General features: G+C 71.9%; 54 protein-coding genes and 1 riboswitch. Of the genes, 34 read left to right on the top strand and 20 right to left on the bottom strand.

Annotated features, from left to right (window positions below):
- The first annotated feature begins 126 nt into the window (after positions 1–126).
- The 4 genes from AB0N90_RS20030 to AB0N90_RS20015 all read left to right on the top strand — a co-directional run bounded on the left by AB0N90_RS20030 (position 127) and on the right by AB0N90_RS20015 (position 4,095).
- Positions 127–981 (top strand): bifunctional methylenetetrahydrofolate dehydrogenase/methenyltetrahydrofolate cyclohydrolase, encoded by an 855-nt coding sequence (locus AB0N90_RS20030; RefSeq protein WP_365198339.1) that lies wholly within the window; start codon positions 127–129, stop codon positions 979–981.
- Positions 971–1,441 carry a DUF3017 domain-containing protein gene (locus tag AB0N90_RS20025; protein WP_037655987.1) on the top strand — a complete coding sequence of 157 codons (471 nt, stop codon included), beginning with the start codon at positions 971–973 and terminating at the stop codon, positions 1,439–1,441. Before AB0N90_RS20030 ends, AB0N90_RS20025 begins: the two co-directional genes overlap by 11 nt.
- A gap of 175 nt (positions 1,442–1,616) precedes the next feature.
- The gene (locus AB0N90_RS20020) at positions 1,617–2,798 is read left to right on the top strand and encodes a DUF2690 domain-containing protein (protein WP_365198336.1); all 1,182 of its coding nucleotides are present in this window, start codon (positions 1,617–1,619) and stop codon (positions 2,796–2,798) included.
- A 307-nt stretch (positions 2,799–3,105) separates the two neighbouring features.
- Positions 3,106–4,095 (top strand): malate dehydrogenase, encoded by a 990-nt coding sequence (locus AB0N90_RS20015; protein WP_361676416.1) that lies wholly within the window; start codon positions 3,106–3,108, stop codon positions 4,093–4,095.
- 97 nt (positions 4,096–4,192) lie between these two features.
- On the opposite strand, the gene AB0N90_RS20010 is transcribed toward AB0N90_RS20015, so the two are convergent.
- Positions 4,193–5,575 carry an MFS transporter gene (locus AB0N90_RS20010; protein ID WP_365198333.1) on the bottom strand — a complete coding sequence of 461 codons (1,383 nt, stop codon included), beginning with the start codon at positions 5,573–5,575 and terminating at the stop codon, positions 4,193–4,195.
- Positions 5,576–5,669: 94 nt separating this feature from the next.
- Here AB0N90_RS20010 and AB0N90_RS20005 point away from each other — a divergent pair, with 94 nt between their 5' ends.
- From AB0N90_RS20005 to AB0N90_RS19980, 6 genes are all read left to right on the top strand, one after another.
- Entirely contained in the window at positions 5,670–6,638 is a 969-nt protein-coding gene (locus AB0N90_RS20005; RefSeq protein ID WP_365198330.1) for a LysR family transcriptional regulator, read from the top strand.
- A gap of 160 nt (positions 6,639–6,798) precedes the next feature.
- The gene (locus AB0N90_RS20000) at positions 6,799–8,319 is read left to right on the top strand and encodes an aldehyde dehydrogenase family protein (protein ID WP_365198327.1); all 1,521 of its coding nucleotides are present in this window, start codon (positions 6,799–6,801) and stop codon (positions 8,317–8,319) included.
- A 69-nt stretch (positions 8,320–8,388) separates the two neighbouring features.
- A complete protein-coding gene (locus AB0N90_RS19995) occupies positions 8,389–9,927 on the top strand; it encodes a GMC oxidoreductase (protein ID WP_365198324.1) in 1,539 nt (512 codons plus the stop codon).
- Positions 9,924–11,042: a glycine betaine/L-proline ABC transporter ATP-binding protein gene (locus tag AB0N90_RS19990; RefSeq protein WP_365198321.1), complete on the top strand. Its 1,119-nt coding sequence runs from the start codon at positions 9,924–9,926 to the stop codon at positions 11,040–11,042. The genes AB0N90_RS19995 and AB0N90_RS19990 overlap by 4 nt, the downstream gene beginning before the upstream one ends.
- Positions 11,042–12,970, top strand: coding sequence for an ABC transporter permease subunit (locus tag AB0N90_RS19985; RefSeq protein WP_361676397.1), 1,929 nt, complete (start codon positions 11,042–11,044; stop codon positions 12,968–12,970). The genes AB0N90_RS19990 and AB0N90_RS19985 overlap by 1 nt, the downstream gene beginning before the upstream one ends.
- Position 12,971: 1 nt before the next feature.
- Positions 12,972–13,931: an ABC transporter substrate-binding protein gene (locus AB0N90_RS19980; protein WP_365198318.1), complete on the top strand. Its 960-nt coding sequence runs from the start codon at positions 12,972–12,974 to the stop codon at positions 13,929–13,931.
- 4 nt (positions 13,932–13,935) lie between these two features.
- Here AB0N90_RS19980 and AB0N90_RS19975 read toward each other — a convergent pair whose 3' ends face one another.
- The gene (locus AB0N90_RS19975; protein ID WP_365198316.1) at positions 13,936–14,685 is read right to left on the bottom strand and encodes an isocitrate lyase/phosphoenolpyruvate mutase family protein; all 750 of its coding nucleotides are present in this window, start codon (positions 14,683–14,685) and stop codon (positions 13,936–13,938) included.
- A complete protein-coding gene (locus AB0N90_RS19970; protein ID WP_361676391.1) occupies positions 14,682–15,179 on the bottom strand; it encodes a carboxymuconolactone decarboxylase family protein in 498 nt (165 codons plus the stop codon). The genes AB0N90_RS19975 and AB0N90_RS19970 overlap by 4 nt, the downstream gene beginning before the upstream one ends.
- A 46-nt stretch (positions 15,180–15,225) precedes the next feature.
- On the opposite strand from AB0N90_RS19970, the gene AB0N90_RS19965 reads away from it, so the two are divergent.
- Positions 15,226–16,614, top strand: coding sequence for a PLP-dependent aminotransferase family protein (locus AB0N90_RS19965; RefSeq protein WP_365198313.1), 1,389 nt, complete (start codon positions 15,226–15,228; stop codon positions 16,612–16,614).
- Between the two features lie 17 nt (positions 16,615–16,631).
- Here the strand turns inward: AB0N90_RS19965 and AB0N90_RS19960 are convergent, their stop codons facing one another.
- Together AB0N90_RS19960 and AB0N90_RS19955 are read right to left on the bottom strand one after the other, a co-directional pair.
- Positions 16,632–17,489 carry a helix-turn-helix domain-containing protein gene (locus AB0N90_RS19960; protein ID WP_365198311.1) on the bottom strand — a complete coding sequence of 286 codons (858 nt, stop codon included), beginning with the start codon at positions 17,487–17,489 and terminating at the stop codon, positions 16,632–16,634.
- A 235-nt stretch (positions 17,490–17,724) separates the two neighbouring features.
- Positions 17,725–18,576 (bottom strand): DMT family transporter, encoded by an 852-nt coding sequence (locus AB0N90_RS19955; protein WP_365198596.1) that lies wholly within the window; start codon positions 18,574–18,576, stop codon positions 17,725–17,727.
- 128 nt (positions 18,577–18,704) lie between these two features.
- Here AB0N90_RS19955 and AB0N90_RS19950 point away from each other — a divergent pair, with 128 nt between their 5' ends.
- From AB0N90_RS19950 to AB0N90_RS19930, 5 genes are all read left to right on the top strand, one after another.
- Positions 18,705–19,085: a hypothetical protein gene (locus AB0N90_RS19950; RefSeq protein ID WP_136100057.1), complete on the top strand. Its 381-nt coding sequence runs from the start codon at positions 18,705–18,707 to the stop codon at positions 19,083–19,085.
- A 13-nt stretch (positions 19,086–19,098) separates the two neighbouring features.
- The gene (locus tag AB0N90_RS19945; protein WP_365198308.1) at positions 19,099–20,283 is read left to right on the top strand and encodes a glutathionylspermidine synthase family protein; all 1,185 of its coding nucleotides are present in this window, start codon (positions 19,099–19,101) and stop codon (positions 20,281–20,283) included.
- 72 nt (positions 20,284–20,355) lie between these two features.
- A riboswitch (ZMP/ZTP riboswitch) is annotated at positions 20,356–20,444 on the top strand.
- A 33-nt stretch (positions 20,445–20,477) separates the two neighbouring features.
- A complete protein-coding gene (locus AB0N90_RS19940; protein ID WP_365198305.1) occupies positions 20,478–21,926 on the top strand; it encodes a glycine hydroxymethyltransferase in 1,449 nt (482 codons plus the stop codon).
- Between the two features lie 106 nt (positions 21,927–22,032).
- Positions 22,033–23,058, top strand: a complete 1,026-nt coding sequence (gene trpS, locus AB0N90_RS19935; protein WP_365198302.1) for a tryptophan--tRNA ligase — start codon at positions 22,033–22,035, stop codon at positions 23,056–23,058.
- A gap of 250 nt (positions 23,059–23,308) precedes the next feature.
- A complete protein-coding gene (locus AB0N90_RS19930; RefSeq protein WP_365198300.1) occupies positions 23,309–23,893 on the top strand; it encodes a 2'-5' RNA ligase family protein in 585 nt (194 codons plus the stop codon).
- Between the two features lie 38 nt (positions 23,894–23,931).
- On the opposite strand, the gene AB0N90_RS19925 is transcribed toward AB0N90_RS19930, so the two are convergent.
- The gene (locus tag AB0N90_RS19925) at positions 23,932–24,687 is read right to left on the bottom strand and encodes a decaprenylphospho-beta-D-erythro-pentofuranosid-2-ulose 2-reductase (protein WP_365198593.1); all 756 of its coding nucleotides are present in this window, start codon (positions 24,685–24,687) and stop codon (positions 23,932–23,934) included.
- A gap of 161 nt (positions 24,688–24,848) precedes the next feature.
- Between AB0N90_RS19925 and AB0N90_RS19920 the strand changes: the two genes are divergently transcribed.
- Positions 24,849–25,760 carry a YihY/virulence factor BrkB family protein gene (locus AB0N90_RS19920; RefSeq protein ID WP_365198297.1) on the top strand — a complete coding sequence of 304 codons (912 nt, stop codon included), beginning with the start codon at positions 24,849–24,851 and terminating at the stop codon, positions 25,758–25,760.
- Here AB0N90_RS19920 and AB0N90_RS19915 read toward each other — a convergent pair.
- Complete coding sequence (locus tag AB0N90_RS19915; protein ID WP_365198294.1) at positions 25,708–26,931, bottom strand: D-alanyl-D-alanine carboxypeptidase; 1,224 nt, start codon at positions 26,929–26,931, stop codon at positions 25,708–25,710. The genes AB0N90_RS19920 and AB0N90_RS19915 overlap by 53 nt on opposite strands.
- Before the next feature lie 79 nt (positions 26,932–27,010).
- Here AB0N90_RS19915 and AB0N90_RS19910 point away from each other — a divergent pair, with 79 nt between their 5' ends.
- Both AB0N90_RS19910 and AB0N90_RS19905 read left to right on the top strand, forming a co-directional pair.
- Positions 27,011–27,259 carry a hypothetical protein gene (locus AB0N90_RS19910; RefSeq protein WP_361676360.1) on the top strand — a complete coding sequence of 83 codons (249 nt, stop codon included), beginning with the start codon at positions 27,011–27,013 and terminating at the stop codon, positions 27,257–27,259.
- A 227-nt stretch (positions 27,260–27,486) separates the two neighbouring features.
- Positions 27,487–29,031 (top strand): ABC transporter substrate-binding protein, encoded by a 1,545-nt coding sequence (locus AB0N90_RS19905; RefSeq protein ID WP_361676357.1) that lies wholly within the window; start codon positions 27,487–27,489, stop codon positions 29,029–29,031.
- Between the two features lie 49 nt (positions 29,032–29,080).
- Here the strand turns inward: AB0N90_RS19905 and AB0N90_RS19900 are convergent, their stop codons facing one another.
- The 8 genes from AB0N90_RS19900 to AB0N90_RS19865 form a co-directional block, all read right to left on the bottom strand.
- A complete protein-coding gene (locus tag AB0N90_RS19900; RefSeq protein WP_365198290.1) occupies positions 29,081–29,845 on the bottom strand; it encodes a TetR family transcriptional regulator in 765 nt (254 codons plus the stop codon).
- Between the two features lie 37 nt (positions 29,846–29,882).
- Positions 29,883–30,293, bottom strand: coding sequence for a VOC family protein (locus tag AB0N90_RS19895; protein ID WP_162134596.1), 411 nt, complete (start codon positions 30,291–30,293; stop codon positions 29,883–29,885).
- Between the two features lie 63 nt (positions 30,294–30,356).
- Complete coding sequence (locus tag AB0N90_RS19890; RefSeq protein ID WP_365198287.1) at positions 30,357–30,872, bottom strand: hypothetical protein; 516 nt, start codon at positions 30,870–30,872, stop codon at positions 30,357–30,359.
- 96 nt (positions 30,873–30,968) lie between these two features.
- On the bottom strand, positions 30,969–31,748 hold the full coding sequence (locus AB0N90_RS19885; protein ID WP_037656031.1) for a succinate dehydrogenase iron-sulfur subunit: 780 nt from the start codon (positions 31,746–31,748) through the stop codon (positions 30,969–30,971).
- Positions 31,748–33,502: a succinate dehydrogenase flavoprotein subunit gene (gene sdhA / locus AB0N90_RS19880; protein WP_361676347.1), complete on the bottom strand. Its 1,755-nt coding sequence runs from the start codon at positions 33,500–33,502 to the stop codon at positions 31,748–31,750. Before sdhA ends, AB0N90_RS19885 begins: the two co-directional genes overlap by 1 nt.
- 19 nt (positions 33,503–33,521) lie before the next feature.
- The gene (locus AB0N90_RS19875) at positions 33,522–34,004 is read right to left on the bottom strand and encodes a succinate dehydrogenase hydrophobic membrane anchor subunit (protein ID WP_086806628.1); all 483 of its coding nucleotides are present in this window, start codon (positions 34,002–34,004) and stop codon (positions 33,522–33,524) included.
- Positions 34,005–34,009: 5 nt separating this feature from the next.
- Positions 34,010–34,390, bottom strand: a complete 381-nt coding sequence (sdhC, locus tag AB0N90_RS19870; protein WP_078967379.1) for a succinate dehydrogenase, cytochrome b556 subunit — start codon at positions 34,388–34,390, stop codon at positions 34,010–34,012.
- A 192-nt stretch (positions 34,391–34,582) separates the two neighbouring features.
- Positions 34,583–35,131, bottom strand: a complete 549-nt coding sequence (locus AB0N90_RS19865; RefSeq protein WP_365198282.1) for a 2-oxo-4-hydroxy-4-carboxy-5-ureidoimidazoline decarboxylase — start codon at positions 35,129–35,131, stop codon at positions 34,583–34,585.
- 208 nt (positions 35,132–35,339) lie between these two features.
- On the opposite strand from AB0N90_RS19865, the gene AB0N90_RS19860 reads away from it, so the two are divergent.
- From AB0N90_RS19860 to AB0N90_RS19820, 9 genes are all read left to right on the top strand, one after another.
- Entirely contained in the window at positions 35,340–36,920 is a 1,581-nt protein-coding gene (locus AB0N90_RS19860) for a glycoside hydrolase family 20 protein (RefSeq protein WP_365198591.1), read from the top strand.
- Positions 36,921–37,078: 158 nt separating this feature from the next.
- Entirely contained in the window at positions 37,079–37,795 is a 717-nt protein-coding gene (locus tag AB0N90_RS19855) for a DUF4328 domain-containing protein (protein WP_365198280.1), read from the top strand.
- Positions 37,796–37,886: 91 nt separating this feature from the next.
- Complete coding sequence (locus AB0N90_RS19850; protein WP_365198277.1) at positions 37,887–38,459, top strand: hypothetical protein; 573 nt, start codon at positions 37,887–37,889, stop codon at positions 38,457–38,459.
- 118 nt (positions 38,460–38,577) lie between these two features.
- Positions 38,578–39,003: a hypothetical protein gene (locus tag AB0N90_RS19845; RefSeq protein ID WP_361676334.1), complete on the top strand. Its 426-nt coding sequence runs from the start codon at positions 38,578–38,580 to the stop codon at positions 39,001–39,003.
- 152 nt (positions 39,004–39,155) lie between these two features.
- Positions 39,156–39,776, top strand: coding sequence for an RNA polymerase sigma factor (locus AB0N90_RS19840; RefSeq protein ID WP_365198588.1), 621 nt, complete (start codon positions 39,156–39,158; stop codon positions 39,774–39,776).
- 30 nt (positions 39,777–39,806) lie between these two features.
- Complete coding sequence (locus tag AB0N90_RS19835) at positions 39,807–40,037, top strand: hypothetical protein (RefSeq protein ID WP_365198274.1); 231 nt, start codon at positions 39,807–39,809, stop codon at positions 40,035–40,037.
- Positions 40,038–40,221: 184 nt separating this feature from the next.
- Positions 40,222–40,350: a hypothetical protein gene (locus AB0N90_RS19830; RefSeq protein WP_365198272.1), complete on the top strand. Its 129-nt coding sequence runs from the start codon at positions 40,222–40,224 to the stop codon at positions 40,348–40,350.
- A 282-nt stretch (positions 40,351–40,632) separates the two neighbouring features.
- Complete coding sequence (locus tag AB0N90_RS19825; RefSeq protein ID WP_361676322.1) at positions 40,633–41,355, top strand: RNA polymerase sigma factor; 723 nt, start codon at positions 40,633–40,635, stop codon at positions 41,353–41,355.
- Positions 41,355–42,605: a hypothetical protein gene (locus AB0N90_RS19820; RefSeq protein WP_365198270.1), complete on the top strand. Its 1,251-nt coding sequence runs from the start codon at positions 41,355–41,357 to the stop codon at positions 42,603–42,605. Before AB0N90_RS19825 ends, AB0N90_RS19820 begins: the two co-directional genes overlap by 1 nt.
- A gap of 238 nt (positions 42,606–42,843) precedes the next feature.
- Here AB0N90_RS19820 and AB0N90_RS19815 read toward each other — a convergent pair whose 3' ends face one another.
- The gene (locus AB0N90_RS19815; protein WP_365198267.1) at positions 42,844–43,608 is read right to left on the bottom strand and encodes a L,D-transpeptidase family protein; all 765 of its coding nucleotides are present in this window, start codon (positions 43,606–43,608) and stop codon (positions 42,844–42,846) included.
- Between the two features lie 79 nt (positions 43,609–43,687).
- Between AB0N90_RS19815 and AB0N90_RS19810 the strand changes: the two genes are divergently transcribed.
- Together AB0N90_RS19810 and leuE are read left to right on the top strand one after the other, a co-directional pair.
- Positions 43,688–45,268, top strand: coding sequence for a methylmalonyl-CoA mutase family protein (locus tag AB0N90_RS19810; RefSeq protein WP_365198265.1), 1,581 nt, complete (start codon positions 43,688–43,690; stop codon positions 45,266–45,268).
- Between the two features lie 166 nt (positions 45,269–45,434).
- A complete protein-coding gene (gene leuE, locus AB0N90_RS19805) occupies positions 45,435–46,088 on the top strand; it encodes a leucine efflux protein LeuE (RefSeq protein ID WP_361676311.1) in 654 nt (217 codons plus the stop codon).
- A gap of 43 nt (positions 46,089–46,131) precedes the next feature.
- Here the strand turns inward: leuE and AB0N90_RS19800 are convergent, their stop codons facing one another.
- Entirely contained in the window at positions 46,132–47,517 is a 1,386-nt protein-coding gene (locus AB0N90_RS19800) for an FAD-dependent monooxygenase (RefSeq protein WP_365198263.1), read from the bottom strand.
- A gap of 73 nt (positions 47,518–47,590) precedes the next feature.
- Here AB0N90_RS19800 and AB0N90_RS19795 point away from each other — a divergent pair, with 73 nt between their 5' ends.
- Complete coding sequence (locus AB0N90_RS19795) at positions 47,591–48,244, top strand: TetR/AcrR family transcriptional regulator C-terminal domain-containing protein (RefSeq protein ID WP_365198260.1); 654 nt, start codon at positions 47,591–47,593, stop codon at positions 48,242–48,244.
- Here the strand turns inward: AB0N90_RS19795 and AB0N90_RS19790 are convergent.
- The 3 genes from AB0N90_RS19790 to AB0N90_RS19780 are packed head-to-tail and all read right to left on the bottom strand — an operon-like array spanning position 48,241 to position 51,700.
- On the bottom strand, positions 48,241–49,386 hold the full coding sequence (locus AB0N90_RS19790) for an acyltransferase (RefSeq protein ID WP_365198257.1): 1,146 nt from the start codon (positions 49,384–49,386) through the stop codon (positions 48,241–48,243). The two genes, AB0N90_RS19795 and AB0N90_RS19790, sit on opposite strands and share 4 nt — an antisense overlap.
- A gap of 5 nt (positions 49,387–49,391) precedes the next feature.
- The gene (locus AB0N90_RS19785; RefSeq protein ID WP_365198254.1) at positions 49,392–50,726 is read right to left on the bottom strand and encodes a polysialyltransferase family glycosyltransferase; all 1,335 of its coding nucleotides are present in this window, start codon (positions 50,724–50,726) and stop codon (positions 49,392–49,394) included.
- Positions 50,723–51,700, bottom strand: a complete 978-nt coding sequence (locus AB0N90_RS19780) for a glycosyltransferase family 2 protein (RefSeq protein ID WP_365198251.1) — start codon at positions 51,698–51,700, stop codon at positions 50,723–50,725. The genes AB0N90_RS19785 and AB0N90_RS19780 overlap by 4 nt, the downstream gene beginning before the upstream one ends.
- Positions 51,701–51,899: 199 nt before the next feature.
- Here AB0N90_RS19780 and AB0N90_RS19775 point away from each other — a divergent pair, with 199 nt between their 5' ends.
- The 3 genes from AB0N90_RS19775 to AB0N90_RS19765 are packed head-to-tail and all read left to right on the top strand — an operon-like array spanning position 51,900 to position 55,498.
- Positions 51,900–53,210, top strand: a complete 1,311-nt coding sequence (locus tag AB0N90_RS19775) for a DUF6716 putative glycosyltransferase (protein WP_365198249.1) — start codon at positions 51,900–51,902, stop codon at positions 53,208–53,210.
- Between the two features lie 17 nt (positions 53,211–53,227).
- Positions 53,228–54,547: an N-acylneuraminate cytidylyltransferase gene (locus tag AB0N90_RS19770; protein WP_365198246.1), complete on the top strand. Its 1,320-nt coding sequence runs from the start codon at positions 53,228–53,230 to the stop codon at positions 54,545–54,547.
- A gap of 12 nt (positions 54,548–54,559) precedes the next feature.
- Positions 54,560–55,498 carry an N-acetylneuraminate synthase family protein gene (locus AB0N90_RS19765; RefSeq protein WP_361676291.1) on the top strand — a complete coding sequence of 313 codons (939 nt, stop codon included), beginning with the start codon at positions 54,560–54,562 and terminating at the stop codon, positions 55,496–55,498.
- Positions 55,499–56,042: the final 544 nt, after the last annotated feature.

Here is a 56,042-nt window from a genome sequence, read left to right as displayed (position 1 = left end):
GTGTTGTGCAAGTGCAACATCAGTGATCACCCGGACATGTGCCCGGACGCTGGTCGGGACCCGGACTCGGACCCGGATCCGGCCCCGGATTGGAACCCTGGGGCGGTCATCCTGGAGGATGGGGGTATGACCGCCCAGATTCTCGATGGCAAGGCCACCGCAGCCGCGATCAAGTCCGATCTGACCGCCCGCGTGGCGGCGCTGAAGGAGAAGGGCATCACGCCCGGCCTCGGCACGATCCTGGTCGGGGACGACCCCGGCAGCCGCAAGTACGTCGCGGGCAAGCACCGCGACTGCGCCGAGGTGGGCCTCGCCTCGATCCAGCGGGAGCTGCCGGCCACGGCAGGCCAGGAGGAGATCGAGGCGGTCGTCCGCGAGCTGAACGAGGACCCGGCCTGCACCGGCTACATCGTCCAGCTGCCGCTGCCCAAGGGCATCGACGAGAACCGCATCCTGGAGCTGATGGACCCGGCCAAGGACGCGGACGGCCTGCACCCGATGAACCTCGGGCGCCTGGTCCTCAACGAGCCCGCGCCGCTGCCCTGCACCCCCAACGGCATCCTCACCCTGCTGCGCCGCTACGGCGTGGAGATCAAGGGCGCCGAGGTCGTGGTCGTCGGCCGGGGCGTCACCATCGGCCGCCCGATGCCGCTGCTGCTCACCCGCCGCAGCGAGAACGCCACCGTGACCCAGTGCCACACCGGCACCCGCGATCTGTCCGCCCACCTCAAGCGGGCCGACATCGTGATCGCGGCGGCCGGCTCCCCGCACCTGATCCGCGCCGAGGACATCAAGCCGGGCGCGGCCGTCCTGGACGTGGGCGTCTCCCGCAACGCCGAGGGCAAGATCGTCGGCGATGTCCACCCGGACGTGACCGGGGTGGCCGGCTTCATCTCCCCCAACCCCGGCGGTGTCGGCCCGATGACCCGGGCCCAGCTGCTGGTCAACGTGGTCGAGGCGGCGGAGCGCAGTGCCGGCTGAGGACACGCGGGACGGCGAGGAGACCGTCCGCGACGCGATCAGCGCCCCCGACGCCGAGGGGCGCCCGCGGCGGGTCACCCGCCGCTTCCCGTTGTTCACACGGGACACCGCACGGCCGGAGGGCGGTGGCCGGGCCGCGTCCGGCGGCGCGCCCGCGCCCGCCCGGCAGTGGCCCCTGCTGGTGGTGCTCGGCACGGTCGCGCTCGGCCTGCTGCTGACCGCGTTCGACGCGTTCCGGGTCGGCACCCTGCTGATCGGCGCCGCGCTGCTGGCCGGCGCGGTGCTGCGCTGGATGCTGCCCGGCGTCGGCATGCTCGCGGTCCGCTCCCGCTTCACCGACATCAGCACCTACGGCGTCCTCGGCCTGGCGATCGTTCTGCTGGCCCTGATGGCCCAGCCGCATCCCCTGCTGGAGATCCCGTTCCTGAGCAACACGCTGCATTTCACGATGACCAAATAGGGCCGGTGGTACGGCGGTTCGTCCCCACCCCCGATGAGGGACGAACCGCCGCCCGACACACCCTGGCGTCTGGCCGAGGGCCTGATCAACGGCTGTCTTCGCGCTGTGGCACGGAAGTGACCGTTCCGCTGAACGGTGACCGTCCGGTACGAAATTGGGGATGAGGGGGGAGACGATGTCTCGTTGGCAGACCCTGCCGAACGAACTCGACCCGGAGATCAAGGAGTTCGTCAGCCAGCTGCGGTGGCTCGTGGACCTCGGCGGGCTCGGCGGCGCGGCCCTGGCCGACCGCACGGGCTACGGCAGGGCGTCCTGGGAGAGCTACCTCGCGGGCCGGCTGCTCGCCCCCAAGGGCGCGGCCGTCGCACTGGCCGAGGCGGCGGGGACCAGTCCGGTGCCGATCGTCACGATGTGGGAGCTGGCCGAACGGGCCTGGAGCCGGGCGGAGTTGGGGCACGAGCACGCGGCGCCGGGGCGCCGTACCGGGAGCGGGACCGAGGGCGGGGCGCCCGGCGTTCCGAGGATCCCCGCGCAGCCGACGGCCGCGGCGGCGGAGCGGCGCGCGGACGAAGAGCGCCCGGGCACCGGGGGTACGGCGGCGGACTCCTCCGGCGGCAACTCCTGGGGGCTGGCCGGGTATCAGGGGCCCTCGCGGGCGAGCGGGCGGCCGGGGGCGTGGCCGGAGCCGGTGCGGATCCCCGATGAGCCGGAGCCGCAGAGCCCCGGGAGCCTTCAGGGGCCCGAGACCCTCAAGGGTCCTCAGGGTTCCGCTGCCGTACGGCCCCCCGCGCCCGCTACCGCCGCTACCGCAGCCATTGCCGCCCCCGCCTCCCCGCCCGCTCCCGACGCCCAGCCCGGGTACCGGCAGCCGGTGCTGATGTTCCTCGGCGGGTTCGTCACGGTGCTGCTGATCATCCTCGGCGTCTTCCACTTCACCGGGGGCCCCGGCGGCGGCAGGCACGAGGCCGCGGCCGGGAAGCCGACCCGGAGCGCGAGTCCGAGGGTGAGCCTGCCGCCCGGGGTGGAGTGCTTTGGCGCGGACTGCGTGGGCAAGGACGCCGAGTCGATGGGGTGCAGCGGCGACCAGGTGACCACCGCCCAGACCGTCACCCTCGGCTCCACCATCCTGGAGGTCCGCTACAGCGAGGTCTGCGGCACCGCGTGGGGCCGTATCACCGGTGCGGTGCCCGGCGACAAGGTCCAGGTCACCGGGGCGCGGGGCAAGGTCCGCGAGTCCGGGGAGGCGACCGAGGCGGGCGACACCATCGCCTACACCCCGATGATCGCCGTGCGGGATCCGGCCCAGGCGACGGCGTGCGCCACCCTCGCGTCGGGCCGTACGGGGTGCACGCGGTGACACCGAACGAATGAATTCGGGATCGGCAGGCATGCCCGCGCGGATCCTGGGCACGCGAACGGATACCCCCCACGGGAGACCGGTGCGCCGGTACCCCCACCGGCGGCCGTTTCCGTCCACCCTCTCCGGACGGACGGCCGCCGTTTTCATCCCCCCGCGATCTTCTGTGGGGTGGGCCACAGGGCCCCGCACGTCTCGCATGCCGGATGCGCGATAGCCTGACCGCTGGATCTCTCTTGATGCCAAGAGATCGATCATCCGCCCGGGGCAGGGACGCCCCACCGCCAGCTGTCATACGGAGAACGCCATGACCCGCACTCCCGTGAACGTCACCGTCACCGGCGCGGCCGGCCAGATCGGTTACGCCCTGCTCTTCCGCATCGCCTCCGGCCAGCTGCTCGGCGCGGACGTGCCGGTCCGCCTGCGCCTCCTGGAGATCACCCCGGCGCTCAAGGCCGCCGAGGGTACGGCCATGGAGCTGGACGACTGCGCCTTCCCGCTGCTCCAGGGCATCGACATCTCCGACGACCCGAACGTCGCCTTCGACGGTGCCAACGTGGCCCTGCTGGTCGGCGCCCGCCCGCGTACCAAGGGCATGGAGCGCGGTGACCTGCTGGAGGCCAACGGCGGCATCTTCAAGCCGCAGGGCAAGGCCATCAACGACCACGCCGCGGACGACATCAAGGTCCTGGTCGTCGGCAACCCGGCCAACACGAACGCGCTGATCGCGCAGGCGGCGGCGCCGGACGTACCGGCCGAGCGGTTCACCGCGATGACCCGTCTGGACCACAACCGGGCGCTGACGCAGCTGGCGAAGAAGACGGGCTCGACCGTCGCCGACATCAAGCGGCTGACGATCTGGGGCAACCACTCCGCCACGCAGTACCCGGACATCTTCCACGCGACGGTCGGCGGCAAGAACGCGGCGGAGGTCGTGGCCGACGAGAAGTGGCTGGCCGAGGACTTCATCCCGACCGTCGCCAAGCGCGGTGCGGCGATCATCGAGGCGCGTGGCGCGTCGTCGGCGGCGTCCGCCGCGAACGCCGCGATCGACCACGTGCACACCTGGGTCAACGGCACGGCCGAGGGCAACTGGACGTCCATGGGCATCCCGTCCGACGGTTCGTACGGTGTGCCGGAGGGCCTGATCTCCTCCTTCCCCGTCACCACCAAGGACGGCACGTACGAGATCGTGCAGGGCCTGGAGATCAACGAGTTCTCCCGCGCCCGTATCGACGCGTCCGTCCAGGAGCTCTCGGAGGAGCGCGAGGCGGTTCGCGCGCTCGGCCTGATCTGACGGTAGTTCTTGGCGACGGCCCCGCTCCGATTCCCTCGGAGCGGGGCCGTCGCATGTGCGGGTGCGTCGTGGCTCGTCGCGCAGTTTCCCCGCGCCCCTAGGGGGTTGCCGCCGGCGTCGGTCGCGCGGTCAGCGTCTCGCGCCTGCCGTACCCCCTCACCACCAACGCCGTGGCCACCAGCACCACCGCCCCCACCACCCGCAGCGCCGGACCCATTCCCTGGAGCAGGTCGGCGTGCCCCGAGAGCACCGTGCCGGTCACGGCGACGCCGAGGGCCGCGCCCGTCTCGCGGGCCGTGGTGCCGAGGCCCGAGCCAAGGCCCGCCTGGTGCGGAGGGAGGGAGGTGACGACGCCCATCGTCAGCGGCGGCATGGACAGGCCCGCGCCGGTGGAGATGACCAGGAGCCAGCAGACGAAGAGCCCGTACGGGGTGGACCCGGACGCCGTGGACGCGCCGAGCAGGCCGAGTCCGATGAGCGCGAGCCCGCCGCCGACGAGGATGCGGGGGTGGTCGGACCAGCGTTTGGCCAGGAGCTGCGCGCCGGACATCCCGATCACCAGCGGCATGATCGCCACCCCGGTGACGGCGGGACCGTACCCCTTGACCTCCTGGAGGTACTGCGAGTTGACGTAGAAGAGGGAGAAGAGGCCGAAGAAACTCGTGGCGGTGCCGAGGGACGCCGCCCGCAGCCGGGGCGAGGCGAAGACCCGCGGGTCGAACAGCGGGCCCCGGGCGCGCAGCGCGTGCACCGCGAACGCCGCCACCAGCACCGCCCCCGCCCCGAACGCACCGGCGATCCGCGCCGACAGCCAGCCGTACGACGGCCCCTCGATGATCCCGAACAGCACGGCCACCAGACCCGCGATCAGCAGCACCGCGCCGAGCGGATCGGTGTGGCCCCGGGCCGAGCGCTCCGTGCGCGGGACGACGCGTGCCACCACCGCGATCAGCAGCGCCGCGAGCGGCACCATGGCCCAGAACAGCGCACGCCAGCCGAGGTACTGACCCGCGAGCCCGCCGCCGAGATTGCCCGCGGCCCCGCCGAGGCCGATCGACAGCGTCCACGCGGCCATCGCGCCGAGCCGCCGCGCGGGCGCCGCCAGCTGCATCAGCAGGGACAGCGTGGCCGGGGTGATCAGCGCGGCGCCCGCGCCGGACAGCCCCCGGCCCACGATCAGCACGAGCGGCGCCCCCGCCAGCGCACTGGTCGCGGCGCCCGCCGCGAACAGCGTGAGCCCGGCGAGCAGCGCGCCCTTGCGGCCATGCCGGTCACCGAGCGCCCCGGCGGGGATCAGCAGTCCGGCGAAGACGATGACATAGGCGTCGACCGTCCACAGGATCTCGGCGTGCGAGGGCTGCAGTGCGGACGAACTCAGCTGCGGTATCAGCAGGTTGATCGCCGCCACCATGCTCTGCGCGACCAGGACACAGGCGCACAGGGCGAGCAGGGCGGGGCGTTTCAGGGCGTGCGGGGGCACGGCTCCTCCCGGGAGCTGGACGGTGAAAAGGGATGCGTGCTCACCGTAGGCTCGGCCTTGACCTGCACTCCAGTGCAACTTATGCAAGGAATGAATGCGCATGACGCAATCCACTGGCCTCGACCTGAATCTGCTGGTCGCGCTGGACGTGCTCCTGGAGGAGCAGAGCGTGCGGGGCGCCGCGAGACGGCTGCATCTGTCCGAGCCGGCCATGAGCCGCACCCTCGGCCGGATCCGCAAGGCGCTCGGCGATCCCGTTCTGGTGCGGGCCGGCCGGCAGCTGGTGCCGACCCCGCACGCCCTGGCCGTGCGCGCCGAGGTGAGCGCCGTGGTGGAGCGGGCCCGCGCCCTGTTCGCGCCCGGCCGGGACACCGACCTGCGCACGGTGAGCCGTACCTTCACGATCCTCGGCCACGACGCGATCGTCGCCACCCATGGCGCCGCCCTCCTCGCCCGCGCCGCCCGCGAGGCCCCCGGCATCCGGCTGCGCTTTTTGTCCGAGAGCCACATCGACGCCCCGTTCCTGCGCCAGGGCACCGCCGACCTGGAGATCGGGGTGATCGACACCACCGCCCCCGAGGTGCACCGGGAGACGGTCTACGAGGACCGCATGCTCGGCGTCGTACGCTGCGGACACCCCTTGCTGGAGGGCGAGTTGACCCCCGAGCGGTTCGCCTCGGCGGCCGGTCACCTCATCGTGTCCCGGCGCGGCCGGCTGCGCGGACCGGTCGACGAGGCGCTGGCCGAGCTGGGGCTGAGCCGACGGGTGGTGGCCAGCGTCGGCACGTACCCGGCGTCGCTGTTCGTGCTGCGCGAGACCGATCTCATCGGCCTGATCAGCCCCTGGGCCCGCCCGCTCGCCGAACCCCTCGGACTGACCGTCTTCGAGATCCCGCTGCGGCTCCCGGCCGCCCCGGTCGGCTTCGCCTGGCACCCCCGCCACGACGCCGACCCGGCCCACGCCTGGCTGCGCGCCCGGGTCCGCGAGCTGATGGAACAGGGCGCGGGCCCGGCCGCCACGGGCTGTACCGGTCCCATGGACCGAACGCAGCGCCCCGGATAACCGCTTCTGTCTGTTTTCCGCCGTCTTTTTAGTGACGCCGCGCACTTTCGGTGACTGATTCCGCATGCAAATCGAGGTCCGGGGCAGGGGGCCACGGTCCCTGAGCCGGCCCTTTGCGTGACACAGGGGCATCGAACAGTAACGGAAGGCAACACCGATCATGGCGGAAACCACGGCACGACAGACCCGGGCGACCATCCACGCGGGAGGCGAGTGGCTGACGGCGATCTCCGGCGCGACCCGGGAGATCCTCGACCCCGCGGACGCCCGGCCGTTCGCCGTGGTCGCGGAGGGTGACGAGAAGGACGCCGACCGCGCCGTGGCCGCGGCCCGGCAGGCGTTCGACCACGGCCCCTGGCCGGCCATCCCCGTCGCCGAGCGCGCCGCCCTGCTGCGCCGCGTCGCCGACCTCCTCGTACGCGATCGCGAAGCGCTCGGCCGTCTGGAGGCCCAGGACGCGGGCAAGACCGTGGAAGAGGGCCGGGTCGACATCGACTGTGTCGCCGACGCCTTCCGCTACTTCGCCGACCTGGTGGCCGCCGAGGCCCCCGGCCGGGTCGTGGACGCCGGCTCGCCCGACATCCACAGCGTCGTCGTGCATGAGCCGGTCGGCGTCTGCGCCCTGATCACCCCCTGGAACTACCCGCTGCTCCAGGCCAGTTGGAAGATCGCCCCGGCGCTCGCGGCCGGCAACACCTTCGTGATCAAGCCCAGCGAGATCACCCCGATGACCACCGTCGCGCTGATCGAGCTGCTGGCCGAGGCCGGACTGCCCGCGGGCGTCGCCAACATCGTCACCGGCCCCGGCCACACCGTCGGCGCCCGGTTCGCCGAGCACCCCGGCGTCGACCTGGTCTCCTTCACCGGCGGACTGGTCAGCGGCACCAAGGTCGCCCAGGCCGCCGCGCCGAGCGTGAAGAAGGTCGCCCTCGAACTCGGCGGCAAGAACCCCAACGTGGTCTTCGCCGACGCCTGCGCCACCGAGGAAGGCTTCGACACCGCCGTCGACCAGGCCCTGAACGCCGCCTTCATCCACAGCGGCCAGGTCTGCTCGGCCGGCGGCCGGCTCATCGTCGAGGAGCCGGTGCGCGACCGCTTCGTCGCCGAACTCGCCCGCCGCGCCCAGAAGATCAGGATCGGCCGGGGCACCGAGGACGGCGTCGAGGTCGGCCCGCTCGTCTCCGAGCAGCAGCGCGCCAAGACCGAGGCGTATGTCGCCTCCGCGCTCGCCGAGGGCGCGGTCCTGCGCTGCGGCGGCAAGCGGCCCGAACCCGCCCCCGAGCGGCCCGAGTCGGGCTACTACTACGAGCCGACCGTCCTCGACGGCTGCCACCGCGAGATGAAGGTCGTCCGCGAGGAGGTCTTCGGACCCGTCCTCACCGTGGAGACCTTCACCACCGAGGACGAGGCCGTCCGCCTCGCCAACGACACCGAGTACGGCCTCGCCGGCGCCGTATGGACCACCGACCCCGGCAGGGCCCGGCGGGTCGCGGCCCGGCTGCGCCACGGCACCGTCTGGATCAACGACTTCCACCCCTACCTGCCGCAGGCGGAGTGGGGCGGCTTCGGCAAGAGCGGCACCGGCCGCGAGCTGGGCCCCGCCGGACTCGCCGAGTACCGGGAGACCAAGCACGTCTACCAGAACCTCGCGCCGAAGCCGGTGCGCTGGTTCGCCGGCTGAGCCGACTCCGTTCAGGAAAGCCCCGGTTCGGGCCCCGAGACCTCTCGACACCCCCTGGAGCAGCACCCCATGTCCCACACCCCCCACGTCTACGACTACGTCGTCATCGGCGGCGGCACCGCGGGCTCGGTCATCGCCTCCCGCCTCACCGAGGACCCCGATGTCACCGTCGCCGTCATCGAGGGCGGCCCCAGCGACATCGACCGCGAGGACGTCCTCACCCTGCGCCGCTGGCTGGGCCTGCTCGGCGGCGATCTCGACTACGAGTACACCACCGTCGAGCAGCCGAACGGCAATTCCCACATCCTGCACAGCCGCGCCAAGGTCCTCGGCGGCTGCTCCTCGCACAACACCCTGATCTCCTTCAAGCCGCTGCCCTCCGACTGGGACGAGTGGGAGCGGGCCGGCGCCGAGGGCTGGGGCGCGGTGCCGATGGAGGCGTACTACGCCCGGCTGCGCAACAACATCGTGCGCGTCGCCGACAAGGACCAGAACGCCATCGCCAAGGACTGGATCGACGCGACGAAGACCGCGATCGGCGTCCCCGAGGTGATCGGCTTCAACGACAAGCCGTTCCACGAGGGCGTCGGCTTCCTCGACCTCGCCTACCACCCCGAGAACAACAAGCGCTCCTCCGCCTCCGTCGCCTACCTCCACCCGCATCTGGAGGCCGGCGACCGCCCCAACCTCACGCTGCTGCTGGAGACCTGGGCGTACCGGCTGGAGCTGGACGGCAAGCGCGCCACCGGCGTCCACGTGCGCACCAAGGACGGCACCGAGCAGCTGATCGGCGCCCGCCGGGAGGTCGTCGTCTGCGCCGGCGCCGTCGACTCCCCGCGCCTGCTGCTGCTCTCCGGCATCGGCCCGAAGCGTGACCTCGAAGAGCTGGGCATCCCGGTCGCGCACGACCTGCCGGGCGTCGGCGAGAACCTCCAGGACCACCCCGAGTCGGTGATCGTCTGGGAGACGAACCGGCCGCTGCCGGAGAACTCCGCGATGGACTCCGACGCCGCGCTGTTCGTACGCCGGGACGACTCGCTGGACGCCCCCGACCTGATGTTCCACTTCTACCAGATCCCCTTCACCGACAACCCCGAACGGCTCGGCTACGAACGCCCCGAGCACGGCGTGTCGATGACCCCCAACATCCCCAAGTCCCGCGCCCGCGGCCGCCTCTACCTCACCAGCGCCGACCCCGAGGCCAAACCCGCCCTCGACTTCCGGTACTTCACCGACGAGGACGGCTACGACGCGCAGACCCTCGTCGACGGCGTGAAGATAGCCCGCGAGATCGCCCGCACCGAGCCGTTCGCGGGCTGGCTGAAGCGCGAGGTCTTCCCCGGCCCCGAGGTCACCGACGACGAACAGCTCAGCGAGCTGCTGCGCAAGGCCCACCACACCGTCTACCACCCCGCCGGCACCTGCCGGATGGGCGCGGCCGACGACGAACTCGCCGTGGTCGACCCGGAGTTGAAGATCCGTGGACTCGACGGCATTCGCATCGCGGACGCGTCCGTCTTCCCGACCGTTCCCGCCGTCAACCCGATGATCGGGGTGCTGATGGTCGGGGAGAAGGCCGTCGATCTGATCGGAGGCGATCGCCGATGAGCACCACCACGCCCACCGTCCCCACCCGCAAGCCCCCCACCGCCCAGGACGACGCACCCGTCTTCTCGGTCTCCGGCCTGTGGAAGGTCTTCGGCCCCAAGCCCGAGCGCGTCCCCGCCGACCCCGAACTCGGCGCCCTCGACGCCGCCGAGCTGCGCACCCGCACCGGCTGCACCGCCGCCGTCCGCGATGTCACCTTCGACGTCCGCAAGGGCGAGGTCTTCGTGGTGATGGGCCTGTCCGGCTCCGGCAAGTCCACCCTCGTGCGCTGCCTGACCCGGCTGATCGAGCCGACCGCGGGCACCATCGCCATCGACGGCGAGGACGTCCGCGCCATGGACAGGTCCCGGCTGCGCGAACTGCGCCGGCACCGCGCCGCGATGGTCTTCCAGCACTTCGGCCTGCTCCCGCACCGCACCGTGCTCGACAACGTCGCCTACGGCCTGGAGATCCAGGGCGTCGGCAAGGCCGAGCGCCGTGAGCGCGCCGCCGAGATCGTCGCCAAGGTCGGCCTCGAAGGCATGGAGCACCGCCGCCCCGGCCAGCTCTCCGGCGGCCAGCGCCAGCGCGTCGGCCTCGCCCGCGCGCTCGCCGTCGACCCCGAAGTACTGCTCTTCGACGAGCCGTTCAGCGCCCTCGACCCCCTCATCCGCCGCGATATGCAGGACGAGGTCGCCCGCCTCCACGAGGAGGAGGGCCGCACGATGGTCTTCATCACCCACGACCTCAGCGAGGCCCTCAAGCTCGGCGACCGCATCGCCCTGATGCGCGACGGCCGGGTCGTCCAGCTCGGCACCCCCGAGGAGATCGTCGGCTCCCCGGCCGACGACTACGTCCGCGAGTTCGTCCGGGACGTACCGCGCGAGCAGGTGCTGACCGCCCGTACGGCCATGCGGCCCGCGTCCTTGGCGGAGAGCACCGAAGGCCCCGCGCTCACGCCGGACGCCACGGTCTCCGAGGCCATCGAGGCCGTCGCCCGCACCGGCGGCCCGGCCCGTGTCATGGACGACGGCAAGTGCCTGGGCGTGGTCGACCACGAGCGGCTGCTGGGCGTGGTGGCCGGCGTGCCCGTCGCCCCGGACGCGGGCCACCGCGCCACCCCGGAGGCCGTCTGATGGCCACCCTCACCGTCCCCGCCCTGCGCACCAGGACCCCCGCCGTCCTGCGCAACAGAGCCGTCGGCAAGCTCCTGCTGCTCGCCCTGATCACGGCCGTCCTGCTCCCGGTGCTGCACGGCCACGCCTGGCCCCACCGCCTCACGGTCAGCCTCACCGAGCCGCTGACCAGCGCCAGCAACTGGATCATCGACAACCGCGACACCCACCCCCTCTTCCTCTACTTCTTCGGCTACATCAGCAACGCCGTCGTCCTCGCCGTGCGCGCGGTCTACGTCGCCCTCCTCGCCCTCGGCTGGCCGGGCGTCACCGCGCTCGGCGCCCTCGTCGCCTGGCGGGTGGCGGGCCCCCGCCTGGCCGCCGGCACCGCCGTCGCGTTCCTCGCCTGCGGCGCGCTCGGCATGTGGGAACCGACGATGCAGACCCTCGCGCTGATGGTCGCCGCCGTCCTCGCCTCGGTGCTCGTCGGCGCCGCCCTCGGCCTCGCCGGCGGACTCTCCCCGCGCCTGGACCGCGCCCTGCGCCCGGTCCTGGACACGATGCAGGTCCTCCCGGCCTTCGCCTACCTCCTCCCCGTCGTCCTGGTCTTCGGCATCGGCGTCCCCGCGGCCGTCCTCGCCACCGTCGTCTACGCCGCCCCGCCCATGGCCCGCCTCACCGCCCTTGGCCTGCGCGGCGCCGACCCCGAGGTCCTGGAGGCCGTGGAGTCGCTCGGCGCCACCCGCCGCCAGCGGCTGCTGACCGCCCGTATCCCGCTGGCCCGCAAGGAACTGCTGCTGGGCCTCAACCAGACGATCATGATGGCCCTGTCCATGGCCGTCATCGCCTCCGTCATCGGCGCCGGTGGCCTCGGCGACCGCGTCTACCAGGCCCTGTCCACCGTCGACGTCGGCCAGGCCCTCGCCGCCGGCATCCCGATCGTGCTGCTCGCCGTGGTCCTGGACCGGGTGACCGGCGCGGCCGGCGCCGACGGCGCGAAGGGGCCCCGGACGATCGGCTGGCCGTACGCCCTCGCCGTCACCGCGGCCGCCGCCCTCGCCGCCCGCCTGCTCGGCGCCCTCGACTGGCCGAACGGCTGGAGCGTGCAGATCGCCGCCCCGGTCAACCGCGCCGTCGACTGGATGACCGGCCACCTCTACTCCGGCGTCCCGGTCATCGGCGGCACCGCCGACTGGGCGGCCCACTTCACCACCTGGGTCCTGGACCCGATCCGTGACGGACTCCAGTGGCTGCCCTGGTGGTCGCTGCTGCTGATCGTCGCCGCCCTCGCCTGGGTGATCGGCACCTGGCGCACCGCGCTGACCGCCGTCCTCGCCATGGCCGCGATCGGGGTGCTCGGCGTGTGGGAGCCCTCCCTGGACACCCTCTCCCAGGTGCTGGCCGCCGTCGCCGTCACCCTGGTGCTCGGCTTCGCCACCGGCATCGCCGCCGCCCGCAGCGACCGCGTCGAGCGCGCCCTGCGCCCGGTCCTGGACGTCTTCCAGACGATGCCGCAGTTCGTGTACCTGATCCCGGTCGTCGCCCTGTTCGGCGTCGGGCGCGCCCCCGCGGTCGCCGCGGCCGTCGTCTACGCGCTGCCCGCCGTCGTCCGCATCACCACCCAGGGCCTGCGCCAGGTGGACCCGGCGGCCCTGGAGTCGGCCCGCTCGCTCGGCGCGACCGGACGGCAGCAGCTGTGGCAGGTCCAACTTCCGCTCGCCCGCCGTGCGTTGCTGCTCGCCGTCAACCAGGGTGTGGTCCTGGTCCTCGCCGTCGTCATCATCGGCGGTCTGGTCGGCGGCGGCGCCCTCGGCTACAACGTCGCCTTCGGCCTCGCCCAGGGCGACCTGGCGACCGGTCTGGTGGCCGGTGCCGCCATCGTCTGCCTGGGCCTGATGCTGGACCGGGTGACCCAGCCGACCGAACGCCGCCCGGGGAAGGGAGCCTGACATGCGGATCCGACTGCGTACGGCGGTCCCCGTCGCGCTCGCCGTGCTGGGGCTGACCACCGGCTGCGGCGCCGCCGACATGACCAAGCAGGCCAGCCCGTTCGCGCACACCGGCGGCGGCAAGAGCGTCACGCTGTCCGTGCAGTCCTGGGTGGGTGCCGAGTCCAATGTGGCCGTCGCCCAGTACCTGCTGGAGCACAAGCTGGGCTACCGCGTCGACACCGTGCAGGTGGACGAGGTGCCCGCGTGGGACGCGCTGAGCCAGGGCCGGGTCGACGCCATCCTGGAGGACTGGGGCCACCCCGACCAGGAGAAGCGTTACGTCGACGACAAGAAGACGATCGCGCGCGCCGGCGATCTCGGGGTGACCGGTCACATCGGCTGGTTCGTACCGGCGTACCTCGTCAAGCAGCACCCCGACATCACCGACTGGCACAACCTGAACAAGTACGCCTCCCTCTTCCGTACGGCGGAGAGCGGCGGCAAGGGCCAGCTGATGGACGGCTCCCCGTCCTATGTCACCAACGACAAGGCCCTGGTGAAGAACCTGAAGCTGAACTACCAGGTGGTCTTCGCCGGTTCCGAGGCCGCGCAGATCACCCAGATGAAGCAGTTCGCCAAGGAGAAGAAGCCCTTCCTGACGTACTGGTACTCACCGCAGTGGCTGTTCAAGAAGGTCCCGATGACGGAGGTGAAGCTGCCGCCGTACAAGGACGGCTGCGACGCGGACGCGGCGAAGATCGCCTGCGCCTATCCGCGCACCCCGCTCCAGAAGTACCTCAACGCGGACTTCGCCAAGTCGGGCGGCAAGGCGGCGGAGTTCCTGAAGAAGTTCCGCTGGACCACCGACGACCAGAACGAGGTCTCCCTGCTGATCGCCCAGGACAAGCTGTCCCCGGACGCGGCGGCGAAGAAGTGGGTGGACAGCCACCCCTCCGTCTGGAAGCAGTGGCTGTCCTGAGCGGCTACCGACGCAGCCCGGCGGCGAGTTCGGCCGCCGCCGCGGTGGCCCTGCGCTGGAGCTGCGGACCGAAAGTGATCCGGGTGGCCCCGAGTCCGCCGAGCGCGGCGGGCGAGGGGCCGTCCGGGGTCAGCAGGGCCAGCGCGTTCAGCGGGCCCTCGATCCCGGACCGCAGCAGGGGCAGTACGGCCACCGGGGCGAGGATCGGATACACGCACTCGGCACCCGCCGCGACGTACGACGCGGCCCGCTCGACGGTCTGTTCGACTGCCTGCTCGACGGCCCGTCCGGGGTCGCCGTCGCCGTGCACGAAGGTGTCGACGCGGGCGTTGAGGAAGATCCGGCCCGCGGCCGCCGCGCAGAACTCCGCCAGGTAATCGGCGTGTTCCCTGGGGTCCTTCAGCGACCCCTCGCTGGAGTCCTCGATGTTGCAGCCGACGGCGCCCGCCGCCAGCAGCCGCTCCACCAGCTCCTCCGGCGCGAGCCCGTACCCGTCCTCGATGTCCGCCGTCACCGGCACGTCCACCGCGCGGGTGATCCGGGCGACCGCCGCGAACATCTCGTCCGCCGGGGTCTCGCCGTCCGCGTACCCGAGCGCGGCGGCGACCCCCGCGCTCGGCGTGGCCAGCGCCTCGAACCCCGCCTCCGCGAAGGCCCGCGCACTGGCCGCGTCCCAGGGACCGGGCAGGATCAGCGGTTCGCCGGGCGGGCGCCGTACGTGCAGCGCCCGCAGCACCTCCACGCCGTCGCTCACCGGTGCTGCCCCGGCTGGTAGTGGCCCGGGGTCATCCGGGCGGTGACGCCGAACCGGTTCCAGGCGTTGATCACCGTGATGGCGGCGATCAGCCGGGCCAGCTCGGGCTCCTCGAACTGCTTGGCGGCCCGCTCGTACACCTCGTCCGGCACGAAGCCGTCGGTGAGGACGGTGATCGCCTCGGTCAGCTCGATCGCCGCCAGCTCCTTCTCCGTGTAGAAGTGCCGCGACTCCTCCCACGCGGAGAGCTGGATGATCCGCTCCACGCTCTCCCCGGCCGCCAGCGCGTCCTTGGTGTGCATGTCCAGGCAGAACGCGCAGTGATTGAGCTGCGAGGCGCGGATCTTCACCAGCTCCAGCAGCTTCGGGTCCAGCCCCTGCCGGGCCGCGATGTCCAGCCGCACCATCGCCTTGTACACGTCCGGAGCGTGCTCGCTCCAGTGCAGACGGGGGGCGTGCTCGGCGGCGTACTCGGTGTTCTCGTCCGTGTTCATGCCTCCACCGTAGAAGCGAGGCAGCCCAGGAGTATGGTCCATTTCCATGGCGGAAACCTGGGCCACTTCGGGCGTCGACCTGCATCTGGAACCGGCGGGCTCGGGCGGGCTGCGCCGGGGGCTGACCGACGCCCTGCGCGACGCGGTCCGCACCGGCCGGCTCGCCCCCGGCACCCGGCTGCCCTCCTCCCGGGCCCTCGCCGCCGACCTCGGCATCGCCCGCAACACCGTCGGCGAGGCGTACGCCGACCTGGTCGCCGAGGGCTGGCTCACCGCCCGGCAGGGCTCCGGCACCCGGGTCGCCGAACGCACCGTGGTCCCGCCGAGCGACCCCGGCCGCCGGCCCCGCGTCCCGCCCCGGCCCACCCACAACCTCGTCCCCGGCACCCCCGACCTCGCCGCGTTCCCACGCGCCGAATGGGCCAGGGCCGCCCGCCGCGCGCTCACCGCCGCGCCGAACGACGCCCTGGGCTACGGCGATCCCCGCGGCCGCGTCGAACTGCGCACCGCGCTCGCCGGCTATCTCGCCCGGGTCCGGGGCGTCCGCTGCGACCCCGACCACCTGGTCATCACGGCCGGCTTCTCACACGCCCTGCGCATCCTCGGCCCGGTGCTGCGCGCCCGCGGGGCGGACTCGGTGGCCGTCGAGTCGTACGGCCTCGACGCCTACTGGGGCCTCCTCCAGGCCGCCGGACTCGCCACCCCCGCCCTGCCCTGGGACGAACTCGGCACCGACCCCGGCCCGTTGACCACCGAGGGCGCCGTACTCCTCACCCCCGCCCACCAGTTCCCCATGGGCATGCCCCTGCACCCCGACCGGCGCGCGGCCGTCGTCGACTGGGCGAGGCGCACCAATTCCCTCGTCCTGGAGGACGATTACGACGGCGAGTTCCGCTACGACCGCCAGCCCGTCGGCGCCCTTCAGGGCCTCGACCCCGACCGTGTCGTCTACCTCGGCACCGCCAGCAAGTCCCTCGCCCCCGGCATCCGGCTGGGCTGGATGGTGCTGCCGCCGGCCCTCGCCCGGGAGGTGACCGCGGCCAAGGGACACGTCGACACCGTGGGCGTGCTCGAACAGCTCACCCTCGCCGAGTTCCTCACCTCAGGGGCCTACGACCGCCAGGTCCGCGCCTCCCGGCTGCGCTACCGGCGCCGCCGCGACGCCCTCGCCGCGGCCGTCGCCGAACGCGCCCCCGCCGTCCGGGTCACCGGGGTCGCCGCCGGTCTGCACGCCCTGCTGCGACTGCCCCCGGGCACCGAGCCCTCCATCGTCCAGGCCGCCGCCTGGCAGGGCCTCGCCCTGCACGGCCTCTCCTTCCACCGCCATCCCGACTCCGTCGCCGAACCGGTCGACGCACTGGTGGTGGGCTACGGAACCCCACCGGACAGCGCATGGACAGGAGCCCTGGAGGCACTGTGCAGGGTGCTGCCCTAGGGGGTGCCCGCGCAGGGTCAGTCGGTGAGTGGGCGGAAGATCAGGAAGAAGAAGCGGGCGCCCGGTGAACCCAGTGGCTGCGCGGCGCACAGGGTCACCAGGCCGCGGGTCGAAGGGGTGTGCTTCTCGCAGCACCGTTCGGTTTCGTCGGCGGCGAGTCCCGAGTGCCGTACCGGCCGGGTGTCGCCGTCCTGCTGCACATAGGTGATGTCGTGCCGGCGGTAGATGGGCCCGACCACGGGGTCGTCGTTCACCTCCGCGTCCAGCTGCCGCAGATCGGGATTGTCGGGGTGGGCCGCGACGGCCGCCCGCAGCTGGGCCGCGACCGGTGCTGCCCAGCGCTCCGCCCAGTCCAGCAGATGGTGCTCGCGCGCCTCCTCGCGCAGCAGCATCCAGCGCATCACGTTCCGCTCGGGCAACTCGGGCTCCGCGCCCTCGGCCCGGGGGAACATGCGCAGGAAGTCGTCGTTCCAGGCGAGGAGGTTCCACGCCACGTCGTTGACGTAGCAGGGCACGCCGGACACGCCCTGGACGGCCGTGAACCAGGCCGGGTCGACCCGGGTGCCGGCCTCGGGGTTCATGGGGACCGGCGGCTCATGACCCAGCGCGTAGACGTACAGCGCGCCCCGCTCCGGCTCGGCCATCCGCAGCACGGTGGAGACCGCGTCCAGGAACTCGGGCGCGGGCGAGGGCATGTCGCCCCGCTCCAGCTGCGCGTACGTGCGCTCGGAGACGTACAGCGCGTGCGCCACCTGGGCCTGGGAGAGCCCGGCGGACCGGCGGCCGCGGCCGGTGCGGCGGGGCCAGCCCAGCTCGCTGGGGTCGATCAGCGAGCGCTTGTGCCGCAGCAGCGACCGCAGGGCTTCCCTGTCCATCCCCAACTCCCTCTCGGCGCGGACCGTCTCACCGGCCCGGCAAATAACGGAAGTCTACGTTCCTGAAATTCAGGTTCCGGAAAAAGCAGCTCCTGGTCACGGAGGTGTGATTGTCGCAGGATGGTCCCCGGACCGGTTGCGCTGCGGGGGGCGCAGCCGGTCCATCACTTTTCGGGGGCCCGCTCACCGGCCGCTGTCACCGGTCTCTGTCTCCGGCCTCTGCCACCGGTCTCGGTCACCGGTCCGTCGGCTGTTCCGTCCCCTCCGTCGGCTCCGCCTCCGGGGCCTCGCCGAAGCGGGCCAGGGCCAGGGCGCCGGCCACGGCCACCGCGAAGCCCAGGATCGCCAGCCAGGCCATGCCCTCGCGGGTGCGGTCGCCGAGCCAGACGACGCCGATCGCGGCGGGGCCGAGCGTCTCGCCGAGCACCATCCCGGCCGTCGCCGTCGTGACCGAGCCGCGCTGGAGGGCCGAGGTCAGCAGGATGAACGCGGCGCCACCGCCGATCAGCAGGGCGTACGCCGCGGGGTTGGTGAGCAGGTCGGCGGGCGCGAGGCTGTCGATCAGCCGGACCGTCACCTCGACCACCCCGAAACCGCACCCGGCACCGAGCCCCAGCACCAGCCCCCGCGCCGGACCGGACAGCCGGCCGCCCGCGAGCCCGAGCAGCAGCAGCCCGACCGCCACCGCGAGCATCACCCACCGCAGCGTGTCCGAGCCGCTCTCGCCCCCCTCCGGCCCGGAGGCGAGGCCCAGCATCGCGAGCCCGGCGCACACCACACCCACCGCGCCCCACTCCACACCGCGCAGCCGCACGTCCAGCAGCCGCGCCGCGACCACCGCCGTCACCGCGAGGCTGGCCGCGAGGGCCGCGCCGACCGCGTAGATCGGCAGCGAGCGCAGCGCCACGATCTGGAACAGGAACCCCAGCCCGTCCAGCCCGAGCCCGGCGATGTACCGCCACTGCCGCAACGCCCGCAGCAGCAGTGCCGCCTCACCGCCACCACCGGGGCCGGCCTGCCGCGCCGCCACCGCCTGCAACACCGTCGCGGTACCGAAACAGACCGCCGCGCCAAGGGCGCACACCATTCCAAAGAGCACAAAGGGACTCTAAGCGAGCCCCGCCACCGCCCTGTCATGCTCACCCCCCTTGGCCGGTTCTCATACCGGTCTCTAGGCTTGCCGCACCGCACATCGCACACGGGGGAGACACGAACATGGCCGAAACAAGGCGACGACTGCGCTCCGGCACGGTGGTCCTCGGCGGCGTCGGACTGCTGGCCGCCGCGCTCACCGCCTGCTCCTCCCAGCCCGACAAGCGCTGCGTGGACCAGAGCAGCTACACCTACGCCAAGGGCTACAAGGTCGTCTCCGACAAGAACTGCAAGACGGTCAAGTCGGCGGTCAACGGCTCCTGGTACTACGGCGGCAAGAAGAAGGGCTCCTGGGTGAGCGGCGGTTCCTTCACCAAGCCCCGCACCGGCTCCGGGCACTCCACGAGCCACTCCACGAACCACTCCTCGACGCACTACGGCTCCGGCTCCGGCGGGGTGCACCGCGGCGGCTTCGGCGGCGGTTCGCACAGCTCCGGCGGCTGACCGGGATCGCCGTATGGAACGCCGTACCCTCACCCCCCGCCCCGACTGGCAGCGCACCGTCGAGGACCAGGGCCTGATCTACCCGCTCACCCGCCACCCCGACGGGAGCCTGCGCCCCTACTGGGACGAGAGCGCGTACTACGTCTTCTCGCTGCCCGAGGTCGAGGCGCTGGAGGAGACGGTCGCCGAACTGCACGCCATGTGCCTGGCGGCGGCCGGCCACATAGTGGATCAGGGCCGCCTCGCCGACCTCGGCATCACCGACCCCGCCGTCGCCGCCGCGGTCACCGAGTCCTGGCGGCGCCGGGCCGAACTCCCCTCCTTCTACGGCCGGTTCGACCTGCGCTACGACGGCACGGGCCCCGCCAAGCTGCTGGAGTACAACGCCGACACCCCCACCTCCCTGGTGGAGGCCGCCTCCCCGCAGTGGTTCTGGATGGAGGACCGCTTCCCCGGCGCCGACCAGTGGAACTCGCTGCACGAACGCCTGGTGGAGTCCTGGCGCAGACAGTCCGCGCTGCTCCCGCCCGGGAGCCTGCTGCACTTCGCGCACTCCGCCGCCGACGAGCTGGGCGAGGACCTGATGACGGTCGCCTATCTGAAGGAGACCGCGGAGCAGGCGGGCCTTGCGACCGACTGGCTCGCCATGGAGGAGATCGGCTGGGACACCCTCTCCGGCCGGTTCGTGGACAACCGGCTCCGGTTCATCCGCGCCCTCTTCAAGCTCTACCCCTGGGAATGGCTCACCACCGACGCCTTCGGCGGCCATGTCCTGGACACCCTGGACAACGGCGGCGGCACCGGCAGCACCCTGTGGATCGAGCCGGCCTGGAAGATGCTCCTGAGCAACAAGGCCCTGCTGGCCGTCCTGTGGGAGCTGTACCCCGGCCACCCCAACCTCCTGCCCTCCTATCTCGACGGCCCCCGCGAGCTCGCCGCCACCACCGGCTACGCCGCCAAGCCCCTCCTGGGCCGCGAGGGCGAGGGCATCACCCTGCACCCGCCGGGCCACCCGCCCGCCGTCCACCCCGAGCCCTGCTGCTACCAGCAGCTCGCGCCCCTGCCCGCCTTCGACGGCAACCACGTCGTCCTCGGCACCTGGGTCATCGACGGCGAGCCCGCGGGCCTCGGCATCCGCGAGTCGGCGGGCCCCGTCACCGACGGATACGCGCGCTTCCTGCCGCACGTCATCCTCTGAGCCGGGCGGTCCGTGTTCTCGCCCGCATGGTGGACGCCCGATCTCCGCCCTCCGGCCCGGCCGGTACGCTGAGCCACGGGCCGTGACTGGCGCGCTGGGATGGGACGGACCATCGGGGAGCGGCCTTGCTGGAAACAGTGCCGTGCGCCTGGGCCGAACGTGAACGCCGAAACGCACCCCGTCCGGAGGTCCCCATGCCAGAGCAGCACCTGTCCACCGAGTCCACCGCCTTCCGCGCCGCCCTCGACGTGATCCGCGCCGTGGAGCCGCGGGTCGCCGACGCCATCGGCCAGGAGGTCACCGACCAGCGCGCGATGCTCAAGCTGATCGCCTCCGAGAACTACGCCTCCCCGGCGACCCTCCTCGCGATGGGCAACTGGTTCAGCGACAAGTACGCCGAGGGCACCGTCGGCCGCCGCTTCTACGCGGGCTGCCGCAATGTCGACACCGTGGAGTCCCTGGCCGCCGAGCACGCCCGCGAACTCTTCGGCGCCCGGCACGCCTACGTCCAGCCGCACTCCGGCATCGACGCCAACCTCGTCGCCTTCTGGGCCGTACTCGCCGACCGCGTCGAGGTCCCCTTCCTGGAGAAGACCGGCGCCCGCCAGGTCAACGACCTCTCCGAGGCGGACTGGGCCGAGCTGCGCCAGGCCTTCGGCAACCAGCGGATGCTCGGCATGTCCCTGGACGCGGGCGGCCACCTCACCCACGGCTTCCGCCCGAACATCTCCGGCAAGATGTTCGACCAGCGCTCCTACGGCACCGACCCCGCGACCGGCCTGATCGACTACGACGCGCTGCGCGCCCAGGCCCGCGAGTTCAAGCCGCTGATCATCGTGGCGGGCTACTCGGCGTACCCCCGTCTGGTGAACTTCCGGATCATGCGCGAGATCGCGGACGAGGTCGGCGCGACCCTCATGGTCGACATGGCCCACTTCGCCGGTCTCGTCGCGGGCAAGGTCCTCACCGGCGACTTCGACCCGGTGCCGCACGCCCAGATCGTCACCACCACCACCCACAAGTCGCTGCGCGGCCCGCGCGGCGGCATGGTGCTGTGCGACGACTCCCTCAAGGACCAGGTGGACCGGGGCTGCCCGATGGTCCTGGGCGGTCCGCTGCCGCACGTCATGGCCGCCAAGGCGGTCGCCCTGGCCGAGGCCCGGCAGCCCGCGTTCCAGGACTACGCGCAGCGCATCGTGGACAACTCCCGGGCGCTGGCCGAGGGCCTGATGCGCCGGGGCGCGACCCTCGTCACCGGCGGCACCGACAACCACCTCAACCTGATCGACGTCGCCGGCTCCTACGGCCTCACCGGCCGCCAGGCCGAGGCCGCCCTGCTCGACTCCGGCATCGTCACCAACCGCAACGCCATCCCGGCCGACCCCAACGGCGCCTGGTACACCTCCGGCATCCGCATCGGCACCCCCGCCCTGACCACCCGGGGCCTCGGTACGGCGGAGATGGACGAGGTGGCGGGCCTGATCGACCGCGTCCTGACCGCCACCGAACCGGGCACCACCAAGTCCGGCGCCCCCAGCAAGGCCTCCCACGTCCTGGACGAGAAGGTCTCCGAGGAGATCGCCAAGCGCGCCACCGACCTGGTGGCGGGCTTCCCGCTCTACCCGGAAGTCGACCTGGGCTGATCAACGCCGTCAGGGGCGATGCCCCAGGGGCGCGGGGCCGCGTCCGGTACGCGGCTCCGCACCACCCCCGCCTCCCGGGCCGATCCCACCCCCGGCCGATGAGAGAATGGGCGACATGGCCCCCGCTGAAAAGCCCCGCGTGCTCTCCGGTATCCAGCCCACCGCCGGCTCGTTCCACCTCGGCAACTACCTCGGCGCCGTACGCCAGTGGGTGTCCCTCCAGGAGACCCACGACGCCTTCTACATGGTCGTCGACCTGCACGCGATCACCGTGCCCCAGGACCCCAAGGACCTGCGGGCCAACACCCGCCTCGCCGCCGCCCAGCTCCTCGCCGCCGGCCTGGACCCCGAGCGCTGCACCCTGTTCGTGCAGAGCCATGTGCCCGAGCACGCCGAGCTGGCCTGGGTGATGAACTGCCTCACCGGCTTCGGCGAGGCCAGCCGGATGACCCAGTTCAAGGACAAGTCCGCCAAGCAGGGCGCCGAGCGTGCCTCGGTCGGCCTGTTCACGTACCCGATCCTCCAGGTCGCGGACATCCTGCTGTACCAGGCCAACCAGGTACCGGTCGGCGAGGACCAGCGCCAGCACATCGAGCTGACCCGGGACCTGGCCGAGCGCTTCAACGGCCGCTTCGGGCAGACGTTCACGATCCCGGCGCCGTACATCCTCAAGGAGACGGCCAAGATCTACGACCTCCAGGACCCGTCGATCAAGATGAGCAAGTCGGCGTCCACGCCGAAGGGCCTGATCAACCTCCTGGACGACCCGAAGACCACCGCCAAGAAGGTCAAGAGCGCGGTCACCGACACCGACACCGTCATCCGCTACGACGCGGAGGCCAAGCCGGGCGTCTCCAACCTGCTCACCATCTACTCCGTCCTCACCGGCACGTCGATCGCCCAGCTGGAGCAGGAGTACGAGGGCAAGATGTACGGCGCGCTCAAGACCGACCTCGCCGAGGTCATGGTCGAGTTCGTGACGCCGTTCCGGGAACGCACCCAGCAGTACCTGGACGACGCCGAGACCCTCGACTCGATCCTCGCCAAGGGCGCCGAGAAGGCCCGCGCCGTCGCCGCCGAGACCCTCGCGCAGGCGTACGACCGCGTCGGCTTCCTGCCGGCGAAGCACTGACCCAAGCACTGATCCCGGCACTGGCCGAAGCACCGGCCGGTCCACTGACCGGAGCACCGGACGGCACGGCCCGCGCCGGGAGGCACGGAACCGGCGCGAAGGCGCACGACCGTTCGCACGTCCCTGTGGGCAGAGCGCTGCACATCACTTCCGTTGCGCCTGCCCCCAGGACACCCATGGCCGTACAGTCGAAGCCGAAGGCCCGTACGAGTCGGCCCAGTAGACGACGGACGCGACGACAGGAGACGACGTGGGGACCGTAACGATCGGCGTGTCGATCGCGGTTCCGGAGCCTCACGGCAGCCTGCTCCAGGAGCGGCGTGCGGGCTTCGGCGACGCCGCGGCCTACGGCATCCCCACCCATGTCACGCTGCTGCCGCCGACCGAGGTGGACCGCGCCGCGCTGCCCGCCGTACAGGCCCATCTGGTGAAGGTGGCTGCCACCGGCCGCCCCTTCCCGATGCGGCTGCACGGCACCGGCACCTTCCGGCCCGTCTCCCCGGTGGTCTACGTCCGGGTGGTGCGCGGCGCCGAGGAATGCGGCCGGCTCCAGCAGCGGGTCCGGGAGAGCGCCGGGCCCTGCACGCGCGAGCTCCAGTTCCCGTACCACCCGCATGTCACCGTGGCGCACGGCATCGAGGACGCGGCGATGGACCGCGCCTTCGCCGAGCTGGCCGACTTCGAGGCCGAGTGGCCGTGCAACGGGTTCGCGCTGTACGAACAGGGCGCGGACGGGGTGTGGCGCAAGCTGCGCGAGTACACCTTCGGCGGCTCCGTCGTACCGCCCCAGGCGAGCCCCGCCGACATCGGCCACGGGACCATCGCCAGCCGTTAGGCGCGCCCTGGAACGCGCTCACGACGCGCCCGGAACGCCTAGAGCGGCAGTCTGCGGAACAGCGCCCGCGGCGCGTGCCGCAGCGCGGCCGTCACCAGCCGCAGCACCCCCGGCACCCACACCGTCTCCGCGCCCCGGCGCAGGCCCAGTTCGATCGCGGTGGCGACCGCCGCCGGGGTGGTGGCGAACGGCTCGCGGGGCCGGTCCGCCGTCGCCCGCGTCCGCACGAACCCGGGGCGTACGACCATCACCCGCACCCCCGTGCCGTACAGCGCGTCGCCGAGGCCCTGGGCGAAGGTGTCCAGGCCCGCCTTGCTGGAGCCGTAGATGAAGTCGACCCGGCGGGCGCGTTCGGCGGCGGTGGCGGACAGCACGACCAACGCGCCGTGGCCCTGGGCCTGGAGGGCGCTCGCGGCGACAAGACCGGCGGAGACCGCCCCGGTGTAGTTGGTCTGGGCGACGTGCACGGCGCGCAGCGGCGCCCGCTCGTCATGGGCCTGGTCGCCGAGGACGCCGAAGGCGAGCAGCACCAGGTCGACGGCGTCCTCGGCGAAGACCTTGCCGAGCGCGCTCTCGTGGGAGGCGGGGTCCAGGGCGTCGAAGTCGACCGTACGGGTGTCCGCGCCGAGCGCGCGCAGACTCTCGGCGGCCTGTTCCAGGGCGGGGGAGGGGCGGCCGGCCAGCCATACGGTGCGGGCGCCGCGGGTGATCAGCCGGCGGGCGGTGGCGAGCCCGATCTCGGAGGTGCCGCCGAGGACGAGCAGGGACTGGGGCAGGGCGAGAGCGTCCTTCACAGGCATGCCCGTGACCGTATCGTCCGGAAGTGCGCTCTTCGTCCATGAACGTCACCTTGTAGGGCTGAAGATCACTCGAAAGTGGGAGGGTCGGGCGTCGGCTCCGCAAACCCCCGCGAGTACCCGGACATGGGACGTCGCACACCGGGCAGAGACGGATCATGGACTGGCTCAAGAGACTGCCCGTCATCGGGCCGCTGGTGATCTGGCTGACGGCCACCCACGCCTGGCGGGCGTACGAGCGGCTCGACCGGGTGAAGTGGTCCCGGCTGGCGGCGGCGATGACGTTCGTCAGTTTCGTGGCGCTGTTCCCGCTGCTCACCGTGGCCGCGGCGATCACCGCCGCCACGCTCAGCCCGGCCCGGCAGCAGACCGTCGAGCACAAGGTCGCCGAGCAGTTCCCTGGGGTCGTCTCCCAGCAGCTGGACATCACCACGCTGGTCCACAACGCGGGCACCGTCGGTGTCATCGCGGGTGCCGTGCTGCTGCTCACCGGCGTCAACTGGGTCGGCCAGGTGCGGGACTGTCTGCGCGTGGTCTGGGAGCTGCCGGACCAGGAGCAGAACCCGCTGGTCGCCAAGGCCAAGGACGCCGGGATCCTGATCGGCTTCGGCGGCGCCCTGCTGGTCACCCTCGCCGCGTCCACGCTCGCCTCGGCCGCCGTCGGCCTGATCTCCGACCAGCTGGGTCTCGCCCAGCACGGCTGGGGCACCGCGCTGCTGCGGGCCGCCGCCTTCACCGTCGCCGTGCTCGCCGACTTCCTCGTGCTGCTCTACGTGCTGACCCTGCTGCCCGGGGTGGAGCCGCCGCGCCGCCGCCTGGTGGTCGCGGCGCTGCTCGGCGCGGTCGGCTTCGAACTGCTGAAGCTGCTGCTCAGCGGCTATATCCAGGGGGTCGCGGCGAAGAGCATGTACGGCGCGTTCGGGGTCCCCGTGGCGCTGCTGCTGTGGATCAACTTCACCGCGAAACTGGTCCTGTACTGCGCCGCCTGGACGGCTACGCCGGGCGGGACGGCGAAGGTCACTGCCGTGGCCGACGGCGCATCAGGTCCGGCAGCGGCCACCGGCGGTTGACCAGGAACACCCCGCCCGCCAGCAGCACCAGCAGCCCGCCCGCGACCGCGAGCGCGGTGCCGATCCCGCGCGAGCCGGTCGCCGCGGCCGCCACCGGCTTCGAACCCGCCTGACCCGCAGGTGCGGAGGCCTGCGGCGAGCCGCTCGGTGCCGTACCCGCCTGCGCGGCGCCGCGCGGCGGCACCAGCTCGCCCACCGGCTTGACCTTGCCCGCCGCCTGGAAGCCCCAGTCGAACAGCTTCGCCGTCTCCTTGTAGACCTCGTTGTGCTCCTGCTTCTGCGGGTTCATCACGGTGACGAGCAGCACCTGCTTGCCGCGCTGGGCGACCCCGGTGAAGGTGGCACCCGCGTGCGTGGTGTTGCCGTTCTTCACGCCCGCGATGCCCTGGTAGACCGGCACATCGGTGTCACCGCTGAGCAGCCGGTTGGTGTTGCGGATCTCCTGGCCCCCGAAGTCGGCGCTCACCGTGGAGCAGTAGTCCCGGAAGTCCTTCTTCTGGAGCCCGGAGCGGGCGACCAGGGTGAGGTCGTACGCCGAGGACACCTGGTGCGGCTCGTCGTAGCCGTCGGGGGAGAGCACATGGGTGTCCAGGGCCTGGAGTTCGTCCGCGTGGTGCTGCATGTCCTGGACGGTCTGCGCGACGCCACCGTTCATCGCGGACAGCACATGCACCGCGTCGTTGCCCGAGCGCAGGAACACCCCGAGCCACAGATCGTGCACGCTGTAGGTCTTGCCCGGCTTTATGCCGACCACGCTGGAGCCCTCGCCCATCCCGGCGAGGTCCTTCGCGGCGACCTTGTGCTCCGTCGTCCGCGGGAAGCGGGGCAGCAGGGTGTCCGCGAACAGCATCTTCATCGTGGACGCCGGGGGCAGTGCCCAGTGTGCGTTGTGCGAGGCCAGCACCTCGCCGCTCTGCGCGTCGGAGACGATCCAGGAACGCGCCGTCAGATCCTTGGGCAGCACCGGGACGCCGGGCGCGAGGTTCACCTGGGTGCCGGGCAGGCCGAGCCGGGCGCCGCCGAGCGTCGACATATGGGCCGGAGGCGTGGCGGCCGGGGTCTTGTCGGCGGCCGGGGCGGCGAGGGCGGCAGGCGCGGTGACGGCGAGGGACAGCAGGGTCGCGGCGCTGATCAGCAGGGATCGCCGGGCGGTGTTCATGGGTGCGGGCACGATCGAGAACGTACCCGTGGCCGACCGGGAAGACCCGCCCCAGCCCCTGTCGCGAAAGCGCACCCCGGATACTGGAGGTATGAAACTCAGCCGCCCGGTCTCCTGGTTCCTGCTCGCCTTCGGGGTGTGGAGCTGGTTCATCTGGGTCACTTTCGTAAAGAACCTGGTCAAGGACGGCAGCGGTCTCGCCTTCCATGACGGCCGGCCGACCGCCTATTTCTGGGTGCACCTGGTGCTGGCGATCGTCTCCTTCGTATTGGGGACGGTCATCGGGGGCATCGGGTTGCGCGGTCTGCGGGCCCTGCGCCGGGAGACCTCGCCCATGTGACCGGAATCTCCCCAGCCACCTGTGGAGACGCTGTGAAGACGCGGCGAACGCCCGGCGGAGACAACGTCTTGGGCAAGTTCTTCCACAACTGGTCAGAAAGCCCTTCACACACCGAAACACGTGTGATTGGGTGAGCCGCGTCACTCAGGGGAGTGGCGGGATTTGTGCTGACCAGGGGTAGGACCTCACAAGGGTCTGGGGAGGGCACCACCGTGCGATCTGTTCGCATGCGGATTGTTGTGACATTGCTCGTGCTGGCGATCGTGGGCATCGGCGGCTGGAAACTGCTGCCGTCACAGGAGAACAAGAACAAGACCATCACGGTCGGAACCACGGACGCGGTCACCTCGCTCGACCCGGCCGGCGCGTACGACGCGGGGTCCTGGGCCCTGTTCAGCAACGTGTTCCAGACACTGATGACCTTCGAGCCGGACGGCGTGCAGCCGGTGCCGGACGCGGCCAAGAGCTGCGCCTTCGTCGGCAGCGCCACGAAGACCTACCGGTGCACCCTGCGCACGGGGATCACCTTCCCCAGCGGGCGGGCGATGACGGCCGAGGACGTGAAGTTCTCCTTCGACCGGGTCAAGCGGATCAACTCCGACGTCGGCCCCTCCTCGCTGCTCGCCGACCTCTCCTCGGTGACCGCCGACAACGCGCACACCGTCACCTTCCACCTCTCGGAGCCGGACGCCACCTTCCCGCTGAAGGTCGCCACCGGCGCGGGCGCGATCGTGGACCGGGACACCTACCCGGCGAACGCGCTGCGCAAGGACTCCTCGGTCGACGGCACCGGTCCCTACCGGCTCACCTCCTACACCAAGGACCAGCAGGCCCGGCTCGCGCCGAACCCGACGTACAAGGGCTATCTGGGCTCCACCGGCCGCCCGATCGAGCTGCGCTACTACACCGACTCCGCGAAGCTGAACGCCGCGTGGAAGGCGAAGGACATCGACGTGGCGTCGCGGACGCTGCCGCCGGACGTGCTCGCCGGGCTGAACCCGAGCGATCCCAAGGAGCGGGTGACCGAGTCCGACTCGTCCGAGACCCGCAACCTGTACCTCAACACCCGGGCGAGCTCCCCGCTGCACGACGTACGGGTGCGGCAGGCGGTCGCCTGGCTCGTCGACCAGGAGCAGCTGGCGGCCACGGTCTACCAGGGCACGGTCGACCCGCTGTACTCCCTGATCCCGACCGGCATCACCGGCCACACCACGTCCTTCTTCGACGCCTACCCGACGCAGAGCACCAAGAAGGCGCGCGAGCTGCTCACCCAGGCCGGGGTGAGCCTGCCGGTCCGCTTCACCTTCGCCTACGGCAAGGGCCAGGGCCCCGGTGAGCTGGAGGCCGCGGCGCTGAAGAAGCAGCTGGAGGCGGGCGGCCTGTTCAAGGTCGACGTCAAGGGCTACGAGTGGACGGACTTCCAGGAGCGGATGGCCGCGGGCAAGCTCGACGCCTGGGCCGTCGGCTGGGTCGCGGACTACCCCGACGCCGACACCTTCGGCCAGCCGCTGGTCGGCACCGGCTCCACCATGGCCACCGGCTACAGCAACAAGACGGTCGACCAACTCATCCGCAACAGCCAGCAGTTCGCCGACCGGAGCCGGGCCGCCTCCGACTTCCAGCAGATCCAGTCCACCATCGCCCAGGACGTCCCCCTGGTCCCCCTGTGGCAGCGCAAGGAGTACACGGTCACCACGGAGGACGTGGGCGGCGGCCAGTACCTGATGGACGGCACGGGCGTGTACCGCCTGTGGCGGCTGGACTGGATCTGACCCAGGACGCAGCGCGGGCCGTCCCCGGAAGGGGGCGGCCCCGCGTCGTTCAGTCCCGGGGCTCCGCGCCCGGAGCCGGGCTCGTGGCCGGGCTCGGTGTCGGCAGCAGTCTCGTCATGCCCGGCAGGAAGTCCGTGAACAGTTCGTGGACCTCCAGGACCAGGGGGCGCAGGACGCGGAAGCGGGAGAGGGTGACGCCGCGGGCGGTGAGGCGGGCGCCGCGGCGGGCCAGGCGGTAGCTGCGTTCGCGGTTCTCGGTGCGGTCGAAGATCCAGTACATGACGAGGCCCATCTGGGCCAGCCACATCAACTCCGGCAGTACGTCACGGAGTTCCGCCGGGACCTTGGCCTTGGAGCCGGCCAGCACCTCCCGGTGCACCTGGATCGCCTGCTCGCGCGCGTGCTCGCTCTCCTGCGAGAAGGGGCTCAGCGGGCTGTCCGGATCGGCGGCGTTCTTGAAGAACTGCACCGCGAACTCGTGATACGGCCGCGCGAGGTCCAGCCAGGTGGTGAGGACGCCCGCGAGCCGCGTCTCCAGGTCCGTCTCCCGCTCCAGGATCCCCCGCACCGCCAGCCGGTGTTCGGCCGCGATCCGGTCGTAGAAGCCCTGGATCAGGTGTTCCTTGCCCTCGAAGTAGTAGTACGCGTTGCCGACGGAGACGCCCGCCTCCTGGGCGATCGCCCGCATGGTGGTCTTGTCGTACCCCCGCTCCCGGAACAGCCGCAGGGCCGTCTCCAGGATCAGCGCACGGGTCTGCTCGGACTTGCTGCTGGGGGTACCGGCCGCCTCGGGACCGTCGTTGTTCACGGGCACGCCACGAAGCCTAACGAGTGCCGTCCGCGCGCTCGGCTCAGCCTCTGCGCCCCAGCTCCGGACGCCGGGTGTAGTCCGTCAGGCCGAGCACATTGCCCCAGGGGTCCGCGATCTCCACCGTCCAGCCGGTCGCCGTCTGGAAGACCTCGTCCACCGGCTCGATGCCCACCGCGGACAGCCGCCGCGCCGCCGCCCGCGCGTCCGGCACCTCCAGCCACAGGCGCGGCGAGGGCCACGGCGGACTGCGATGGCCCAGCGCCTCCTCCACCCGCAGCAGGATCCCCGGTGTCTCCTTGCCCGCCGTGAGCAGCGCGATCCCGGCCTCGTCGAACCGGAACCCCACCCCGAACCCGGCCCGCTCGTAGAACCCGACGGCCTCCGCGAGGTCCCCGACGGGGAGCAGCACGTTGTCGAACCCGAGCAGTTCGTACGACTCTTCGTCTGACATGTCGTCAGATTAGAGCGCGGGCCGCCGGGATCCCGTGATTGCCGGGCCGTCGGCTCGCGTGCGTCACATGCTGCTCAGCGAGCGGGCGTAGTTGACCTGCCCCATGATCGCCGGGAACGTCTCCGGACCGAACGCCGGCACCATCGTCTGGTGGTGCCGTCCCCCGCTGGTCACGGTGACCTGGATGTAGCCCGTGGTCCGCTTCTCCTTCATCAGCAGGAAGAGCAGCCCGAGCAGGCAGAGCAGGGCGAACACGACCGCGAGGACGATCGCGTGCGTCGGTATCTTCTCCTCGGTGCGCGACATGTCCGTCACGTTCCAGACCGCACCGCGCAGCGGCAGCTGACCGGCCGGCGTGATGATCTGATCGCCCATCACCGTGATGTCACCGATGGAGAGCAGGGGCGCGCCGCCCATCGGCAGCGCGCCCGCGGTCGGCGGCTGCGGAAAGCCGTACCCCTGCGCGGGCGCACCCGCGGCGGGGTACCCGTACCCCGGCGGCGGTGTGTCCGACGGACCGGGCGGATGACCGGGGCCCCAGTCGCCGGCGCCGCTCTGGTACGGGTTCTGCTCGGTCACGCTGGTGCCCCCGGTAGGTCGTGAAAGGCGTGGACAAGATACGAGGGCCGTTCCCCCGAACGGGGGAACGGCCCTCGTATTGTGCCAGTCGTCGCGTCAGTAGCGGCGGGTGATCAGCGCCCGCTTGACTTCCTGGATCGCCTTGGTGACCTCGATGCCACGCGGGCACGCGTCGGTGCAGTTGAAGGTCGTACGGCAGCGCCACACGCCGTCACGGTCGTTCAGCACCTCCAGACGCTGCTCCCCGGCCTCGTCACGCGAGTCGAAGATGAAGCGGTGGGCGTTGACGATCGCGGCCGGGCCGAAGTACTGGCCGTCGTTCCAGAACACCGGGCAGGAGGACGTGCACGCGGCGCACAGGATGCACTTGGTGGTGTCGTCGAAGCGCGCCCGGTCCTCGGCGGACTGCAGACGCTCGCGCGTCGGCTCGTTCGTCTCCTTGGTGATCAGGAACGGCATGACGTCCCGGTACGCCTGGAAGAACGGCTCCATGTCCACGACCAGGTCCTTGAGGACCGTCAGGCCCTTGATGGGCTCGACCGTGATCGGCTTCTCGGGGTTGATGTCCTTGATCAGCGTCTTGCAGGCAAGACGGTTCTTGCCGTTGATCCGCATGGCGTCCGAACCGCAGATGCCGTGCGCGCAGGAGCGGCGGAACGTGAGGGTGCCGTCGATGTCCCACTTGATCTTGTGGAGACCGTCGAGGACACGCTCCTTCGGGTCGATCTCCAGCTGGAAGTCTTCCCAGACGGCCTCCGCCGAGACCTCCGGGTTGAACCGGCGGATCCGGAAGGTGACCGTGATGTAGGGGGAGTCGGCGAAGCCGGGCTCGGGCTGGCCGGCCGCGTCCGCCTTGTCCAGAACAGGGGTAGCCATCAGTACTTACGCTCCATCGGCTGGTAGCGGGTCTGGACGACCGGCTTGTAGTCGAGACGGATGGACTCGGTGCCGTCGTCGCCCACCTCGCGGTACGCCATGGTGTGGCGCATGAAGTTGACGTCGTCGCGGTTCGGGTAGTCCTCGCGGTAGTGACCGCCGCGGGACTCCTTGCGGGCCAGGGCCGACGTGGCCATGACCTCGGCCAGGTCGAGCAGGTTGCCCAGCTCGATGGCCTCCAGGAGGTCCGTGTTGAACCGCTTGCCCTTGTCCTGGATGGACACGTTCTTGTAGCGCTCGCGCAGCTCGGCGATCTTCTCGACCGCAGTCTTGATCGTCTGCTCGGTACGGAACACCATGACGTTGGCGTCCATGGTCTCCTGCAGCTCGCGGCGCAGCGTGGCCACCCGCTCGTTGCCGGTGGAGTTGCGCAGTCGCTCGATCTGCTCGATGACCAGGCTCTCCGGGTTCTCCGGCAGCTCGATGAACTCGGCCGTGTGGGAGTACTCGGCGGCGGCGATGCCCGCGCGGCGCCCGAAGACGTTGATGTCGAGCAGCGAGTTGGTGCCCAGGCGGTTGGCGCCGTGCACCGACACGCAGGCGACCTCGCCGGCCGCGTACAGACCCGGCACGACGGTGGTGTTGTCCGCCAGGACCTCACCCTCGACGTTGGTCGGGATGCCACCCATCGCGTAGTGCGCGGTCGGCTGGATCGGGATCGGGTCCGTGTACGGCTCGATACCGAGGTAGGTGCGCGCGAACTCGGTGATGTCCGGGAGCTTGGCGTCCAGCTGCTCCGGCGGCAGGTGGGTGAGGTCCAGGTACACGTGGTCGCCCTCGGGACCGCAGCCGCGGCCCTCGCGGATCTCCGTGTAGATGGAGCGGGACACGACGTCACGGGACGCCAGGTCCTTCATGACGGGAGCGTACTTCTCCATGAAGCGCTCGCCGTCCTTGTTGCGCAGGATGCCGCCCTCACCGCGGGCACCCTCGGTGAGCAGGATGCCCATGCGCCAGATGCCGGTCGGGTGGAACTGGAAGAACTCCATGTCCTCCAGCGGCAGACCCCGGCGGTAGCAGGCGGCCTGGCCGTCACCGGTCAGGGTGTGCGCGTTGGAGGTCACCCGGAAGAACTTGCCGGTGCCGCCGGACGCGTAGATGACCGACTTCGCCTGGAAGACGTGGATCTCGCCGGTCGCCAGCTCGTAGGCCACGACACCGGCGGACTTCTTGACCCCGTCGACCTCGACGATCAGCTGGTCCAGGACGTAGAACTCGTTGAAGAACTCCACGCCCTCCTTGACGCAGTTCTGGTACAGCGTCTGGAGGATCATGTGGCCGGTGCGGTCGGCCGCGTAGCAGGCACGGCGGACCGGGGCCTCGCCGTGGTTGCGGGAGTGACCGCCGAAGCGGCGCTGGTCGATCTCACCCTTGGGCGTCCGGTTGAACGGCAGGCCCATCTTCTCCAGGTCGAGGACCGCGTCGATGGCCTCCTTCGCCAGGATCTCGGCGGCGTCCTGGTCGACCAGGTAGTCGCCGCCCTTGATCGTGTCGAAGGTGTGCCACTCCCAGTTGTCCTCCTCCACGTTGGCGAGCGCGGCGGCCATACCGCCCTGCGCGGCGCCCGTGTGGGAGCGGGTGGGGTAGAGCTTGGTCAGGACCGCGGTGCGGCTGCGCTTCGTCGCCTCGATGGCGGCACGCATGCCCGCGCCACCGGCGCCGACGATGACGGTGTCGTACTTGTGGATCTTCATGATTCTCGCAGCCCCGTGCCTAGCGGATGTTCGGGTCGAAGGTGAAGATCACCAGCGTGCCCAGCAGGATGGTCCACACCGTGGCGGTGTACAGCAGGGCCTTCAGCCACATGCGGGACGCGGCCCGCTCGGCGTAGTCGTTGATGACCGTGCGCAGGCCGTTGGCGCCGTGCAGCATCGCGAGCCACAGCATGGCCAGGTCCCAGATCTGCCACCAGGGGGAGGCCCAGCGGCCGGCGACGAAGGCGAAGCCGACCTTGGAGACGCCGCCGTCCAGGACCAGCTGGATGACCAGGTGGCCGATGACGAGGACGACCAGCACGATGCCGGACAGGCGCATGAACAGCCACGCCGCCAGCTCGAAGTTGCCGCGGGTGGACTTCGGGGTCTTCTTGGTCCGCCTGCGCGGCGCCTCGATCAGCGGGGCCGGGTTGTCCACGTTGTAGACGGCGGCACCCTCGACGGGGCCGACCCCGGAGGCGGTGGTCTCAGTGGTAGACATCGGCGTCAGCTCCCGAACAGAACACGAGCGGCGTGGCCGAGCACGGGGTAGATCGCGCCGAGCATGAGCACGACCCAGACACCCATCACGGTCCAGAACATCTGCTTCTGGTAGCGCGGGCCCTTCGACCAGAAGTCGACGGCGATGACGCGCAGACCGTTGAGCGCGTGGAAGAGGATTGCGGCGACGAGGCCGTACTCCAGCAGCGCGACGATCGGCGTCTTGTACGTGGCCACGACCTTGTCGTAGGCCTCGGGGGAGACACGCACGAGAGCGGTGTCCAGCACGTGTACGAACAGGAAGAAGAAGATGAGGACGCCGGTGACTCGGTGAGCCACCCAGGACCACATTCCTTCCCGGCCGCGGTACAGCGTTCCAGCCGGCACGGAAGAACCCTCCGGGAGCGGGGATTAGGGCCGCGCCGGCTTCACTGTCGGTCGGGCCCGGCCGGGTACGGTCCACCGGCCCCCAGCATGGTATCCGTGTGGCGGGGCGAGGCTTACGGGGGGCCTACCTGTGTGATCAAACTGGCACGCGGTTGGGCTAGCGGCGGGCGGACAAGAGGGTGGTATGTCCCGTTATCGCCCGGGTGTGGGCGCGTTCGGGCTGGTCGCACAGCTCCCCGCACCCCTCAGATATGTGCCCAGTCGGCCCCTTGCGAGGCGGCGGAGCTCGTCCGCGGCTATCGCGCGTTCCTCGTCGGGATCGTTCGCCGATCGTGACCGGATGGCTTCCAGGACGCGGTCGGCGGTCTCGCCCGGCACCGTGTCCCCCAGATAGATGACGAACACATGTCCGAACCGCGCCTCGTATGCCGCATGTGCCGCGTCCAGGGCCATGTGCGCGGCCGAGTATGTGTCCTCCGGCAGCCGCGGCAGCGACTCGTGGGAGAGGGCCTCGGAGATGTCGGCGGGAGAGAGGTCGTACGCCGCCTCGTCCGCCGCGGCCAGGAGGGCGTCCAGATCGGGGTAGGGGCGGTGGGCCGCGACGCGGTGGGACCAGCGCGGGCTGTGCAGGCAGCGCAGGAGGAGGGCCCGGGCCTCGGTGGCGCACACCGCGTTGAAGGCGTCGAGGGGCCGGGGCAGCTGTGGGGGGTGGTAAACGGGCAGCGTGGGTCCTCGCGTCACAGGTCGTGTGTGGCAGGGGAGTGCTGTGAAAGATGTGTCGTCAGGTTATCGAGAGTGGTAACTCTGTGTCCGCCTGCTGCCTGAAATTCACCCGGACGGGAGAGTTTGCGCACGCTCGGGTGACCGTTCGAGTGGCGAGGGGCCTTACGTTGGGCGAGTGACCCAGCACAGGCGCCGGGCGTCGGCGCAACAGGTGAAGCGGAAACGGATGGCGGTGGCCGCCGCGGTGGCCGGGACCGTCGCCCTCGGGACGGGCATCGGGGTGTGGGCCTCGTCGGGCGGTGGCGGTGACCAGGGCTCCGCCGGGCAGGCGACCGTCGCCGAGACGAATCCCTCGCCCACCCGGTCGTACCCGATGTCCAAGGCGCCGCAGACGATCCCGGCGGTCCGCTCGCACACCCCGGCGCGCGGGCCCGGCTGGCGGCCGCGGCCCGGCGACCGCGTGGTGATCGCCGACGCGGGCCTCGCCGACGAGGGCAGGCTGATAGCCGGCGAGCTGGGGATGAGCTACGCGGGGCAGAAGGACGACACCAGGGCGGGTGATCTGCGGCTGTCGCTGGGCGGCGGGGGCGGCGGGGGCGGCGACGACCAGGAGTCGTACACCATGACCGTCCGGGGCGGCCGGGTCGACATCAGCGGGCCGGGCCAGGCCGGGGTCTTCTACGGCACCCGGACCCTGAAGCAGGAGGTCCACGGGGGCGGTACGGCACCGGAGGGCGTCGTGCGCGACGAGCCGGCCAAGCCGGTGCGCGGCTTCATGCTGGACATCGCGCGCAAACCGTACTCCGAGTCCTGGATAGAGGACCGGATACGGGAGCTGGGGGACCTGAAGTACAACGAGCTGGGGCTGCACTTCTCCGACGACCAGGCCTTCCGGATCGAGTCCAGCACCCACCCGGAGATCGTCTCCCCGGACCATCTCACCAAGGCGCAGGTCAAGCGCATCGTGGCGCTGGCGAACAGCCGGCACATCACCGTCGTGCCGGAACTCGACTCGCCCGGACACCTGGGCGCGGTCCTCGCCGCCCACCCGGACCTCAAGCTGCGCAACGGCAACGGCGTGGTGACCAAGGGCGCGATCGACATCTCCAAGCCCGGCTCGGCCGAGCTGATCGACGACCTTTTGAACGAGTACGCGGGGCTGTTCACCGGCGATCAGTGGAACCTCGGCGGCGACGAGTACCAGGCGCTGATGGCGAGCAACCCCCAGACCGCCTATCCGCAGCTGGCCGCGGCCGCCCGGCAGAAGTTCGGCGCGAACGGCAATGTCGCCGACCTCACCACCCAGTGGCTCAACGACCGCGCCGCCACCGTCCGCGCCCACGGCAGGACCATGCGCGCCTGGAACGACGGCTTCTACCGCAGCGCCACCGCCGTGCGGCCCGCGGACGATCTCCAGGTCGCCTACTGGACCGGCAAGGAGATCGGCGCCCGGCCGCCGCAGGACTATCTGAGCGCCGGCCGCAAACTCATCAACTACAACGACGAGTTCCTCTACTACGTCCTCGGCCAGCCGCAGACCTTCGTCTACCCGACCGGGCAGCGGATCTACGAGCAGTGGAACCCGCGGGTGGTGCGCGGCACCACCGCCGTCCCGGCGCGGTACGACGATCAGATCCTCGGCGGCATCTTCGCGGTGTGGGGCGACCTCCCCGATGCGCAGACGCCGGACCAGGTCGCGGCCGGCATCCGGATGCCGCTGCGGGCCACCGTCCAGAAGCTGTGGGACCCGGGCACGCCCGCCCTGTCCTGGACGGACTTCAAGTCCCTGGCGGACCGGCTGGGCTGAGCCCCGGCTGGGCTGATCTCCGGCGGAGCTGTGTCATTTCTGTGGACGTGAGGTGATCATCGGACGTATCTTCCGATGTTCACCTTTCCGGCGGGCCGCGTGCATGTCGTACGCGGGCCGTCGGTCGCCGTTTCTCACCTCGGGGGAATCTCCGCACCATGGCCACGCCCATGCCCGTCCCGCCCCAGCCCGCACCGCCCCTGGCGCCGCCGCCCGGCGCCCCGCCGCGCTCGCCCGCCGGGCTCGGCCTGGCCGCGGCCGTCCTGCTGGGGCTGGTCGTCGCCGCCGACCTGTTCGCCTGCTTCGCGGACCAGACGCAGGCGAGCGTCGCCCAGGACCTGCTCGGCGGCGTCGACGAGGGCCTGGTCCGCCGGGCCCACCACGCCGACACCCTCTACAACGCGGCGAGCATCACCCAGGGGGTCGTCCTGGTGGCCACGATCGCCGTCTATCTGTGCTGGCTGTGGCGGGTGCGGACGAACGCCGAGGTGTTCGAACCGCACGGGCACCGCATGAAGCGCGGCTGGGCCATCGGGGGCTGGTTCGTGCCGATCGGCAACCTGTGGCTGCCGCGCCGGGTCGTCGTGGACGTCTGGACGGCCAGTGCCCTGCCGGGCGCCCGGGTGCGGACCACTCCGGTCAACGCCTGGTGGACGCTGTGGATCATCAGCCTCCTCGTGGGCCGGGCCGCCTCCCGGCAGTACGACGACGCCCACGGCCCCGATCAACTCGCCGACGCCGCACGGCTGATGCTGTTCTCCGACGCGCTGGACGCCGCGGCCGCGATCCTCGCCGCCGTGGTCGTCGTCCATCTGACCCGGATGCAGCGGGCCAGGATTCTCGCGGGCCCCGCCGTGCTGCCCGCCTTTGGCTGAAACTCGACCGCTGTGACACTTCCGCTCGGTTGCACGCAGTAAGGGGAAGTGCGGGCTCCGTACCGGTCGGCGCCCAGACCAGGGAGGCTTCATGAGCCTTGAGGAACGGATCGCGCGGGCCGACGAACGGGGGCTCGCCGCCGGCGGATTGGCCTGTTTGGATCGGTGCCTGCCGCTGCTCGACGGCGACGAGGAACTGCTGCGCCCGCTGTGGGGGAGCCTCGCCGACGGATCGGACTGGAGCGCTCCCCTGGAGAAGGCGCGGGGCGCGCTCCTCGGCCTCGGCGGGGAAGAGGCGGCGGGGGAGGGCGGGGACGAGCACGCGGAGGCGGTGCGGCTCGTCGCGCACATGCTGGACACGGCCCCGGCCGAGCGCACCGCCGAGGCGGTACGGCCCTGGGCCGAGTCCTGTTCCGCGGTCTCGCTGCGCGTCCACCGGCTGCTCGACCCCGCGGCCGAGGGCGCCCCGGACCCGGCCGGGACCGAGGACCCGCCGCCGCTCGTCGCCGCCGAGCTGCGCCGCCAGATCACCGTGCTCGAACTCCTCGAAGGCCACGGCAAGCAGGGCCTGCGCCGCGCCCTCGATGTGTCGGGCGAGGGCCGCCGGGTGCTGCGCGCGGTGGTCTCGCGGCGGGCGCGCGGGAGTGCGGAGAGCGGGGTGTGACGGTCGTGCGGCGGCGGTGGGGTGGTCCTGCGACGGTTGGCGAAACGGTTCCTCGGAGGGTGACGAAAGCTCCGCCCCGCTCGCTCTTCCTTATGTGAACGCCCATGTGACGGCCCATGTGACGGCCGATACGACCGCTGCCGCGACCGCCCCGGACGGGACGGCCGCGCAGGAGACCAGGCCCCACGCCGCCGCGAAGCCCGTGCGCTGGGCGGCGGACGCGGTCGCGACCATGCGCGAGGGCGCCCGGGTGCGGCTCGACTACTCGGCGCAGAGCCTGTGGCGCGTGGACCGCATGATCGAGGAGATACGACGCGAGGGGGCGCCCATCGAGGCGGTCGCCGGCGTGCTGCGGGGCTTCGGCGCGTACGCCGGTGAGGTGGTCGTCCGCCGCACCGGCGCCGAGTGGTGGGCGACCGGCGGCGAACACTGGGTGCGCACCCCCGACGGCCGGCTCTGGGACCCCGTCGAGGAGGCCCGGCGCGCCTTCCTTGGCCATGGTTCGCTGCGGTTGCTGTGCAGGGACGCGACGGCGGACGCCTGAGCGCGCGGCGGCCGGTGTCTGACGGGCCGTTCGCTGTGACACTTCTGTCAGGGCGGACGCTGATGACCGTGGAGGGCGAAGGACACGGCCGGAGCGTGTCGCACCGTGCGGGACGCGCCGGTGGCCATGAACTCGGCACGACGAGGACGGTCTTGGGCCAGGGAGGGCAGCCCCGCAGCCGGCGGCCGCGGGATACGGAGCTGGGCGCGGCCGTCGCGCGGGCCCAGGACGGCGACGAGAGCGCCTTCGCGGTGGCCTACCGGATCGTGCAGCCCGGCCTGATCGGCTATCTGCGCGGGCTGGTCGGCGAGGACGCGGAGGACGTGGCCGCCGACGCCTGGCTGGAGATAGCGCGGGATCTCGGCCGGTTCACCGGTGACGGCGCGGGCTTCCGCGGCTGGACCGCGACCATCGCCCGCCATCGCGCCCTGGACCATCTGCGCCGCCGCCGCACCCGGCCCCGTACCACCGCGCTCGACCAGGACGCGCTGGACCGGGCGGCCCCGCACAGCACGCATGAGCAGGCCCTGGAGTCGCTGTCCACCGCGCGCGCCCTCGCACTGGTGCGCTCCCTGCCCCGGGACCAGGCGGAGGCCGTGCTGCTCCGGGTGGTCGTCGGCCTCGACGGCCCCGCCGCCGCACGCGTCCTCGGCAAGCGCCCCGGCGCGGTCCGTACCGCCGCGCACCGCGGCCTCAGACGCCTCGCCCGCACCCTGGCACCCGACCCGGGCATGCCGGATGAGGGCCCCGGCACGCCGGGGGAGTCGAAGTGAACGGCACGGGGGACGAGGACGGAATCGGACATGGAATCGGACATGGGTGAACGCGACGGCGACCGACGGGGCACCGGGCGCGCCGCGACGCCCGACATCGAGTCCCACCTCGGCACGGCCCTGCGCGCCTACACCCCCGACCCCGAGGCCGAACGCCGCGCCCTGGCCGCCTTCCGCACCGCCCACGCATCCGGCCGCGTCCCCCACACACGCCCCCGCGACGACTGGCGCCCCGCCCCCACCCGGGCGGCGCCGCGCTGACCCTGGCCTCCCTCACCCCGGGTGGCATCGCGCCCCACGTGGCCGAAGGCACGGACTCCGGGCCGCTTCTCCCGCGTGCGGCCGCCGCTCGTCGCGGGTGTGACGCTTTTCGAGGTCGCGGCGCAGTATCGAGTCACCCGACTGGTCACGTCTCCCGCACGTCCGTACGACGCAAGGGGTTGCGATGGGGCGAGAGTTCTGGCGGACGATCCGGACGGCCATCGAGAAGGACAACTGGACCGCCCGCCTCGTGGTGGTCTTCCTCACGGTGGCTGTCGTCGTCGGGGGCCACATGGCCACCGTCACGAGGTGACCCGGGCCCGGCGCCAAGGGCAACGGCCGGGGCCGCCACCCCCCACAGGAGAGGCCCCGACCGTCGCTCTGAGGGCCGCTGGGCGACCCGTACTCTCTACAGCGCCGTGGGTGCGTTTTCTGTCACACCTCGGGCGCGTTCCGTCCTCACCCGGTGCTCACCCTGCGCATACCCGCACCCGGTCACGAGTTAGTTGCATCTTCTACGGACATGGACGGGGCAAGGTTTCAGGCCGTAACGTGCCATTCGCGCCGACCAGAAGACAGGCGTAAAGGGAGTGCGGTGCTGGGGGACGACGCGGAGCTGACCGCCGCGGTGCGTGCGGCACAGGACGGCGACGAGAGTGCGTTCCGTGCGGTGTACCGCGCGGTGCATCCACGGCTGCTCGGGTACGTGCGCACGCTCGTCGGCGATCCCGACGCCGAGGACGTGGCCTCCGAGGCCTGGCTGCAGATCGCCCGCGACCTCGACCGGTTCAGCGGGGACGCCGACCGGTTCCGCGGCTGGGCCGCCCGGATCGCCCGCAACCGGGCCCTGGACCACATCCGGATGCGCGGCCGCCGCCCCGCGATCGGCGGCGACGAGACCGAACTGACCGGCCGCGCCGCCGAGTCCGACACCGCGGGTGAGGCCATCGAGGCGCTCACCACCGGCAGCACCCTCTCCCTCATCGCCCGGCTCCCGCAGGACCAGGCCGAGGCGGTCGTCCTGCGCGTGGTCGTCGGCCTCGACGCCAAGACCGCCGCCGAGACCCTCGGCAAACGCGCGGGCGCCGTCCGCACCGCCGCGCACCGCGGCCTGAAACGGCTCGCCGAACTGCTCGGCGACGACCCGGAGACGGCGGGCGTCCTCGACGCGCTGCCACCCCAGCGGGACCCCGAGCAGACCCCCCGGCCCGGATCGGGGCGAGCGAACCGGCCAGACCCCGAGCGAGAACCGCGTGGACCCGCGGTGACGTCCGCCACTGTGACGCATACGCGTGCGCGGACGCAGAAGGACATGTGATGGCCGACGAGCAGGACAAGTGGCTCAACCCGGAGACGGCGGAACGCCTGTTGGACGGGGAGCCCCTGGAAGCCGTCGACCCCGCCGCCCGTGACCAGGCCGAACGCCTTTCCCGGGTGCTCGACGCGCTGTCCGCGCAGGCGGCCCCGGTCGCCTTCGAACTCCCCGGTGAGCAGGCCGCCCTGGCCGCGTTCCGCAAGGCCCGCGAGGCCGCCGCCGACGAGCGCACGGCCGCGCTCGCCGCGGCCGCTCCCGGCCACCGGACCGGCGCGGTCGGCGCGAGCGCGCACGGATCCGGCGCGGGTGCCCGCGGCCATGACGCGGGGCTCGTCCGTATCGGCGCCCCCGTCCGGACCGGCGCCCCCGTCCGGACCGGCGCCCCCGCCCGTGTCGGCGCCGTCGCCCGCCGCCCCCGCTGGGCCCGCCCGGTGCGGCTCGCGCTGGCCGCGGTGGTGGCCGCCGGTACCCTCGGCGGGGTCGCCATGGCCGCAGGCGGAGTACTGCCCACGCCGTTCGACGTGGAGAAGCCGGCCCCCGCCGTCACCGCCACCGCGGACAACTCCGCCCACCCGCCCGCCTCGGCCACCCCGCAGGCGTCCGGCGGCCTCCAGGTCCCCGGGGGCGGCGCGGACCCGGGACCGGACGACGGCTCCGAGCACGCCGGTGCGCCGGACGGCCGTACGGGTACGAGCGCTCACCCCGGCACCTCCACCGACCCGGGCGGCGGCCGCTGGAACGGAGCGCTCACCGCCTGCCGCGACCTGCGCTCCGGCACCGGACTGAACGCCGACCGCCGACGCGCCCTGGAGAACCTCGCGGGCGGCTCCGCCCGGCTCACCCAGTACTGCAAGCTCGTGCTGGCCGCGGGCGACCACCTCGCCGGAAACCCCGCCCAGGGCAAGGGCCGCGAGGGCCGCGACCACGGCGGCCAGGGCTCGGACCAGGGCCAGGGGCAGAGCCGGGGCAGGGGCTCGGGCCAGGGCGGCAACGGGCAGGGCGGTGACGGAAAGGGCGGCGACGACGAGAGCCACCCCGGCATGGGCCACGGCAAGGGCAGCGGAAACGGCCATGGCGGCGGCGACACCTTCGGCAAGGTGCGCCTGCGGCATCGCGGCCCCGCCGCCCCGGCACCCGCGCCGCCGCACGCCCCCCGGCACACCCCCTCGCACGCTCCGCCGCACGCCCCGCGCGGCCACGGCAGGTCCGCGTCCGGCACCGCCCCGCAGTCGGCGCCCACCTCCACCCGCTGATCAATCTTGATCGCCCACACCCCTCTGACCTGGCACTTTCAGACGTCGCGAAAGTTTTTCCGCGCAGGGTGTGACACTTTTGGATCCCTCGACGCAGTACTGAGTGAGCCGACTGGTCATCGGCCGTAGCACTGAGCCGGGGTTCCCCCCGTACCCACGGCTCGTGCACCTGGCGCGGGCGGGACATGTTCCCCCGGTCCCGCCCGCGCCCCAAAGTCCAGAAGTTCGGCCCCCGGCCTCACCGGTACACGACGACCTTGTCGCCCACCCGCACCTCCGCGAACACCTCGGCGATCGCCCCCTCGTCCCGTACGTTCACGCACCCGTGCGAACCCCCGGCGTAGCCGCGCGCCGCGAAGTCGTACGAGTAGTGCACCGCCTCGCCGCCGCTGAAGAACATCGCGTACGGCATCGGCGAGTCGTACAGGGTCGACACATGGTGGCGGGACTTCCAGTACACGTGGAAGGTGCCCTCGCGGGTCGGGCTGCGCAGCGTGCCGAAGCGCACGGCCGTCTCGGTGACGGTCCGCCCGTCGACCATCCAGCGCAGCGTCCGGCTGGTCTTGCTGATGCACAGCGCCCGGCCCGTCAGACAGCGCGGATCGGGCGCGGCGGCGGGCTGGCCGCCCATCAGATACAGCTCCCACTTGCCCGGCGGCCGGGTCATCGCCACCAGCCGCCGCCAGGTCACGGCGTCCGTGACACCGGTGACCGGCAGCCCGCGCTTGCCCTGGAAGCCCCGTACGGCCCGCTCGGTGAGATCGTCGTACGAACCCGTGGGTCCGTCGAACAGCCAGTCCAGCTGCCGCAGCCGCGCCTGGAGTTCCCGTACGCCCGATCCGGTGTCGCCCGGCCGCCACGGCACCCCCGCGTTCCCCGTGGACAGCGGGCCCCCGCCCAGCGGCCGGCCGTCCGCGCCCAGCGGCTGCACGGTGCATCCGCACAGCGCGACGAGGGCGGCGAGAACTCCGAGCGCGGCGCGGGCCCTGCCCCTGGTCCTCATCCCTGGATGCTTCCCCACGTGACCCCCGCCGAACTACGAGGCATGGTGAGGAGGTACGGAACGTACCCCGGAGGCATCCATGGCGCGTGAGTCGGAGTCGGGCCTGCCGATCGAGCCGGTCTACGGGCCGGCCGCGCTGACCGGCTGGGACCCGGCCGAGCGGCTCGGGGAGCCGGGGTCGTACCCCTTCACCCGGGGGGTCTACCCGAGCATGTACACCGGCCGCCCCTGGACGATGCGCCAGTACGCCGGTTTCGGCACGGCGGCGGAGTCCAACGCCCGCTACCGGGAGCTGATCGCCCACGGCACGACCGGTCTGTCCGTCGCCTTCGACCTGCCCACCCAGATGGGCCACGACTCCGACGCGCCCCTCGCGCACGGCGAGGTCGGCAAGGTCGGCGTGGCGATCGACTCGATCGAGGACATGCGGGTGCTGTTCGACGGCATCCCGCTGGACCAGGTCTCCACATCCATGACGATCAACGCCCCGGCCGCCCTCCTGCTGCTCCTGTACCAGCTGGTCGCGGAGGAACAGGGCGTCCCGGCCGACCGGCTGACCGGCACCATCCAGAACGACGTGCTCAAGGAGTACATCGCCCGCGGCACCTACATCTTCCCGCCGAAGCCCTCGCTGCGGCTGACGGCGGACATCTTCCGGTACTGCACCGCCGAGATCCCCCGCTGGAACACGATCTCGATCTCCGGCTACCACATGGCCGAGGCCGGCGCCTCGCCCGTGCAGGAGATCGCCTTCACCCTCGCCGACGGCATCGAGTACGTGCGCACGGCGGTCGCGGCCGGGATGGACGTGGACGACTTCGCGCCGCGCCTGTCCTTCTTCTTCGTGGCCCGTACGACGTTCCTGGAGGAGGTCGCCAAGTTCCGTGCCGCGCGCCGGATCTGGGCGCGGGTGATGCGGGAGGAGTTCGGCGCGAAGAACCCCAAGTCGCTGATGCTGCGCTTCCACACCCAGACCGCCGGGGTCCAGCTCACCGCGCAGCAGCCGCAGGTGAACCTGGTCCGGGTCGCCGTCCAGGCCCTCGGCGCGGTCCTCGGCGGCACCCAGTCCCTGCACACCAACTCCTTCGACGAGGCGATCGCGCTGCCCACCGCCGCCTCCGCACGGCTCGCCCTGCGCACCCAACAGGTGCTGGCGTACGAGACGGATGTGACCGCGACCGTGGACCCCTTCGCCGGTTCCTACGCGGTGGAGCGGATGACCGACGACATGGCGGCGGCGGTCGTCGAGCTGATGGACCGGGTCGAGGGGCTGGGCGGCGCGGAGGCGGCGATCGAACAGGGCTTCCAGAAGGCCGAGATCGAGCGCAACGCCTACCGCATCGCCCAGGAGACCGACTCCGGGGAGCGGGTGGTCGTCGGCGTCAACCGCTTCCGGCTGGACGAGGAGGAGCCGTACGAGCCGCTGCGCGTGGACCCGGCCATCGAGGCCCGCCAGTGCGAGCGCCTCGCCGCACTGCGCGCCGGACGCGATCAGGGCGCGGTCGACGCCGCCCTGGCCGCGCTGAGGAAGGCCGCCGGGGGCGAGGACAACGTCCTCTACCCCATGAAGGAGGCGCTGCGGGCACGGGCCACGGTGGGCGAGGTGTGCGGGGCGCTGCGGGAAGTGTGGGGGAAGTATGTGCCGACCGACGCCTTCTGACCGGGCGCGCGCCGGACGACTCGACCCGGGGCCGGCCCGTCGGCCGACTCGACCGGGTGTCCGTCGGCCGACTCGACGGGGTGTCCGTCGGTCGGCCGGGGGTCCGTGGGCGGTTGTTCACCCCGGCCCGGACCCGTTGTCGTACCCCCGTGCGACACTCCTTTCCATGTTCGGTGTCATCCATCTCCCCACGTATCTCGCGGGTGTGGCCCTGATCGTGCTGCTCCCCGGGCCCAACTCGCTCTACGTCCTGTCCGTCGCCGCCCGCCGAGGGGTGCGCGCCGGGTACACCGCGGCCGCCGGGGTGTTCTGCGGGGACACCGTGCTCATGACCCTGTCCGCCGCCGGGGTCGCCTCGCTGCTCCAGGCCAACGCGCTGCTGTTCGGGATCGTGAAGTACGCCGGTGCCGGCTATCTGACCTGGCTGGCGATCGGCATGATGCGTTCCGCCCGGCAGCTGTGGCGGACCCGGCGGGAGCAGGCGGCCGAGGAGACGGCCGCGGAACCGGCCGGCGCCACCGAGGAGCGCCCCTACCGGCGTGCCCTGGTCGTCAGCCTCTTCAACCCGAAGGCGATCCTGTTCTTCGTGGCCTTCTTCGTGCAGTTCGTGGACCCGGGCTATGCCTACCCGGCCCTGTCCTTCGTCGTGCTCGGGGCCTTCGCCCAGATAGCCAGCGCGCTCTACCTGAGCGCCCTGATATTCGGCGGTACCCGGCTCGCCGCCGCCTTCCGGCGCCGCAAGCGCCTGTCCGCGACGGCCACTTCGGCGGCCGGTGCGCTCTTCCTCGGGTTCGCGGTGAAGCTGTCGCTGGCCTCGTAGCCCGGTCCCCGGGGCTCGATAAGTGCGGCGGGGGCGGCGGGGTTCAGCGGACGCCGACGCCGTCGAGGTAGGCCGCCAGGTCCTCCGTCGCCGTCTCGCCCGCCCAGCCGACATAGCCGTCGGGGCGGATCAGGAAGACGCCGGGGCCGTAGGACTCGGGGGCGGACGGCAGGGTCCGTACGCCCGCGCGCGGGGCAGCGGTCGCGCCCAGCAGGGTCCAGTGCGGGCCCCGGAAGAGGTCGAAGAGGCGCCCGCCGGACACCTCGGCGTCGGGTGCGCGGTCGCCCGCGCGCACCGGTCCCGGGTCGGTCCGGGTCTCGGTGCTGAGCGACGAATCCCGGTAGCCGACGCCGAGTTGGACGGTGGCCCGGCCCCGCTGCACCTCGCCGCGGTGCACACCGGTGGACAGCTCCAGCATGGCCGCGGCGTTCGCCCGCCGCTCCTCCTCGTACGTCTCCAGCAGACTCTCGGGGGCGCCCTCCAGGACCGCGGCCAGCTTCCAGCCGAGGTTGTAGGCGTCCTGGACGCTGGTGTTCAGGCCCTGTCCGCCGGCCGGTGAGTGCACATGCGCGGCGTCGCCCGCGAGGAACACCCGGCCCACCCGGAACCGGTCCGCGAGCGCCGCCCGGGGCCGGAACTCCGAGGCCCAGCGCACCTCGGTCACATCCTCGGCGGCGAGGTGGGTGTACCGGGCGACCAGCTCGCGCACACTGTCCGCGCTCACATCCGGCTCCGAGCCCTCCGGCAGCCGTGCGGCCAGCTGGAACTCCTCGGTGCCGGCCAGCGGGCACAGCCCGAGGATGCTGCCGTCCGCCGCGGGGAAGGCGTGCCAGTACACCCGGTCCAGGCCCCGCAGCCGCAGGTCGGCCACCACGAACGGCGCCGGGTCCACGGTCTCGCCGGTCATGCCGACGCCGAGGGCCCGCCGGATCCCCGAGCGTCCGCCGTCGGCGCCCACCACATAGCGCGCGCGGACCGTCGTACCGTCGGCGAAGGCCACGTCCACGCCGTCCGCGTCCTGGGCCAGGCCCGTGACCTCGCGGCCGAAGGCGACCTTGCCGCCCAGTTCCGTGAGCCGGGCGTACAGGATCTCCTGGGTGCGCCACTGCGGGATCATCCGCGGTGCGGGGTACGGGGTGCCCGCGTCCGGCTCGAACCGCTCGAACATCGACTCCTCGCCGACCCGCTCGCCGTCGCGCCACACCATCCGGTCCGGGTAGGGGCCGCTCGACGCGAGGACCGCGTCGATGACGCCCAGGTCGTCGAAGACCTCCTGGGTGCGGGGCTGGATCCCCTTGCCGCGGGAGCCCGGGAACAGGGCGTCGGCGCGCTCCACGAGCTGGGCCGCGACGCCGCGCCGGGCGAGGTCGATGCCGAGGGCGAGTCCGGTGGGGCCCGCACCCACGATCAGGACATCCGTCGTCTCCATGGTGCATATCTCCTTAACGTCGTTAAGTGCCATCGGACACGAGGGTGCCCTTAACGCTGTTAAGCTGTCAAGTGTGAGTACGGAACGACGATCGCCCCTGGACCGTGCGCGGGTCGCCGACACGGCGCTGCGGCTGCTGAACGAGGTCGGCCTCGACGGGCTGACCCTGCGCGCCATCGCGAAGGAGCTGGACGTCAAGGCGCCCGCCCTGTACTGGCACTTCAAGGACAAGCAGGCGCTGCTGGACGAGATGGCGACGCAGATGTACCGGCGGATGGTGGCCGGCACCGAACTGGAGCCCGGCGACACCTGGCAGGAGCGCCTGCTGAAGATCAACCGCGGTCTGCGCACCGCGCTGCTCGACTACCGCGACGGCGCCCGGGTCTTCAGCGGCTCACTGTTCACCGGCACCGACCACGCCCCCGCCCTGGAGGCCAACCTCCGCCTGCTGCTGGACGCCGGGATGACCCTCGTCCAGGCCGTCGACGCGGGCCGCACGGCCCACGCCTACACCATCGGCTTCGTCACCGAGGAACAGGGCATGCACCCCCTGCCGAGCGACGAGAAGGCCCGCGCCGACATCACCGACCGCGCCCGCCGGATGTCCGACCACCCCCTCGCGGCCGCCGCCGGTGAACTCCTCTTCGACGACTACGACCGCCAGTTCGAGGAAGGACTGGCGGTCGTGGTCGCGGGGATCGGGGCGCGGTACAAGGTGGCGTCCTAAGCGCCGGAGAGGTTCCGCGCCTTCAGTGCCCGCCTGAGCCGGGGGCCGAACGGTTTCTCCACGAAGCGGTGGATGAGCCAGGCCAGGGTCAGCATGATCAGGATCGTCGCCCCGAGGGTCGCCGCCGAGGGCAGGCCGAGGAAGCGGTGCAGGACGCGGATCACGAACCAGCCCAGGTGTTCGTGGATCAGGTAGAAGGGGTAGGTCAGCGCCCCGGCCGTGGTCAGCCGGCGCCAGGAGGCCCAGCGGGTCCAGCCCAGCGCGACCGCGGCGACGAGGGCGAAGGAGAGGGCGACGATCAGGACGACCACGTAGGGGTCGCGGTGCAGATCGGAGTGGCCGGTGCGGTGCCACAGGCCCCGCGTGGCCTCGCTCTGGCCGAGCAGCAGGGCCACCGCGACGATGCCCCACAGCAGCAGATCGCTGCCGAAGCGGTGGATCAGATAGAGCGCGAGACCGCCGATGAAGAACGGCGCGTACTCGGGCATGAGGACCTGGTCGGTCAGCGCGTTGCCGGTCGTGCGGCAGAGCACCAGCGCAAGCACCCACACGGAGCAGAAGAGCACCACCCGGCGGTAGGTCACCCCCCGCACCACGACGAACAGGGCGAACAGCGCGTAGAAGCGGACCTCGGCCCACAGCGTCCAGCACACCCCGAGCACCCGGGTCGCGCCCATCGGCTGCTGGAGCATCGTCAGATTGACCAGGAACTCGTCCAGCCGGACCGGCGCGATGACGGCCGGCAGGACCAGGGACGCCGCGGTCACCAGGACCAGCGCCACCCAATAGGCGGGGTAGAGCCGGGACACCCGGGAGCGGAAGAAGTCCCCGAGGGTGCGGCCCCAGCTGCTCATGCAGATCACGAAGCCGCTGATCACGAAGAACAGCTGCACGCCGAAACAGCCGTAGACGGCCGCCCGGGACAGGGTCGGGAAGACCACGGACGGGCTCTGGTGCCAGGACTCGGAGATCGTGCCGCCGCGCCCGGTGTAGTGGTAGAGGCAGACCATCAGCGCGGCCACCAGCCGCAGCCCGTCGAGGGCGAGAAGGCGGCTGCGGCGTTCGGCGGGCGCGGGCGCGGCGGTCCCCTCCGGGGTGGGTATCGGGACGTCGTCGAGGGCGGGGGAAGAGGTGGTGGTCATGGCGCTCAGCCCCGTACCGTTCTGCGCAGGCTGCGCGCCTTCTTCGCCACCCTGCGCACGGTCGCGTTGCGCGGGATGAACGCCAGCTGCGCGGGGATCCCGCCGGGCAGCGCCAGCGACGTAAGGCGTCGGCGCTTGAAGTAACGGGACGTCCGCGGGCCGAAGTTCGTCGCGAGCCACGCCTCCGCCTCCGCGCGCAGCCCCGGCAGGATCTTCGGCTGCATCGCGAAGCCCACCACCCGCACCAGCGCGCCCAGCCGCTCCACGTCCATGCCCGGCCGCCGCTCGGCGACCGCGGCCCCGTCCGCCAGCTCGGGCAGCAGCGCGTCCACGACGGTGACCGGGATCCGGTTGCTGTTCTCGTACGGCGCGAGCCGCTCCAGCAGCAGCTCCGTGCCGACCCGGGCGACCGGCAGGCCGTAGAGCGCGGAGGCCGTCAGCAGGGCCGTGGAGAAGCAGCCCACGACCAGCGCGGGACGCATCCGCTGGTACAGCACCTCGGCGAGCACCGGTGTGTCCACGACGGTCAGCTCCACGCCGAGCCGCTCCGCCTCCTGCTCCAGCGAACGCGTGTAGCGGGCCGGGGCGGTGGGGTGCGGCTTGAACACGACCTTGTGGTGGCCCAGTTCGGCAGCGCCCTTCAGCATCCGCACATGCAGGTTCTCCTCCTGCTCGGCGGTGAGGATGTCCAGCGCCGACAGGTACTGCCCGAGCAGCAGCGCGGGCTCCTCGATGTCCGGCAACTCCTCGGCGACCGGGGCGAGTTCCGCGAGCACCTTGGTGAAGGCGGAGGTCGGCACCAGCTCGCCGGGCACCCCGAACTCGGTCAGCAGCAGCGGCGTGAGGCCCGGCACCAGGTCCAGGTGGAGCACCCGGTCGACGCGGGTGCCGACCAGCGGGTCGATCTTGTTGCGCGTCGGGCCGTACGACATCAGGCCGTCGGCGTAGACCGTGACCGGCGCGCCGTTGAAGATCTGCCCGAGCGCGAGCGCCGGGTTGACCTGGATCGACTCCACGACCAGCTCGACGTCCTCGGAGCCCAGTCGCCACTCGTGCCGCAGAAAGCGTTCCCACAGCGGCATGTCGTCGACCCGGGGGGCCCAGCCGCCCGGGTGGAAGGGGAAGATCGTCTCGTTGTACGAGATCACCTCGTCGAACCGGTCGCGCAGCCGCTCGAACCCGGGCATCTCGTCCGGACCCGGCGTCGTCTCGGGCGTCGCCGCGTTGTTGCAGACCAGCAGGATCCGCCGGTCGGCGGAGTCGAAGCAGCCGGAGTCCAGGGCGGCGGCGAGGGTCGCGATGCCGTACAGCGTCGACGCCTGGAAGATCTGGGTGGTCACGCGGCGGCTCCCGCGGCGGCGGGGCGGCGGCGCAGCCGGCGCAGCTTGGTGGCGCGCTGGAGGTCCATGGAGTCCAGCGCGTCGTCCAGCACGTCCTGCGGCATGCGGCGCAGCGCGGCGGCACTCAGGGATTTCAGTTTCTTCGCCACCGCCGGCTCGAACCTTTCGATGGATCCCAGATGATGGGAAATGATGGCGCAATATGTACGGACCGCCTTCGGCAGCAGCGCGTCCGCGTCCCGGTCCTTCGCGGTTTCCGCGATCACCTGATCGAATGCCCGAATGAAATCGAGCTGACGCACATCGCCGATCTGGGTGAGCGAGGAGGCGACCCCGCGCCGGTAGAACACGCCGAGCAGGCTCACCGCGGCGAAGGATTCCGCCTCCCGGTGCAGCTTCCAGATCCACGGCCGGTCCTCGGCCGTGCGCAGCCCGTCGGTGAAGTGCAGCAGGCCCTTGTCGACCAGCCTGCGGTGGTAGGCGCCGGCCCAGGCGAACGCGTAGTCCACCGAGGTGGAGCGGTCCGCGGGCAGGATCGCCTCCCGCGGGCTGAGCACCTGACCGCGCCGGCCGACCGGCACCCGCTGCACCTGGCGGGCCCGCGCGGTGCACTGCACATGGTCGGTGCGGATGAAGTCGACCCCCAACTCCTCCATGGCATTGACCAGTTGGGCGAAGTAGCCCGGGGCGAGCCAGTCGTCGCCGTCGAGGAACGTCAGATACTCGCCGCGCGCGGTGTCGATACCGGTGTTGCGCGCGGTCGCCAGACCTCCGTTCTGCTCGTGCCGGACCAGGACCGCTCCGGGCAGCTCGCGCTCCGCGCGCGCGAGAATCTCGGGTGTCCCGTCGCGGGAACAGTCGTCGACGAGAATGAATTCGAAGTCCTCACGCGCGTTCGCCTTCAGGCTCCTGAGCGTGTCGGGTGCGTATTGCTGCACGTTGTAGAACGGCACGATGACGGAGAGCTTGACCACGTCAGGGACGTTAGGGGGGATGCCCGTCATTCGTCTTGACGCCCTGCTTGATACTGGGTGAATGGCACGTGGCGAAGCTGTGAACCGGGCCTTTTTCGGTGCCCTCCACGAGCCGATTCGTCATTCGGCGATGTGCTGTTAACCGTTTGTTGCATTCGGGTTGGGCGGAACGGCGGAATCGCTTCCTAGCGTCTTGGACGTGCCAGCAAGTGCAACGAAGTCCCTGCGGGTCGCCGTCCTCGCGGACTCCGACACCCGCTGGAAGTGGGGCGCGCTCACCGCGCAACGACTCACTCCGGCGGCTGCCGAGGTCCGGCTCGACGGCTACCTCCTGCGCGGACGAGCCACCCCGACCGCCCGCCAGCTCCAGGAGGTCGGCGTCCGCGCCGACTCCCTCAGCGAGGTCACCGGCGTCGAGTTCCTGCACGCGATGAGCCAAGAGCCGTACGACATCCTGGTGTTGGCGCTCGTCGGCGGCGGAGTGCAGGCCATGCTGCACGGCCTGCGAGCCGCGTGGGGCACCGGATCCCGGCCCGTCGTCGTCACCGGCTACGTCGGCGTCGTCTACGAGAAGCTCGCCGACGGCCTGCTGCTGCGGCACGGCGCCGACCTGGTCCTCGCCAACTCCCGCCACGACGCGGACCGGTTCCGCGCCGTGTACGAGGGGGTCGGCGCGGACGCCTCCTCGGTCACCGAGGTCGCGCTGCCTTTCCTCGGCGGGGCGCCGTACTCCGGTGAACACGAGCCCTACACCGTGGTGTTCGCGGCCCAGCCGTCCGTCCCGGACAACCGCCGCGACCGCGCCTACCTCCTCGACCGCCTCATCCGGCACGCCCGCACGCACCCCGAGCGCGAGGTGCTGCTCAAGCTGCGCTCCAAGCCCGGCGAACACACCACCCACATCGAGGAGTTGCCCTACCAGAAGCTGGTCCAGGGCAAGGACGTACCCGACAACTTCCGCCTGGTGTACGGCCATATGGGAGAGGTCCTCGACCGCACCGACCTGCTGGTCACGGTCAGCTCCACGGCCGCCCTTGAGGCCCTGCACCGCCGGGTCCCCACGGTCGTACTGACCGACCTCGGGGTGCGCGAGGCGCTCGGCAACCACCACTTCACCGGCTCCGGCTGCCTCGCCTCCTGGGACCAGCTCGACGCCGGGCACCGGCCCGCCCCCGACGAGGAGTGGGTGGCCCGGCAGGGGGTCGCCACCGACGGCTCGTACGAGACCGCCTTCGACGCGGCCCGCGAGCGCATCGCCACACTGCTCGACCGGGCCGGTGAACTGCCGCCCCTGACCCCCTACTACACCCCCGAGACCGCGCCCGGCTATCTGCCCGGCATCCTCGCCCGCCACCACCTCGGCCCCGACGGCGCCCCGCTGCCCGGCGCGCCCACCGCCGACAAGGCGCCGGGACCGGTGCGCCAGATCGTGCGCCGGGCCGCGCGCGGCGCCTACCGGCACGGCGTCCAGCGGGTCGCCCCGGTGATCCGGCGGATGGGGGAGCTGTGACCTCTCAAGGAGATCGGATGTCCCACCCGGAAGCGAGCCAGGGCGCGACGGTGCGCCGGGTGCTCGCGGTGATCCCCGCCCGCGGCGGCTCCAAGGGCGTGCCCGCGAAGAACCTCGCCCCGGTCGGCGGCGTCCCGCTGGTGGTCCGCGCGGTGCGCGAGTGCCGCGCCACCCGCCTGGTGACCGATGTCGTGGTCTCCACCGACGACCAGGCCATCGCCGCCGCCGCCCGCGAGGCCGGCGCGGAGGTGGTGCTGCGCCCGGCCGCCATCGCCGGGGACACCGCCACCTCCGAGGCCGCCGTGCTGCACGCCATGGACGCCCATGAGGCGCTGCACTGCGCGGCCGTCGACGTCGTCCTCCTCGTTCAGTGCACCAGCCCCTTCATCGTCCGCGAGGACATCGACGGAGTGGCCGGCGCGGTCGCCGACAACGGCGCGGACACCGCCGTGACGGTGGCCCCCTTCCACGGCTTCGTCTGGCGGGAGAGCGACGGTGACGGTGCGGGCGAGGGCGAGGGCGAGGGCGAGGGCGCGGACGAGGGCGCGGACGAGGGCGCGGGCGGTGTCGGGGTGAACCACGACAAGTCGTACCGCCCCCGCCGCCAGGACCGCCCCCAGGACTTCCTGGAGACCGGCACCGCGTACGCCATGGACGCGGCCGGCTTCCGCAAGCACGGGCACCGCTTCTTCGGCCGCACCGAACTGGTGCGCACCGACCCCGCGCGGGTCCTGGAGATCGACGACCCGCACGACCTCGCCCGGGCCCGCGCCCTGGCCCCCCTCTTCGACGCGGACCTCCCCCACTCTCGGCTCCGATCGAGCGGGGGGACCCCCATCGGTTCGCTCCCCACGGCCGACGACATCGACGCGGTCGTACTCGACTTCGACGGCACCCAGACCGACGACCGGGTGCTGATCGACTCCGAAGGACGGGAACTCGTCTCCGTGCACCGCGGGGACGGACTCGGCATCGCCGCGCTGCGCAGGAGTGGCCTGAAGATGCTGATCCTGTCCACGGAACAGAACCCTGTGGTCGCCGCCCGCGCCCGGAAGCTGAGGCTTCCCGTGCTGCACGGCATCGACCGCAAGGACCTCGCCCTCAAGCAGTGGTGCGAGGAGCAGGGCATCGCGCCGGAGCGCGTGCTCTACGTCGGCAACGACGTCAACGACCTCCCGTGCTTCGCCCTCGTGGGCTGGCCCGTGGCGGTCGCGAGCGCCCATGACGTCGTACGCGGCGCCGCACGCGCGGTCACCGGCCTGCCCGGCGGTGACGGCGCGATCCGAGAGATCGCCAGCTGGATCCTCGGCCCCTCTCTCGATTCCCTCCCCAAGTAAGGAACCCCCCTGATGAGCACCAACTCCCGTCTGCGTACCTTCGGTTCGCGCGAGGTCGGCCCCGGTCGTCCCGTCTACATCTGCGGCGAGATCGGCATCAACCACAACGGTGAGCTGGAGAACGCCTTCAAGCTGATCGACGTCGCCGCCGAGGCCGGCTGCGACGCCGTCAAGTTCCAGAAGCGCACCCCCGAGATCTGCACCCCGCGCGACCAGTGGGACATCGAGCGCGACACCCCCTGGGGCCGGATGACCTACATCGACTACCGCCACCGCGTGGAGTTCGGTGAGGACGAGTACCGCCAGATCGACGAGTACTGCAAGGAGAAGGGGATCGACTGGTTCGCCTCCCCGTGGGACACCGAGGCCGTCGCCTTCCTGGAGAAGTTCGGCGTGCCGGCCCACAAGGTGGCCAGCGCCTCCCTGACCGACGACGAGCTGCTGCGCGCCCTGCGCGCCACCGGCCGCTCCGTCATCCTCTCCACCGGCATGTCCACCCCGAAGCAGATCCGCCACGCGGTCGAGGTCCTCGGCTCGGACAACATCCTGATGTGCCACGCCACGTCGACCTACCCGGCCAAGGCCGAGGAGCTGAACCTCCGCGTGATCAACACGCTGGAGAAGGAGTTCCCGAACGTCCCGATCGGCTACTCCGGCCACGAGACGGGCCTGCAGACCACGCTGGCCGCCGTCGCCCTCGGCGCCACGTTCGTCGAGCGCCACATCACCCTCGACCGCGCCATGTGGGGCTCCGACCAGGCCGCCTCGGTCGAGCCGGGGGGCCTGACCCGCCTGGTGCGCGACATCCGCACCATCGAGTCCTCCCTCGGCGACGGCGTCAAGAAGGTCTACGACTCCGAGCTCGGCCCGATGAAGAAGCTGCGCCGCGTCGCCGGTGTCGTCGCCGAGGCGGAGATCGCGGCCGCCGCTGGCGAGCCGGTCACGGTGTGAATCCAGGTCACTTACGACGGGACGGTCGCACCCCGATGAGCCCCCGCACCGGCCGCACCGGCCACCCCACCCGCACGCTCGCCTTCGTGGAGAGCCCGGTCCAGCTTCTCAACGTGCTGGAGTGGGCACATCTGCACGGACCGCACGACCCGGCCCCCGCCCCGGGACCGGGCGACAGCGTCCGGCCGGGGGACGGGACGACGGGAAACGCGACCGGCCTGTCCGACCCGGGCCTGTCTGACCCGGGCCCGTCCGACCCGGGCCCGTCCGGCTCGGGCCTCGCGGGCTCCGGTCTGCCGGGCTCGGGTCTGTCGGGTTCGGGCCGGTCCGGCCTCGGTTCGTCGGGCGTCGGTCGGTCCGGCGTGGGTCTGCCGGGCTCCGGTCTGCCGGGCTCGGGTCCCTCGGGCTTGGGTCCGTCTGGCTCGGGTCTGTCGGACCCCGGTCTGTCCGGCTCGGGCCTGTCCGGCGCGGGTCTGTCGGGCTCGGGTCTCTCGGGCCCCGGTCCGTCCGGCTCGGGTCCGTCTGGCTCCGGTCTGTCCGGCTC

This window comes from Streptomyces sp. NPDC093018, from assembly GCF_040684035.1.
GTDB classification, from domain to species: Bacteria; Actinomycetota; Actinomycetes; order Streptomycetales; family Streptomycetaceae; genus Streptomyces; species Streptomyces murinus.
The sequence above is the reverse complement of the archived record's forward strand: the minus strand, read 5'-3'. Positions and strand labels throughout refer to the sequence as shown.

Bases quoted from the DNA above. Each gene is read 5' to 3' on its own strand.
- AB0N90_RS20030 (WP_365198339.1), top strand. From the start codon at position 127: ATGACCGCCCAGATTCTCGATGGCAAGGCCACCGCAGCCGCGATCAAG.
- AB0N90_RS20020 (WP_365198336.1), top strand. From the start codon at position 1,617: ATGTCTCGTTGGCAGACCCTGCCGAACGAACTCGACCCGGAGATCAAG.
- AB0N90_RS20015 (WP_361676416.1), top strand. From the start codon at position 3,106: ATGACCCGCACTCCCGTGAACGTCACCGTCACCGGCGCGGCCGGCCAG.
- AB0N90_RS20005 (WP_365198330.1), top strand. From the start codon at position 5,670: ATGCGCATGACGCAATCCACTGGCCTCGACCTGAATCTGCTGGTCGCG.
- AB0N90_RS20000 (WP_365198327.1), top strand. From the start codon at position 6,799: ATGGCGGAAACCACGGCACGACAGACCCGGGCGACCATCCACGCGGGA.
- AB0N90_RS19995 (WP_365198324.1), top strand. From the start codon at position 8,389: ATGTCCCACACCCCCCACGTCTACGACTACGTCGTCATCGGCGGCGGC.
- AB0N90_RS19990 (WP_365198321.1), top strand. From the start codon at position 9,924: ATGAGCACCACCACGCCCACCGTCCCCACCCGCAAGCCCCCCACCGCC.
- AB0N90_RS19985 (WP_361676397.1), top strand. From the start codon at position 11,042: ATGGCCACCCTCACCGTCCCCGCCCTGCGCACCAGGACCCCCGCCGTC.
- AB0N90_RS19980 (WP_365198318.1), top strand. From the start codon at position 12,972: ATGCGGATCCGACTGCGTACGGCGGTCCCCGTCGCGCTCGCCGTGCTG.
- AB0N90_RS19970 (WP_361676391.1), bottom strand. From the start codon at position 15,179: ATGAACACGGACGAGAACACCGAGTACGCCGCCGAGCACGCCCCCCGT.
- AB0N90_RS19965 (WP_365198313.1), top strand. From the start codon at position 15,226: ATGGCGGAAACCTGGGCCACTTCGGGCGTCGACCTGCATCTGGAACCG.
- AB0N90_RS19960 (WP_365198311.1), bottom strand. From the start codon at position 17,489: ATGGACAGGGAAGCCCTGCGGTCGCTGCTGCGGCACAAGCGCTCGCTG.
- AB0N90_RS19955 (WP_365198596.1), bottom strand. From the start codon at position 18,576: ATGGTGTGCGCCCTTGGCGCGGCGGTCTGTTTCGGTACCGCGACGGTG.
- AB0N90_RS19950 (WP_136100057.1), top strand. From the start codon at position 18,705: ATGGCCGAAACAAGGCGACGACTGCGCTCCGGCACGGTGGTCCTCGGC.
- AB0N90_RS19945 (WP_365198308.1), top strand. From the start codon at position 19,099: ATGGAACGCCGTACCCTCACCCCCCGCCCCGACTGGCAGCGCACCGTC.
- AB0N90_RS19940 (WP_365198305.1), top strand. From the start codon at position 20,478: ATGCCAGAGCAGCACCTGTCCACCGAGTCCACCGCCTTCCGCGCCGCC.
- trpS (WP_365198302.1), top strand. From the start codon at position 22,033: ATGGGCGACATGGCCCCCGCTGAAAAGCCCCGCGTGCTCTCCGGTATC.
- AB0N90_RS19920 (WP_365198297.1), top strand. From the start codon at position 24,849: ATGGACTGGCTCAAGAGACTGCCCGTCATCGGGCCGCTGGTGATCTGG.
- AB0N90_RS19910 (WP_361676360.1), top strand. From the start codon at position 27,011: ATGAAACTCAGCCGCCCGGTCTCCTGGTTCCTGCTCGCCTTCGGGGTG.
- AB0N90_RS19905 (WP_361676357.1), top strand. From the start codon at position 27,487: ATGCGGATTGTTGTGACATTGCTCGTGCTGGCGATCGTGGGCATCGGC.
- AB0N90_RS19895 (WP_162134596.1), bottom strand. From the start codon at position 30,293: ATGTCAGACGAAGAGTCGTACGAACTGCTCGGGTTCGACAACGTGCTG.
- AB0N90_RS19885 (WP_037656031.1), bottom strand. From the start codon at position 31,748: ATGGCTACCCCTGTTCTGGACAAGGCGGACGCGGCCGGCCAGCCCGAG.
- sdhA (WP_361676347.1), bottom strand. From the start codon at position 33,502: ATGAAGATCCACAAGTACGACACCGTCATCGTCGGCGCCGGTGGCGCG.
- AB0N90_RS19875 (WP_086806628.1), bottom strand. From the start codon at position 34,004: ATGTCTACCACTGAGACCACCGCCTCCGGGGTCGGCCCCGTCGAGGGT.
- AB0N90_RS19860 (WP_365198591.1), top strand. From the start codon at position 35,340: ATGGCGGTGGCCGCCGCGGTGGCCGGGACCGTCGCCCTCGGGACGGGC.
- AB0N90_RS19855 (WP_365198280.1), top strand. From the start codon at position 37,079: ATGGCCACGCCCATGCCCGTCCCGCCCCAGCCCGCACCGCCCCTGGCG.
- AB0N90_RS19850 (WP_365198277.1), top strand. From the start codon at position 37,887: ATGAGCCTTGAGGAACGGATCGCGCGGGCCGACGAACGGGGGCTCGCC.
- AB0N90_RS19835 (WP_365198274.1), top strand. From the start codon at position 39,807: ATGGAATCGGACATGGGTGAACGCGACGGCGACCGACGGGGCACCGGG.
- AB0N90_RS19830 (WP_365198272.1), top strand. From the start codon at position 40,222: ATGGGGCGAGAGTTCTGGCGGACGATCCGGACGGCCATCGAGAAGGAC.
- AB0N90_RS19820 (WP_365198270.1), top strand. From the start codon at position 41,355: ATGGCCGACGAGCAGGACAAGTGGCTCAACCCGGAGACGGCGGAACGC.
- AB0N90_RS19815 (WP_365198267.1), bottom strand. From the start codon at position 43,608: ATGAGGACCAGGGGCAGGGCCCGCGCCGCGCTCGGAGTTCTCGCCGCC.
- AB0N90_RS19810 (WP_365198265.1), top strand. From the start codon at position 43,688: ATGGCGCGTGAGTCGGAGTCGGGCCTGCCGATCGAGCCGGTCTACGGG.
- leuE (WP_361676311.1), top strand. From the start codon at position 45,435: ATGTTCGGTGTCATCCATCTCCCCACGTATCTCGCGGGTGTGGCCCTG.
- AB0N90_RS19800 (WP_365198263.1), bottom strand. From the start codon at position 47,517: ATGGAGACGACGGATGTCCTGATCGTGGGTGCGGGCCCCACCGGACTC.
- AB0N90_RS19790 (WP_365198257.1), bottom strand. From the start codon at position 49,386: ATGACCACCACCTCTTCCCCCGCCCTCGACGACGTCCCGATACCCACC.
- AB0N90_RS19770 (WP_365198246.1), top strand. From the start codon at position 53,228: ATGTCCCACCCGGAAGCGAGCCAGGGCGCGACGGTGCGCCGGGTGCTC.
- AB0N90_RS19765 (WP_361676291.1), top strand. From the start codon at position 54,560: ATGAGCACCAACTCCCGTCTGCGTACCTTCGGTTCGCGCGAGGTCGGC.